General features: G+C 45.9%; 41 protein-coding genes, 1 pseudogene and 1 riboswitch. Of the genes and pseudogenes, 14 read left to right on the top strand and 28 right to left on the bottom strand.

From position 1 onward, the window contains the following. Positions 1–199: 199 nt before the first annotated feature. Both J2736_RS22265 and J2736_RS22260 read right to left on the bottom strand, forming a co-directional pair. Complete coding sequence (locus tag J2736_RS22265; protein ID WP_310500793.1) at positions 200–1,486, bottom strand: MFS transporter; 1,287 nt, start codon at positions 1,484–1,486, stop codon at positions 200–202. A 31-nt stretch (positions 1,487–1,517) separates the two neighbouring features. Then, the gene (locus tag J2736_RS22260; RefSeq protein ID WP_310500792.1) at positions 1,518–2,273 is read right to left on the bottom strand and encodes a PIG-L deacetylase family protein; all 756 of its coding nucleotides are present in this window, start codon (positions 2,271–2,273) and stop codon (positions 1,518–1,520) included. A 176-nt stretch (positions 2,274–2,449) separates the two neighbouring features. On the opposite strand from J2736_RS22260, the gene J2736_RS22255 reads away from it, so the two are divergent. Both J2736_RS22255 and htpG read left to right on the top strand, forming a co-directional pair. Further along, positions 2,450–3,118, top strand: coding sequence for a DUF559 domain-containing protein (locus tag J2736_RS22255; protein ID WP_310500791.1), 669 nt, complete (start codon positions 2,450–2,452; stop codon positions 3,116–3,118). 1,223 nt (positions 3,119–4,341) lie between these two features. Continuing rightward, positions 4,342–6,222: a molecular chaperone HtpG gene (gene htpG, locus J2736_RS22250; RefSeq protein WP_310500790.1), complete on the top strand. Its 1,881-nt coding sequence runs from the start codon at positions 4,342–4,344 to the stop codon at positions 6,220–6,222. A gap of 48 nt (positions 6,223–6,270) precedes the next feature. On the opposite strand, the gene J2736_RS22245 is transcribed toward htpG, so the two are convergent. Then, positions 6,271–6,444, bottom strand: a complete 174-nt coding sequence (locus J2736_RS22245) for a hypothetical protein (protein WP_310500789.1) — start codon at positions 6,442–6,444, stop codon at positions 6,271–6,273. A 91-nt stretch (positions 6,445–6,535) separates the two neighbouring features. Then, a riboswitch (cyclic di-GMP riboswitch) is annotated at positions 6,536–6,631 on the top strand. A gap of 42 nt (positions 6,632–6,673) precedes the next feature. Here J2736_RS22245 and J2736_RS22240 point away from each other — a divergent pair. Beyond that, positions 6,674–6,862 (top strand): hypothetical protein, encoded by a 189-nt coding sequence (locus J2736_RS22240; protein WP_310500788.1) that lies wholly within the window; start codon positions 6,674–6,676, stop codon positions 6,860–6,862. A gap of 281 nt (positions 6,863–7,143) precedes the next feature. Continuing rightward, a complete protein-coding gene (locus tag J2736_RS22235; RefSeq protein WP_310500787.1) occupies positions 7,144–7,614 on the top strand; it encodes a DUF4183 domain-containing protein in 471 nt (156 codons plus the stop codon). Between the two features lie 102 nt (positions 7,615–7,716). Here the strand turns inward: J2736_RS22235 and nrdR are convergent, their stop codons facing one another. Continuing rightward, positions 7,717–8,196: a transcriptional regulator NrdR gene (gene nrdR / locus J2736_RS22230; RefSeq protein WP_056616650.1), complete on the bottom strand. Its 480-nt coding sequence runs from the start codon at positions 8,194–8,196 to the stop codon at positions 7,717–7,719. 111 nt (positions 8,197–8,307) lie between these two features. On the opposite strand from nrdR, the gene J2736_RS22225 reads away from it, so the two are divergent. Further along, positions 8,308–8,526, top strand: coding sequence for an alpha/beta-type small acid-soluble spore protein (locus J2736_RS22225; RefSeq protein ID WP_057310565.1), 219 nt, complete (start codon positions 8,308–8,310; stop codon positions 8,524–8,526). Between the two features lie 100 nt (positions 8,527–8,626). On the opposite strand, the gene J2736_RS22220 is transcribed toward J2736_RS22225, so the two are convergent. The 5 genes from J2736_RS22220 to polA all read right to left on the bottom strand — a co-directional run bounded on the left by J2736_RS22220 (position 8,627) and on the right by polA (position 14,260). Next, complete coding sequence (locus J2736_RS22220) at positions 8,627–9,211, bottom strand: lytic transglycosylase domain-containing protein (protein WP_310500786.1); 585 nt, start codon at positions 9,209–9,211, stop codon at positions 8,627–8,629. Beyond that, a complete protein-coding gene (gene coaE / locus J2736_RS22215) occupies positions 9,208–9,804 on the bottom strand; it encodes a dephospho-CoA kinase (RefSeq protein ID WP_310500785.1) in 597 nt (198 codons plus the stop codon). The genes J2736_RS22220 and coaE overlap by 4 nt, the downstream gene beginning before the upstream one ends. Before the next feature lie 34 nt (positions 9,805–9,838). Continuing rightward, on the bottom strand, positions 9,839–10,579 hold the full coding sequence (locus J2736_RS22210; protein ID WP_310500784.1) for an MntP/YtaF family protein: 741 nt from the start codon (positions 10,577–10,579) through the stop codon (positions 9,839–9,841). A gap of 98 nt (positions 10,580–10,677) precedes the next feature. Then, on the bottom strand, positions 10,678–11,538 hold the full coding sequence (gene mutM / locus J2736_RS22205) for a DNA-formamidopyrimidine glycosylase (RefSeq protein WP_310500783.1): 861 nt from the start codon (positions 11,536–11,538) through the stop codon (positions 10,678–10,680). Between the two features lie 58 nt (positions 11,539–11,596). Further along, complete coding sequence (polA, locus tag J2736_RS22200; protein WP_310500782.1) at positions 11,597–14,260, bottom strand: DNA polymerase I; 2,664 nt, start codon at positions 14,258–14,260, stop codon at positions 11,597–11,599. A 160-nt stretch (positions 14,261–14,420) separates the two neighbouring features. On the opposite strand from polA, the gene J2736_RS22195 reads away from it, so the two are divergent. Next, on the top strand, positions 14,421–15,170 hold the full coding sequence (locus J2736_RS22195) for an HAD family hydrolase (RefSeq protein ID WP_310500781.1): 750 nt from the start codon (positions 14,421–14,423) through the stop codon (positions 15,168–15,170). 25 nt (positions 15,171–15,195) lie between these two features. On the opposite strand, the gene J2736_RS22190 is transcribed toward J2736_RS22195, so the two are convergent. Next, complete coding sequence (locus J2736_RS22190; RefSeq protein WP_310500780.1) at positions 15,196–16,944, bottom strand: GGDEF domain-containing protein; 1,749 nt, start codon at positions 16,942–16,944, stop codon at positions 15,196–15,198. Positions 16,945–17,095: 151 nt separating this feature from the next. Between J2736_RS22190 and J2736_RS22185 the strand changes: the two genes are divergently transcribed. Continuing rightward, a complete protein-coding gene (locus J2736_RS22185; RefSeq protein WP_310500779.1) occupies positions 17,096–18,703 on the top strand; it encodes a response regulator in 1,608 nt (535 codons plus the stop codon). A 62-nt stretch (positions 18,704–18,765) separates the two neighbouring features. On the opposite strand, the gene phoU is transcribed toward J2736_RS22185, so the two are convergent. The 5 genes from phoU to J2736_RS22160 form a co-directional block, all read right to left on the bottom strand. Continuing rightward, complete coding sequence (gene phoU / locus J2736_RS22180) at positions 18,766–19,425, bottom strand: phosphate signaling complex protein PhoU (protein ID WP_310500778.1); 660 nt, start codon at positions 19,423–19,425, stop codon at positions 18,766–18,768. Between the two features lie 23 nt (positions 19,426–19,448). Then, a complete protein-coding gene (gene pstB, locus J2736_RS22175) occupies positions 19,449–20,216 on the bottom strand; it encodes a phosphate ABC transporter ATP-binding protein PstB (protein ID WP_310500777.1) in 768 nt (255 codons plus the stop codon). 3 nt (positions 20,217–20,219) lie between these two features. Beyond that, a complete protein-coding gene (gene pstA / locus J2736_RS22170; RefSeq protein ID WP_310500776.1) occupies positions 20,220–21,077 on the bottom strand; it encodes a phosphate ABC transporter permease PstA in 858 nt (285 codons plus the stop codon). Next, positions 21,074–22,012, bottom strand: a complete 939-nt coding sequence (gene pstC / locus J2736_RS22165; RefSeq protein ID WP_310500775.1) for a phosphate ABC transporter permease subunit PstC — start codon at positions 22,010–22,012, stop codon at positions 21,074–21,076. Before pstC ends, pstA begins: the two co-directional genes overlap by 4 nt. 830 nt (positions 22,013–22,842) lie before the next feature. Next, positions 22,843–23,763, bottom strand: a complete 921-nt coding sequence (locus J2736_RS22160) for a phosphate ABC transporter substrate-binding protein (RefSeq protein WP_310500774.1) — start codon at positions 23,761–23,763, stop codon at positions 22,843–22,845. A 259-nt stretch (positions 23,764–24,022) separates the two neighbouring features. Between J2736_RS22160 and J2736_RS22155 the strand changes: the two genes are divergently transcribed. Beyond that, entirely contained in the window at positions 24,023–25,912 is a 1,890-nt protein-coding gene (locus J2736_RS22155) for a methyl-accepting chemotaxis protein (protein ID WP_310500773.1), read from the top strand. A gap of 72 nt (positions 25,913–25,984) precedes the next feature. On the opposite strand, the gene motB is transcribed toward J2736_RS22155, so the two are convergent. Continuing rightward, positions 25,985–26,791, bottom strand: a complete 807-nt coding sequence (motB, locus tag J2736_RS22150; RefSeq protein ID WP_310500772.1) for a flagellar motor protein MotB — start codon at positions 26,789–26,791, stop codon at positions 25,985–25,987. Further along, positions 26,788–27,585 (bottom strand): flagellar motor stator protein MotA, encoded by a 798-nt coding sequence (gene motA / locus J2736_RS22145; protein WP_310500771.1) that lies wholly within the window; start codon positions 27,583–27,585, stop codon positions 26,788–26,790. Before motA ends, motB begins: the two co-directional genes overlap by 4 nt. 359 nt (positions 27,586–27,944) lie before the next feature. On the opposite strand from motA, the gene J2736_RS22140 reads away from it, so the two are divergent. Then, positions 27,945–28,817 (top strand): aldo/keto reductase, encoded by an 873-nt coding sequence (locus J2736_RS22140; protein WP_397341317.1) that lies wholly within the window; start codon positions 27,945–27,947, stop codon positions 28,815–28,817. Positions 28,818–28,896: 79 nt separating this feature from the next. Here J2736_RS22140 and J2736_RS22135 read toward each other — a convergent pair whose 3' ends face one another. The 10 genes from J2736_RS22135 to J2736_RS22090 form a co-directional block, all read right to left on the bottom strand. Further along, positions 28,897–29,394, bottom strand: a complete 498-nt coding sequence (locus tag J2736_RS22135; RefSeq protein WP_310500769.1) for a metallophosphoesterase family protein — start codon at positions 29,392–29,394, stop codon at positions 28,897–28,899. A gap of 152 nt (positions 29,395–29,546) precedes the next feature. Continuing rightward, entirely contained in the window at positions 29,547–30,308 is a 762-nt protein-coding gene (locus J2736_RS22130) for a DeoR/GlpR family DNA-binding transcription regulator (RefSeq protein WP_310500768.1), read from the bottom strand. A 9-nt stretch (positions 30,309–30,317) separates the two neighbouring features. Continuing rightward, positions 30,318–31,820 carry a rhamnulokinase gene (gene rhaB, locus J2736_RS22125; RefSeq protein ID WP_310500795.1) on the bottom strand — a complete coding sequence of 501 codons (1,503 nt, stop codon included), beginning with the start codon at positions 31,818–31,820 and terminating at the stop codon, positions 30,318–30,320. Further along, positions 31,814–33,034 (bottom strand): L-rhamnose isomerase, encoded by a 1,221-nt coding sequence (rhaI, locus tag J2736_RS22120; protein ID WP_310500767.1) that lies wholly within the window; start codon positions 33,032–33,034, stop codon positions 31,814–31,816. Before rhaI ends, rhaB begins: the two co-directional genes overlap by 7 nt. Before the next feature lie 26 nt (positions 33,035–33,060). After that, positions 33,061–35,130 (bottom strand): bifunctional aldolase/short-chain dehydrogenase, encoded by a 2,070-nt coding sequence (locus tag J2736_RS22115; protein ID WP_310500766.1) that lies wholly within the window; start codon positions 35,128–35,130, stop codon positions 33,061–33,063. A gap of 666 nt (positions 35,131–35,796) precedes the next feature. Then, a complete protein-coding gene (locus J2736_RS22110) occupies positions 35,797–36,093 on the bottom strand; it encodes a spore coat protein (protein ID WP_310500765.1) in 297 nt (98 codons plus the stop codon). Positions 36,094–36,103: 10 nt separating this feature from the next. Continuing rightward, positions 36,104–36,304, bottom strand: a complete 201-nt coding sequence (locus tag J2736_RS22105) for a hypothetical protein (RefSeq protein WP_310500764.1) — start codon at positions 36,302–36,304, stop codon at positions 36,104–36,106. A gap of 31 nt (positions 36,305–36,335) precedes the next feature. Further along, positions 36,336–37,472 carry a zinc-dependent alcohol dehydrogenase gene (locus J2736_RS22100; RefSeq protein WP_310500763.1) on the bottom strand — a complete coding sequence of 379 codons (1,137 nt, stop codon included), beginning with the start codon at positions 37,470–37,472 and terminating at the stop codon, positions 36,336–36,338. Then, a complete protein-coding gene (locus tag J2736_RS22095; protein ID WP_310500762.1) occupies positions 37,469–37,855 on the bottom strand; it encodes a spore coat protein in 387 nt (128 codons plus the stop codon). Before J2736_RS22095 ends, J2736_RS22100 begins: the two co-directional genes overlap by 4 nt. Before the next feature lie 12 nt (positions 37,856–37,867). Then, entirely contained in the window at positions 37,868–38,110 is a 243-nt protein-coding gene (locus J2736_RS22090; RefSeq protein WP_171644152.1) for a spore gernimation protein GerQ, read from the bottom strand. 191 nt (positions 38,111–38,301) lie between these two features. Here J2736_RS22090 and J2736_RS22085 point away from each other — a divergent pair, with 191 nt between their 5' ends. From J2736_RS22085 to J2736_RS22065, 5 genes and pseudogenes are all read left to right on the top strand, one after another. After that, on the top strand, positions 38,302–38,592 hold the full coding sequence (locus tag J2736_RS22085) for a hypothetical protein (protein ID WP_310500761.1): 291 nt from the start codon (positions 38,302–38,304) through the stop codon (positions 38,590–38,592). Between the two features lie 222 nt (positions 38,593–38,814). Further along, a complete protein-coding gene (locus J2736_RS22080) occupies positions 38,815–39,903 on the top strand; it encodes an L-dopachrome tautomerase-related protein (RefSeq protein ID WP_310500760.1) in 1,089 nt (362 codons plus the stop codon). Between the two features lie 379 nt (positions 39,904–40,282). After that, positions 40,283–40,840 carry a class I SAM-dependent methyltransferase gene (locus J2736_RS22075; RefSeq protein WP_310500759.1) on the top strand — a complete coding sequence of 186 codons (558 nt, stop codon included), beginning with the start codon at positions 40,283–40,285 and terminating at the stop codon, positions 40,838–40,840. A gap of 19 nt (positions 40,841–40,859) precedes the next feature. Then, positions 40,860–41,241: pseudogene (locus tag J2736_RS22070) on the top strand (NUDIX hydrolase). Positions 41,242–41,275: 34 nt separating this feature from the next. Next, on the top strand, positions 41,276–41,572 hold the full coding sequence (locus tag J2736_RS22065; protein WP_310500758.1) for a DUF5316 family protein: 297 nt from the start codon (positions 41,276–41,278) through the stop codon (positions 41,570–41,572). Positions 41,573–41,811: 239 nt separating this feature from the next. Here J2736_RS22065 and J2736_RS22060 read toward each other — a convergent pair whose 3' ends face one another. Continuing rightward, positions 41,812–44,631, bottom strand: coding sequence for an S-layer homology domain-containing protein (locus J2736_RS22060; protein WP_310500757.1), 2,820 nt, complete (start codon positions 44,629–44,631; stop codon positions 41,812–41,814). Positions 44,632–46,054 lie beyond the last annotated feature (1,423 nt).

Here is a 46,054-nt window from a genome sequence, read left to right as displayed (position 1 = left end):
TCTCACGATGGACACCCTTGCCTTAAGCTATGGTTACTACTGCCTTCACCATTCGGGACTTGAACCCTAGAGATAGCGCCCATGCTGGGCGCACTAAAAAAGCAGTGACACACAAGGTGTGATCACTGCTTTTTCGTCTTGCTGACGATTCAAACGAAGCAGGGTCCAACTGACGTACCAGGAACTTTCTGGTTCCCTACTAACTGTTCACGCCTCTAAGCTTCCTCTCGGAGGATTGGTATTTTTTTAGACATATGTATGCGATGAGCAAAATCAAGATTGGTAAGCCCCCGATAAGGAAGCGGAATCCATAAATGGCGCTAGTAACCTGGACTTCTTTATCGGCATCATACCCGCTTGTCGCGAAGAAAATCCCCATAATCCCATATTGAATAGACATCCCGATACGAATAATAAAGCCATTCACGCCATAATACATCCCCTCACGACGACGACCCGTTTGCTGAGCATCAAAATCAACAACTTCAGAAAGCAGTACATGCAAGGACAACATAAAGCCAGAAACCGGAATACCTAGTAGGGCTCCTATGATAATAACCATGATCGATGAATCGGCAAAAAGGAAACCAAGTGAAATGATCGCGTACAACACCGACGATATCATAGCGACTCGAACCGTCGATAAGCGCACACCGCTTTTCGCCCAAATGAACGACATCGGAATCGCCACGATAAACACGGCACCAAGGAATAGGGAGTTCTGCGTCCCGTTTAATACCACGACATATTTCGTGTAAAAAGCTGTTAGCGAAACGAACATCGTTGTCGTCAATTGGATCAATAAATTCGCTACGACGTAGGAATTGAACAGCTTATTTTTGAACGTCTGAACGGTTGCTTCCTTGAAATGAAGGGGTTCTGACTTACTTGCTGCTGGATTCTCGAACGAGCCATACAGGGACACATACAAGGAAACGACCGCGATAATTGAAAAAATCCCCGCCATCAGCCCCCAACCTAAGGAGAGCCCTAACGATTTCGCAAGCGCGATACCGATAATCATACCGATGATGCTGAACATTTGTTGGAAAGCCGACACCTGATAGCGGTCCTTCTTCGTCTGATACATTTCCGGAAATAAAGCACCGGTATTAAGCCCAATGAATGAATAGATCAAATCAAAGAAGAACGTTAGTGTGAAAAAATAAATCAACAGCATCGTCGTGCTGCCCGCAGGCGGGTTGAAAAGAAAGAAGAAAAGCACGCCAAACGGCAAACTTCCAAACAAAATGTACGGAATTCGCCTGCCGAAGCGCGTTTTGGTCCGGTCGCTTACATATCCCGCAACCAAGTTAAATAGGGCATTCAGGAAACCGTAGATGATCATCCCGATCGAAATCGATGTACCCGATACATTCAACACCGTAACATAATAGAAAACAGCAATGGCGCTGAACGCTTGCCACAAGACGCTAAGTCCAATTTGATTCGAGCTGTAAGCGAGTTTTTTAGATAGAGATACCATTGGACTTGCCTCCTCCATAATTTGAACCTGCTTAACTATATAGTGCTGATGGGAAGAAATGCAGCTGGTGCGATGTCAGTACTTTAAATGCTTCTGCATAGCCCTTCGCTTCTGGGTTTTGTTTCAACTTTCCAAACAGTTGTAGTCCTTGATAGTCAAAATACCCCTTAACCAAGGGCCAATTAATGTTGTCAAATTGACTCTTATGGGCCAAAATTGAAGCGATCTTCGTTTCCCAATGTGCCGTAACGTCAATAAACGTATTGGGATGCGAGGTCGCATAGAATGCGATTTGCGGCACGTCATGCGGCTTAGATCCAGGGAATAGAATCTCATTGGACGAAAAGAGCATCGCCGATGCAACCGCTTTACCTGTTTTGATATGGTCCGGATGTGCTTCATAGGGCATCCATGGATCTACCGTCATCAATAAGTCCGGCTTTTCTTCGCGGATAATTGGAATGAGCTTTGCCAGCAATTCCTCTTCGGTGTAGTTCCCCATGTCCGGAAATTCAAGCGCAATTTGCTTGGACACGCCTAAAATATCACCGGCAGCCAACCGCTCTGCGCGTCGAACCGCGGCAATCGCTTCAGGCTCCACTTCGCCAGTTGAACCACTCCCTCTACCATCGGTCACAGTAATGTAAACGATTTCACAACCGCGCTGTGCAAGTTCGTATAGCGTTCCTGCTGCCCCAACTTCGTTATCATCAGGGTGAGGTTGGACGCATACGACTTTCTTAACATCCAATACATCAGGAAGACCTAATATTCGTCTAATATCCATGTGAAATCCCTCCAATATGTCACATTCTATCATAAAAGGAAGAGAAATGTCGAAAATGTTCCCTCGTGAAATCGTGGGAATTCCATTATACTTATTGGTAGAAGACGAAGAACGTCCCTGTCCATTTTCTTAATGGCACAGGGGCGTTTTTTCGTTGTAAAGGAGGGAACTTACCTATGAGTTACGAGCATGAGCATGCTAGATGGATTGAAAGCCATCTGGAACAGAGAACCGGAGAACGCAGGGGTCGTTTGGAGCGCGGGCATCAGGAGGCGGAAAGAAGATTCTGTCAGGCGGTCTGGTGGGAGCTCCGCGGCCATTTCGACGAGCTGCACCCCGAATTCGAAGTGTTGGATTGGCGGGGACGCTCGTATTTCTGCGATTTTGCTTGGCTGACGAAATTTGTGAAATTGATCATCGAGATTAAGGGATACGGCCCTCATGTGCGAGATATGGACAGGCAAAAATATTGCAATGAGCTGAACCGGGAAACCTTTCTAGCTGCGATGGGATATCAGGTGATATCATTTTCGTATGATGATGTTGTCTCGCGTCCCGAAGTATGTATCACACTGCTTCGCATGTTCATTAGTCGTTATCAGGCGATCCCCTCACCTGTCAGTCTGGGCACGGTGATGGAGAGGGAAATTGTGAGGCTTGCCTATACACTCGCGCAGCCTCTGCGCCCGAAAGATGTTGAAGCTCATTTAAACATCAACCATCGCACAGCTGTGCAATGCCTGCAGTCGCTCTGCACGCAGGGTTGGCTTACACCGCTCGCTGGTGCTGGAGGCAGACATGTTGTGCGTTACGAGCTAATGCAGGACAATCTGCATCGGCTGTGAGAAATTAGGCATTAGATGAGAGGAGGATTTCAAGCCGCCGCAGGGTAAAATGATGCGAATGTGCAGGCATTTTCTTTACTTTTCCCTCGTAAAGTCAAATTACTGCGAAAATACATCAATTTCTCGTAATATCTCTTAATCTCGATGAATTTGAACCAAAAAAACTGCATATTCGCAGCAATTTCCGCTTTTTCAATCAAAAACCTATTAAAAGATGTATTTTCGCAGGTTTTTCGAAAAAATCTGTGTGCTAGCGGGTGATGTAACGAGTTGGAGATGTTAACGAGACTGAAGCTACTTTAAAGAGTCGGGGTAGCTGCTTGAGTGATGTGTGGAGTTACAGGGGTCGAAGGAGTTGCGCGAGTGTAGCTAGTTAAAAGTGCTGGGGTTGCTGCTTGAGTGATGTGTGGAGTTACAGGGTCGAAGGCGTTGCGCGAGTGTAGCTACTTGAACGTGCCGAGGTAGCTGCTTGAGTGATGTGTGGAGTTACAGGGGTCGAAGGAGTTGGCGCGAGTGTAGCTAGTTGAACGTGCCGAGGTAGCTACTTGAGTGATGTGTGGAGTTACAGGGTCGAAGGCGTTGCAAGAGTGTAGCTAGTTGAACGTGCCGAGGTAGCTGCTTGAGTGATGTATGGGGTTACAGGGGTCGAAGGAGTTGCGTGAGTGTAGCTAGTGAACGTGCCGAGGTGCTGATTTAGTGATGTTTGGAGTTGCGCGAGTTGAAGCTTTGAAAAGTTGTAGGAATTAAAAATAGTCGTCGTCTTCTAACATTGGTGCTCGCGGCGGGATTGTGAAACAACAGTACAAGCTGCAAGGTAAAATGATGCGAATGCTCCTAGGCATTTTCTTTACTTCTCCCTCGTAAAGTCAAATTACTGCGAAAACTCCGCAGCAATTTCCTCTTTTCCACTCAAAACCTATTAAAAGATGTATTTTCGCAGGTTTTTCGAAAAGATCCGTGCGCTAGCGGGTGATGTAACGAGTTGGAGATCTTACCGAGACTGAAGCTACTTTAAAGAGTCGGGGTAGCTGCTGGTGCTCCAGCTGTTGTAGATGTTTCAGAAGCTGCGATAATTTCAGAAGTATCCATGGTCACTAGCACGATTTTCTGGCCTTTCCAATTGACATTAAATTTCAGGGATGTTATAAAGTTAGTGTATAGCACTCACAGCGTGCGAGTGCTAATTTTATAAACCCTGTTACATATCGAAAGGAGATCTATCCGTGGAAAAGAAACAGTTTCAAGCCGAATCCAAGCGTCTATTGGAAATGATGATTAATTCGATTTACACACAACGTGAAATCTTTCTAAGAGAGCTTATCTCCAACTCCAGCGATGCGATTGACAAAATTTACTACAAAGCACTTACAGACGACTCGCTCGTTTTTGACAAAGATAGCTACTTCATCAAAATTACGGCCGATAAAGACAATCGCATCTTAACGATTCGCGATACAGGGATCGGGATGACGAAAGAAGATCTTGAAAACAACTTGGGGATTATCGCGAAAAGTGGATCTCTTGCTTTCAAAAAAGAGAATGAAGCCAAAGATGGCCACAACATCATCGGTCAATTCGGGGTAGGCTTCTACTCCGCATTCATGGTTGCTGACCACATCGCGGTAACAAGTAAAGCCCTTGGCAGCGACACAGCTTACAAATGGGAATCCGACGGTGCAGATGGCTACACGATTGCCCCTGCCAACAAAGATTCCGTTGGGACGGAGATTGTCCTTTCGATTAAAGCAAATACCGAAGATGACAACTACGACGAATACTTGGACGAATATCGCCTGAAAGCGATTATCAAGAAGTACTCCGATTTCATCCGTTACCCGATCAAAATGGACATCACAAGCAGACGTCTCCAAGAAGGCAGCGAGACCGAATACGAAGACTTCCAAGAAGAGCAGCACGTGAACAGCATGGTGCCGATCTGGAGAAAGAACAAAAGCGAGCTTACTCCTGAGGACTACGAGAAGTTCTATCACGAGAAACATTACGGCTTCGACAAACCGCTGAAGCATATTCATGTGAGTGCAGATGGCGCGGTAGTCTACCAAGCCATCCTTTTCATCCCTGAAAACATGCCTTATGACTACTATTCCAAAGAATATGAGAAAGGTTTGGAGCTTTACGCAAACGGTGTTCTCATTATGAATAAATGTGCAGACCTGCTGCCTGACTATTTCTCCTTCGTCAAAGGCATGGTGGATTCCGAGAGCCTATCGCTCAACATCTCCCGCGAGATGCTGCAGCACGATCGACAGCTCAAATTAATTGCGAAAAATATCTCTAGCAAAATCAAAGGGCAGCTGCAAAGCCTTCTAAAGGACGAGAGAGAGAAATACGAGCAATTCTACAAATCTTTCGGCAGACAGCTTAAATTCGGCGTTTACAGCGACTACGGTACGCATAAAGAGCTACTGCAGGATCTATTGATGTTCTCCTCCTCCAAGGAGAAACAACTTGTCACATTGGACGAGTATGTATCCAGAATGCCAGAAGACCAGAAGTACATTTACTATGCTTCGGGTGAATCGATGGAAAGAATTGATAAGCTTCCGCAAACGGAGCTTGTCACTGATAAAGGTTACGAGATTCTATACTTCACTGATGATATTGATGAGTTCGCAATCAAAATGATTATGACTTACAAAGAGAAGGAATTCAGATCGGTTTCAAGCGGGGATCTTGGTATTGATGTAGAGGATAACGCTAACGATTCTGAGTCTGATAAAAAAGAAAATCAAGATCTATTCGACTACATGAATGGCTTATTGGCTGGTAAAGTATCGAGTGTAAAAGCTTCCAAACGTTTGAGAAAGCATCCAGTATGCTTATCCACAGACGGCGATGTTACCATCGAAATGGAAAAGATCTTGAACGCGATGCCGAATAACCCAAATGTTAAGGCAGAGAAAGTATTAGAGATCAACGTCAACCATGACGTGTTCGCTTCCTTGAAGGATGCTTTTGATAAAGATAAAGAGAAACTAAACCTTTACACGGCGCTCTTGTATAATCAAGCCCTTCTTATCGAAGGTTTGCCTTTGCAAGATCCAGTTGAATTTACGAATGATATTTGCAAAATCATGGTGTAAGCATTCATCCAAGCACTGCAACTCTTTTGTTGCGGTGCTTTCTTTTAGCTAAGATGGTTCCGAAGAAGAAACGGGCACGACACGGATATGATCGTGACTAGCTTCTTGTCGATTGTACACATATGCAAGTAAACGAGCTTGATCAATGCCTAGCGCCTTCGCTACCTCAACAATATCCAATTCTTGAATTTTTTTGCTGGATTTTGGGCTATTGACGGACATATGCTTCAACCATCCTTCGAATTAATATTAATGTAATTAATAGCACGATAAACCTAACCTGTGATATAGTTTTGATATAAAGACGTTATCGGTATGATAAAGGCAAAACCACTGAAAAGTGGTGACGCAAAGCTAGAGGGACTAAATTGGCAATTGTGATTGTCCAAAATGTCAGCCAGCTACCGCCTCCATCCGATGATGACAGTACGACAAAGGAGGAATCTGTACCATGAATAAAACGGTGATTGACGGTAATATGAGTCTAGACGTCATGCAATTAATTGACAGCTTGCATCTTCCTGATCATGATATTTTGGACATGTTCTCATTCTCGTTTGGCAGCAATTTATTAACGTCGGATGAAGCTATTCGGTTCATTCACTTTCTTCGAAGTGAACTGGACAAACGCATTCAATAACCGAATTATGCCTTATCGCTAACAAAAATACAGTCGGTTGATGTCAATAGAATTATTTTTTTTCAAAAGCTCATGAGGGTGCATCGTTATTGACTTTCCCCCTATGAAGCAGTCAAAGACAGCGCACCATGCGCTGTCTTTTTTTTATTTTTTGTCACATTTCGAAAAAAAACAAATCAATTCGTGTCACCCTCTGAATTTCCCAATCAAACTAGTATTTTTGAACATATGATATAGCAAGTACTAGAGTTGCATCTACCCATGCTGAAAGGAGGACAACCATGAGCGAACACTTGATTACACTCCACTTAACAGCGACTAGTGTAGTCTCAGGAACAATTACAACATCAACTTCAACATCAACATCAACGACTACAACTACGACGCTTACCCCGCTTGTCAAACGATTTACGGCTAATGTGGTAATAGGAAATATTCTTGGAGGCGTAACTACCATTCCTTCATCTAGCTTCAGGGACGATACAGGAGCTAACTTGCCTAGCAACAGTCTGACGGTTCCTGGAAGTAATGGATATTACAATGTTTTTGTAAATGGTGTTCTTCAGTTAAGCTACTTAACGACTTTAACAACAGCTAGTTTAGTCATTAATACTGGGCTCACCATTGGGGTATCGGTCAATTTAGAAACCTTATCGTTCACTGCCTCCTCCATATCTACCTCCACTTCAACTTCTACCTCCACCTCAACAACGAACAATTTAGTTGTGACTACAACGGTTAATACGCACTAGACAACCCCATCCTTATCAAATGGTGAACATAGAAAAGCCGCACCCCCTCATGACATTTCACGAGGTGATGCGACTTTGTGTAATTTGTGCAGCAGGTGCTACTTATTTGTCCCTAAGTAGACCAACATCATGCTTTCCCAATATTTGCGTTAACTCCTTCAAGAACATATTGATGTCCTTGAATTGCCTATAGACAGAGGCGAAGCGAATGTAGGCCACTTCATCGACGGGGTACAATTGCTCCATCACAATTTCACCAATGCCAAGGCTATCGACTTCAGCATGAGCTGTCGTGCGAAGCTGCATTTCGACTTCAGAGACGAGCATCTCTAGCCGCTCCATGGAAACCGGTCTTTTTTCACAAGCACGAATTAAGCCACGTAAAATTTTCTCACGACTAAATTCTTCCCGACTTCCATCTTTTTTAATCACAATTAAAGGTGTTTCTTCAACCATTTCGAAAGTCGTGAATCTCCTAGCGCATTTCTCGCATTCACGGCGACGACGTATGGATTTGTTCTCATTGGCAGACCTCGAATCAAGCACTTTCGTACCAGAATGGTCACAGAACGGGCATTTCATTCGCTTTCCTCTCCTTTCTCTCTTGGAAATATCTTTACCAGATGTTACATGTCTTGAAGTTTGGAGTTCTGCACACAATAGATTTACCAACCGACAAGGAGGTGAACAGACATGAGTTCAAACAGAAGCAGCAATACTTTAGTCGTTCCACAAGCTAACGCAGCCTTGGATCAGTTGAAGTATGAGGTAGCTCAGGAGCTAGGTATCGCTATCCCACAAGATGGCTACTATGGCAACATGACTTCTCGTGACACTGGCTCTATTGGTGGTAGCATCACTCGTCGCCTGGTACAAATCGCAGAACAATCTCTAGCAGGTCAATTCAAGTAATCTTGAATTGCGCACGCTTTTGACTCTGCCAAACAGGAAGTATTGGACTCTTCGCTCCCCTGGGAGCTAGTCCAATGCTTCTTTGTTTTTGCCAAGTCCGCTATGCAGCTCCGTTGCCGTTCCATTGCTCTGTGTACAGTTTCGTATACTTCTCATAATAATACAGCACACGCTGCACATAATGACGTGTTTCACCAAAAGGAATATCACTGATATTCGACTCGGTTCCGTCCCACACTTGATTATTCTTCCACTTATTCACATTACCTTGTCCTGCATTATACGCCGCGATAGCGTAGATTAAGTTCCCATTATAATGCTTGATCAGCCAATTCAGATACCAAGATCCTAGAAAAATATTCATATCTACACGAAGCAAATCTTCTTGCGTATGAGGCCCTAAATTCGTCGATTCAACAATCCATTCAGCGGTATCAGGCATAAGCTGCATAAGCCCTAATGCCCCTTTACTTGATTCTAAATGATATTTATAATTCGTTTCAACTCGAATAATGGCTGCTATTAGAAAAGGGTCTATATTGTGTTTCGCCGCGCTTTGCTTAATCTCCTGCTCAAAGTAGATGGGGTATAGCTTTCTGCCTATAATTGCGCTATTCATGAAGAGGATCATAACAAAAGCAATTAGCAGAATTGCAAACATTCGCTTTTTTCGAAAGAACGTCATGCTAATCCCTTCCCTGCCCAGAACCGCTCTACCCTCATGTTGGTTTCTTCCCAAGTCCCACTATTATCAATCACAATATCTGCAAGCTTACGCTTCTCTTCAATTGACATCTGTGCATCAAGACGAAGCTGAGCAATCTCTGCTGACAAGCCATCTCGCTGCATCAGTCGTTCCAACTGCAAGTGACGCGGAATATAAACAACCATGATCTCCTCAAACATGGAGACCAAATTCGATTCTATGAGTAAAGGAACATCGACCACAACCAGCTTGGTGGGATAGTCCCGTTCATACGTTGTCATCTGCTCGCGCATCCTTGCACGAATAGGGGGATGAAGCAAGCCCTCAAGCTGTTGCCGAGCTTCAGGGGATCCAAAAATGATTTCACCGAGCATCTTACGCTGCAAGGATCCATCGCGCCCAATCACAGCTTGTCCAAAAGCAGCAGCAACCTGTTCTAGAACAGGACTGCCAGGCTCGACAACATCACGAGCAATCTGATCGGCATCGATTAAAAGGGCACCACGGCTAACGAGCATACGGCTAACCGTGCTTTTTCCACAGGCAATACCTCCTGTTAAGCCGATATTCATATCGCTTCTCTCCTAAAAGTTCATTGATAGTGAACTATAGCATTTTCAAAAGTCCCATGATAATAAGTACACATCCAGGAAGGATCGACAGCTTTTTCATCCAATTCATCTCGGCATATCGGAAACCAATCCGCAAGCCAACTGCAAGCAAGGATCCGCTTGAAATCGAAATAACAGAAGCCGTTAATAACGGCACGAACCCGATTAGAGCAGCACCAATGCCCGCTCCGAAAGCATCCAATGAGAGCGCTAAGCCGAGTAATGTAGCCTCAGAAGCTGAGATATTCCCTGACTTATCAACATCCGCTATGGATGGTGTTCGTAATATTTGAATCACAAGGCCGAAGCGCTTTAGCTCAATACTCAGAATTTCTTTGGTGCGCTGTAACGTATCAAAGGTCACCGGCTCCACATAACCAGAGTTGCGAATATCGCTGTATGGCATGCTGCTGACAACTGCTTGATCAGGCGTAGTAGCGGACTGCTCTTGTTGCGTTTGGTTTTTTTGCCCTTGTCTCATCTGAATAAGAGCCCACACACCAATAACGATAAGGATGAAAGCCCCAATGCGTTTGGCAACCCCTGGGGACATAAAGGACGACATCAAAACGCCGATCTGCATCGATGTAAATATAATAATACCAGACCATAGCGATATAATTCCAATTGAGACCAGCGGTATTCGGATTTTGCGTAACCCATACATGACACCAACGCCGAAACCGTCCAATGAAACTGCAAAAGCCAAAATGAGCAGAGAAATGACAGGGAGCATACAAACCCTCCTAAGTGTTTTACCTAACTAACCGGCCTCATGGGCTATTACCTAGGCTAAGTACTCCATATCATATGGGGAGGGTACGCTTCTCGTTCCTATTTCTCCGACTTCTTTCGGGACCGCTTGGGCTTGAGTGGCTGACACGTGAGACAAATGTGTGTTCCTCTGCCGCCTACTACTGTTTTTACAATTTCATTCCCACACGTTTTGCAGGCTTGTGATTGTCGTCCATAAATGTTCAATTGGTGCTGGAAAAGGCCGATTTCTCCTTGTCCATTCACATAGGATTTAATGGATGATCCTCCGACATCTACCGAATCTTGGAGGGTGCGAATGATCGACGCATGCAACAACACTAGCTCTTTCTTACTCAGCGAGGAAGCTTCCCTCTCGGGATGAATGCCCGCTAAGAAGAGGGACTCGTCTACATAAATATTCCCGATGCCTACAATATATGCTTGATTGAGCAGCAGCGGCTTGATCTTCGTAGCTCGATGGGCGATGGCACCGCGAAACGCTTCGAACGTGAACGCCTCATCGAGCGGCTCAAGACCGAGTTTAACGAGCGGAGGTTGTGCAAGCTCTTCGCCCTTAGGGAACAAATGCATCGTGCCGAATTGGCGCACATCTTTGTACCGCAGCTCACTTTCATCTGTAAAACGAAACAGCACATGCGTATGCAACTCTAGCGGATCATCGCCGGCATACAAACCATAGCGGCCTTCCATGCGCAAATGGGAGACCATCACGTAGTCCGTGAGCACGAAGCGTAGAAACTTTCCTCTTCGCTCAATCGTTTCAACCGTTTGACCTTGCAACAAGGTTTCAAACTGCTGAATATCGTCCGGCTTTTGGATAATACGAGGCAGCCTCACCACAACATTAGCGATCGTTTTGCCTGTGATTAACTCATTTAAAGTTCGTTTGACGGTTTCGACCTCGGGTAGCTCTGGCAAGGTGTTCACCTCCTTCTAGTTGTTAAATCCGTACGCAGCACATCCTGCTTGCTCCGTGTTACTTCGCATCATACCAAGTGAGACCGTAATCAACGTCAGCACGTAAAGGAACGTCCAGTTTCAGTGCTGCTGCCATGACTTCAGGCACCAACGACTTCATCATTTCGAGCTCGTCTGCCGGCACTTCAAAGACAAGCTCATCGTGTACTTGAAGCAGCATACGGCTTTTCAGTCCTTCTTTTACCAATCGATCTGCCATTTGAACCATGGCTAGCTTGATGATATCAGCGGCAGTTCCTTGAATAGGCGTATTCATAGCGGTACGTTCAGCGAAAGAACGGATATTAAAGTTGGAATGCGTAATTTCGGGCAACATTCGGCGGCGCTGCAGCAATGTCGTTACATACCCATCCCTGCGAGCATCCTTGACGATGTCATCCATATATCGGCGAACCCCTTGGAATACGGCGAAATACTGTTCAATGAATTGCGCAGCTTCCCGGCGGGTAATGTCTAAATTCTGAGACAAGCCGTAGTCGCTAATGCCGTAAACGATACCGAAGTTAACGGCTTTCGCTTGTCGACGCATATTGCTGTCGACGGCGCTTTCTTCTACACCGAAGACGTCCATCGCCGTCTTCGTGTGAATGTCCATATTCTGAAGGAACGCTTCCTTCAGCTTCTCATCCTGCGAGATGTGCGCTAGCACGCGCAGCTCGATCTGGGAGTAATCCGCAGCGAGAATGTACCATCCTGGCTCGGATGGAACGAAGACCTTGCGGATCTTCCGGCCCTCCTCCAGACGAATCGGAATGTTCTGGAGGTTCGGGAATTGGCTGCTTAGTCGCCCTGTCGCGGCAATGGTCTGCCGGTAATAGGTATGCACCTTACCGGTCTCTGGCCGCACCTCTTTGAGCAGCCCCTCGACGTACGTCGACTGCAGCTTCGCAAGCGAGCGGTAGTGGAGAATCTGCCCTACGACTTCGTTGTAGGGCGCAAGGCGCTCGAGCACCTCGGCATCCGTCGAGTAGCCGGTCTTGGTCTTCTTCGAAGCTGGCAGACCCAGCTTCTCGAACAGAATCTCACCGAGCTGCTTCGGTGAGTTGATGTTGAACTCAACGCCGGCAAGCTTGTAAATGCTGGACATGATCGTGTCCAGCTGTTTACCAAGCTCCACGCCGAGCGATTTAAGCCCTTCGGCATCCACCGCGATGCCGCGCATCTCCATCTCCGCAAGAACGCCGGAGAGGGGCAGTTCAAGCTCGTAGAAGAGGTGGTGCATACCACTCTTCTCTAATTCATCGCGCAACACGGGTACCATGCGCGCCATCGCCATCGCTTTGCGGCCCAAGTGGTCGCTAAGCGCAGCCATTTCCGGCAAGCGAAACTTCGCGCCTTTGCCGAATACATCTTCGTCTGCCTTCACGTTAGGCAGACCATATTTCACAGACAGGCCGCTCATACTGAGATTCGACTCTGTCGGATCGAGGAGATAGGCGGCCAGCAGCACGTCGAAATCCACCCCTGCAAGGTGGATACCCTGCCAAGCCAGCGCCAGCTGCGCACGGTGCAAGTCGAAGAGTTGCTTCTTCTTCGACGCATCGCTGAGCCAATCGCGCAGCGGCTTGCCCGCGTCACTTTGCAACAGAGCAAACGGTACGAAGTAGGAGGTATTCCCGCTTCCGTCATCCATAAACCACACAACCCCAACCATGACAGCTTGGTGTGGATTCTCCCCCACCGCTTCCACATGGATAGCTGCATGGTCGTCCAACTGAGCAATCAGTGTCTCGATATTGGCTTCCGTTACCGCGACGGCTTCCAGACTCTCGACGACGAGATCCTCGGCTTCTACGCTGGCAGTACCAAAATCCATCTTCTCCAGCAGCGACTTGAACTCTAGTTTGCGGAACATGCTAGATAACGCTTGTCCATCGAAGCCATCATAGCGGAACGAATCCCAAGCGGTTTCCATCGGAACCTCACGATAAATCGTGGCTAATTCCTTACTCATGATGGCACTCTTGGCATGCTCTTCTACTTTCTCTTTCATCTTGCCTTTCAGGCTTGCCGTGTTCGCCAACACTTCTTCGACCGTGCCAAAGTCATGCAGCATTTTGAGCGCCGTCTTCTCACCTACACCGGGAATACCCGGAATATTATCGGACGTATCGCCCATCAGACCCTTCAAATCAATGATTTGGTGGGGCGTAAGCCCGTATTTCTCTTTAATGGCCTCAGGATCGAAGCGATCCATTTCACTAATCCCCTTACGGGTAATTGCAACCGTAACTTGCTCAGAAGCCAGTTGCAGCATATCCTTATCCCCAGATACGAGAAGGACTTTCTCCCCTTTCGCATCCGCGGCCTTCGTCAACGTACCGATAATATCATCCGCTTCATAGCCGGACAGCTCGAATTGCGGAATCTTGAAAGCCTTCAACAATTCTTTAATTAATGGAAATTGTTCCGAGAGCTCTGTCGGTGTTTTGGCCCGCCCGCCTTTATACTCGGTATATTCTTTATGTCGAAACGTAATTTTTCCTGCGTCAAAAGCAACAAGAAAATGGGTTGGCTTTTCCTCTTCAATCAATTTTAGCAGCATGGTCGTGAAGCCATACACCGCATTGGTATGTAAACCACTCGAATTACTGAGCAGCGGCAATGCATAGAAGGCACGAAACGCAATTGAGTTGCCATCAATAATAATTAGCTTATCCATAAGTTCCACCCCAATTTTAGACATACTTCCTTCATCATAGCATACGAAATTAAAATAAAAAAACGGTTCCCTACATAAACATGTAAGGAACCCAAATTAACGATTGCTTGCAACGATTTATACGTTAAGATGGTCCGGTCTTCAGAAGGAGGTTCTCCGTATGAGTCCTTTTTTCTCACCTACACGTAAAAAGGTTATTTTCTTTGATATGAATAATACGATTCTAGATCGCAGGCAATGCTTCGATTCCGCTTTTCTTGAAGTCATGCAGGATTTCACAGCAAGGTGGGACACGGAGGATACGAAACTGACCTCACAAGAGGCTCTGAATAGCTATAAAGCCGAGTGGAGCCGCCATCGCAAATCGCCTATCCGAAGCCCCATCTCGCCCGACGAGCTGCGGCATATTTGTTTAATTAAGGCGCTCCATCCTTTACCAATGCAAGTAAGCACCGCGTTTACACGTACCTTTTTTCATCAAATTGAAGAAAAAGAAGATCATTTCGTCGCGCTATTCCCGGGGGTCGAAGATACACTAGAAGCGCTGTCTCGTAACTATAAGTTGGCTATCATTAGCAACGGCAATAGGAATCGATTGCAACGCAACCTGGAGAAGATGAAGCTAACCTCCTGGTTTGATCAAGATCGTTTATTCACGACCGAGAATGATGGTCCGCGAAAGCCGCATCCCGCGATTTTTGAGGGAGCCCTCAAATCGATGAGCACGGCTGCTGGTCAAAGTGTCATGGTTGGAAATTCATGGCGTAACGATGTGGTCGGCGCGGCTTCAACGGGAATGGACGCGGTGTGGATTCACCCGGCCAATATTAAGAAAATCTCGGAGAGGCGAATCGGGAAACAGAAAGTCATCATCGTTCGTTCATTCAAACAATTGATCTATACCTTCTGATCAACTATGTAATAGCGTTGCTTGCCTATGTACTACCCAAGGCTTGAAAATAATAGATACTGCCTTGATGCGCCTTCGCTTGCTTCTTTAACTGAGCGGCTGTTTGCGAAATGTGCTCAAGCGCAATGGGGGATTCACTATTACACATAACTAAAGACAGCGACAACGTGACCCCCTCGCTCTTCACTTGTACACCACTCCGATCCACCACATGCTCCCATTCTTCTCCCTCGTAAAAATGACTTACACCCGATTCAAAACGATTAATGATTTCCTGACAGAGCAGCTTAGGTGATACGGTCGTAGAGATCGCGATGAAATCATCTCCTCCAACATGCCCCACAAAATCGTACGGTGTTCCATAAAAAGCGACCGATTGCTGCATCACATCCGCTGTGTACTGAATGAGCTGGTCCCCTTTTTGAAAACCAAATCGATCATTGAACCACTTGAAATAATCCAAATCCGCATAGATGACATGGAAAGGCTCTTTCTCATTAATTCGTTTGCTCAATTCCCGATTTATTTGCAAATTCCCCGGAAGACCGGTCAGCGGATTAGCTACACGAGCGGATTCCATCCTGACATTCGTAATACTTTCCAGAATCGTTCGTATCGACGCAGCGCCAGCCATTTTCCCATTACTCGTAATAATGACTAAATCGTATAAATGGTGAATAGCACGGGATGTGGCTAGAAGGGAAACTTGCTCAACAGCCACCTGCTCGTCAACGATCAACGGCGTCGCATCCATCACACTATCAATGGTTCGATTCCAGTACAAGGAGTAGGCATATTGCCCGGCCAAATGCTGAAACAAGCGATCCCTCATCATTAATCCCACTGGTCTTTCGTCATCCACGATGACAACCCCGACGGCTTCTTGACTCTTCTTAAAGTAATCTGCAATCTCGGAAATCATTGTCTGCGTATGGAACACGCCAACAGGCGTTTTCAACCCACCGATATGCCACGTCATATTGCTTCCTTGTACATTGCGATACTGCCATATGATCATTCTATGCGTATCTTGCAGCCGAGCTGGTGAGATGGCTGGTTTGCCGAGCAGGTATCCTTGTGCGTAATGCACACCCATTTGTGTTAACTTCGCCAGTTCCTCTATTTGTTCAATCCCCTCAGCGATCAACGCGATGTTCATTTTCTGGGCAAAAGTAACAAAGGTTTCGAGAATATACGCTTTCACTTTATTCTTATGTATATCTTCAATTAATGAACGATCAATTTTTATAAAATCCGGCTGCAGCTCAGCAATCGCTTGAAGGGAAGAATACCCTGCTCCCGCGTCATCAATCGCGATTCGATAGCCTTGTGTCCGGTAATGAGCAAGAATTTTTTTGGCAAGCGAAAAGTCTTCGATGGAGCTTCTCTCTGTAATTTCAAATACCACATTACTTGGACTAAGACCGTATTTCTCTAAGATATCTAACGTTTTTCCTGGTATGAATCCTGGGTCTTCTAATACATGTGATGAAATATTGATAAATAGCAGCTGCTCTTTATGCTCCAAAATGGAGCCTTGTATAGCCTTCTCGCGTGCCAGCTGTTCCAACCGATACAGTTCGCCTTGTTGTTCCGCATATTGAAACAACCCTAATGGGGAATGGAACGGAGAATCGACGGGGCCACGCGTTAAGGCCTCATATCCCATCACTTGACCATCCCTTAGCGAAACAATCGGCTGATAAACGGAAGATATACGTTGATCATCCATCAGCTTTTGGAACTGTACTGCAACATCTGCCTGAGCATCCATGTCCATCATCCCTCATCTAGTTCATCCTGTATAACCATTCTACCAAACCAAATGATAGGCTTGATTAACCTTATGTAAAATGTATGTAAAGACTTTGTTGAAAAAAGAGGGAATTTCACTTTTTCCTCGAAAAAGTGTGGTATAGATTTAGGTGCGTATCGCAGATCTCGTGCAGAAAGGACAAGCGATGGAACAACAAGTGAAAATCTTGGCGGTAGATGATCGCTATGAAAACCTGCTGGCGTTGAATAGTATTCTAGCCTCTTCTTCCTATGACGTTATATCTTTACAATCAGGGGAGGAAGCACTTCGCTATTTGTTGAAAGAACCTGCCGATCATATTGCGGTTATTTTGATGGATGTGCAGATGCCAGGTCTTAGCGGCTTTGAAACGGTAGAATTAATTAAGCAACGGAAAGCTTGTCAAGATATCCCGATCATATTCTTAACTGCCCTGAGTACCTCGATTGAGCATGTCTTGAGAGGCTACCATGTGGGATCGATAGATTATTTATTTAAACCTGTTCATCCCAAAATGCTGCGCATGAAGGTAGATGGCTTCGTCAATATGCATCTGAACCATCAAAAGCTAAAAGCTCAGAGCGAACTTTTACATAAACGCACGTTGGATTTAGAAGAAACGAATCGCAAGCTGGCGGAAGCCGAAGAGAAATTAATCGAACAAAACTTACTGCTCGAGAATTGGGTTGAAGAACGTACCTCCGAACTGGTGGATGCCCATGAAAAGCTTATGAACTCCCAAGAACATTTCAAAAAAATGTTCATCCTCTCCCCTTCTTTAATGGCCATCCGACGCCTGCCTGATCTTACCTATCTGGAAGTAAATGAGAGCTGGAAGCAGCACACAGGCTACGGCGACGAGGTTATTGGCACCTCCTTGAATCTCATGCGTGATGAGCTCGACAATGCAGCGAACTATGGCGACATCGTCCGAAATGAGAAAGTCCGTTATGTCACAAAGTCGGGTGATACTCGTACAGCCTTGTTATCCACAGAGATTATCGATATCGAAGACGAAAATTGTTTGCTCCATGTTGCCGTTGATATTACCGAAAGTCTCCGTTTTGAAACTGAAATGGCACGCTTAGCTCAGTTAAATCTCGTCGGGGAAATGGCCGCTGGTATCGCTCATGAGATACGGAATCCGATGACGACTATCCGAGGCTTCCTTCAACTCTTTCAAGAGAACGATCGGCATATGCAAAAAGAATACATTCCCATCATGTTAGAAGAATTAGATCGCGCCAATGAAATCATCACAGAATACCTTTCCCTTGCTAAAAATAAGCAATCCTATCAGCGTCCTGAGAATATCAATCGGATCATTGAAAGTTTGCTGCCTCTGATTCAGGCAGAAGCGGTTATGTCTGGTAAACATGTGAATGGGCTATTCGGTTATTGTCCGGAGATACAACTTGACGACAAAGAGATGCGACAGCTTATTTTGAACATGTGTATGAATGGGCTCGAAGCTATGACGATCGGCGGAACATTAAATATCGAAACGTATCAGGAGACTGAACATGTCGTTCTCTTAATTGCTGATCAGGGCAGTGGAATCAAAACCGAACATTTAGAGAAGCTAGGTCGCCCCTTCTTCACCACCAAAGATGAAGGAACCGGTCTTGGCTTAGCCATATGCTACAGCATTGCAGCAAGACATCGTGCAACGATTGAAGTGAGCTCCAGCGTGAAAGGCACAACCTTCTTAATTCGCTTCCCGCTTCAATCCAAATAACAAAAGGACCGCCTCCCAGTAGATGAAACTACTTAGTGGGGACGGTCCTTTTGTTTGCTTGCTTATACGTTCAGATCCTTACGTTTTCCAGTAACCATATATATGACGCCTTCGCCGATATTCGTCGTGTGGTCTGCCACACGCTCTAAAAAGTGGGCAACAAATAACAGATGGGTTAATTGACGATTCCGATGATAATCCGTTCCCATCATGCCCATTAGCTCCTGCATGACCGTGCTGTATAGCTTATCAACACGATCATCCTTCTCAGCCAGCGATGCCGCTCTATGTACATCGCGTTCCGTATAGGAGAGAAGGCTCTCATGCAACATTTCGATGGCAATTTCGGCCATTTGCGGAATGACTTCAAGCGGCTTCACTAGCTCTTCGCCCGCAAACCGAATCGTAATCTTGGCAATATCAACAGCGTGGTCCGCAATTCGTTCCAAATCCGTTGCAATTTTCAGGGCCGTCCCAATGATGCGAAGATCACTCGCCATGGGTTGCTGTAAAGCTATTAATCGCAAACACAGCTCATCGATGGTTGTTAAATAATCATCGATGAGATCATCCTTCTGAATGACTTGTGTAGCAGCTTTCTCATCTAGGTTGGCCAGGGATTCCACTGATTTAAAGATTAATTCCTCTACACTTTCTCCCATTTGCTGAAGTTCTTTTTGCAGTAGTGCTAATGATTGATGAAATCCCGGTCTTGCATCCATGTCTATCGCTCCCTCTATGTGATTTATCCGAATCGCCCTGTAATGTAATCTTCAGTACGTTGGTCATTCGGATTCGTGAAGATCTTATCGGTTTGGTCTGTCTCAACTAAATAACCGTTAAGGAAGAAGGAGGTCATATCAGAGATTCTCGCTGCTTGCTGCATGTTGTGTGTCACGATGATGATCGTATACTTCTCTTTTAAGGTTTGTGTAAGCTCTTCTACCTTCAATGTTGAAATTGGATCCAAGGCTGACGTCGGCTCATCCATGAGCAGCACATCAGGTTCTACCGCCAGTAGACGTGCAATACATAGACGCTGCTGTTGTCCACCGGATAATCCCATCGCGGATTTGTTCAATCGATCCTTAACTTCGTCCCAAAGTGCGGCTTGTACGAGGCTGCGTTCTACAATTTCATCCAGAACTGCTTTTTTCTTCGTGCCATGAATCCGCGGACCATACGCGATGTTATCGTAAATGCTCATTGGGAACGGGTTGGGACGTTGAAATACCATGCCTACACGCTTGCGCAGTGAAACGACATCGGATTCGGCGCCATAAATATTATGGCCGTCCACAGCTACGTTGCCTGTGATTCGCACGCTATCAATAAGGTCATTCATTCGGTTCAAGGTGCGCAGGAACGTTGATTTCCCACAGCCCGAAGGGCCGATCAGTGCGGAAATAGATCCCGTTTCGATATTCAGATCGATATTATGAAGAGCTTGATTTTCACCATAAAATAAATTTAGTTTCTCTGCTCTAATCTTATACTTCGTCGCGATAGCCATGTGTTATTTCCCCCCGGAAAGTCTTTTTTGTAAGATTCGACTTGGTATTGAAACCAGCAGATTGAAGATGAGCACAACGATTAGTAGGAGTGCCGCACTGCCACTAGCGATTTGCTTGGCATCAGGAACGAGTGATTCCGCACCAATGTACCAAAGATGAACGGAGAGCGTTTCTCCCATTTTGAGAGGATTGAAATCTGGAAAGAATCTAGAAACGGATAAACCTGCTGTATAGATTAGGATTGCTGACTCACCAAGTGCACGCCCTGCGATAAGTGTAATACCCGTTATCAAGCTAGGTAGAGCGGCTGGGATGAGCACCTTGCGTATCGCCTGCCATTTGGTTGAGCCGAGGGCCAAGCTTGCTTCCCAGTAGGAATCCGGCACTGTTCGAATCGCTTCCTCCGTAACCCGTACCATAACGGGTAAATTCAGAAGTGCGACCGTGGCCGCGCCGCCCAATATTGAAAATTTAAGCCCTAGTAAATTTGCGAATAACAGAAAACCGAAAAGTCCAAACACGATAGAAGGAACAGAAGAAAGGGCCTCAACAGAGATTCGGACAAGGTCCGTGAACCAATTCTTTTGTGCGTAGATGGCTAGATATATGCCTGAAAATAAACCGATCGGAATCGAGATTACGAGTGAAAGGAACAACACATAAAACGAGTTGAACAACTGTGGTCCTACTCCCCCGCCCGCTTTAATTTCTTCTGGCTTTCCGAAGATAAAATGCCAGGATAAGTGCGGGATGCCATCGCCTAATATGCGAATCAGGAACCATGCCAGAATACCGATAATGACGATGCCTGATGTCCAGAAATAGACGGTTGCGATGCGGTCTGTTGTTTTACTTGTCATTTGAGTTCACTCCTCTTAGCTACAATTCGAATGATGAGAATGAGGGATAAGGAGATGACAAGGAGCAGCAGAGCCATCAGATAAAGCGCATTGTTCCATGTTGAACCGTAATTGGTATTCCCCATATCTTTGACGATTGCTGTTGTTAACACGGTTGTTGAGTCGAGAAGCGATTTGGGCATCTGAGGAGAGTTACCGATGACCATGAATACCGCCATGGTTTCACCAATCGCGCGTCCCATCCCTAGGATGATTGCGGTAAGAATACCAGGTCTCGCAGCTGGCAAGAGTACACGCCACATCGTTTGCCACCGCGTTGCTCCTAATGCTAGGGAAGCTTCTTCCAAACGACCGGGAAGTGCTCGAATGGCATCTTCCGAAATGGACAGAATAGTAGGCAGGATCATAATTGCTAGGATGATTGCCGCGGGTAAAATACCGTAGCCGATGCCTCCTGTTATTTTACCTAAGGCAGGTACAATGACCGTCATCCCGATCAAACCGTAAACAACTGACGGAATGCCCACGAACAAATCGGTTGCTGGTCGCATGATCTCACGCATCCATTTCGGAGCGATTTTGGCCATGAACAAAGCGCCAGATAAGGCCAGAGGAACGGATATGACCACCGCTACTAATGTCATTAACAATGTGCTGTACAGGAATGGAAATGCTCCAAATTTATTTGAGCCAGGTGTCCAATCTGTTGAGAAGAAAAATTCTATCGGACTTACACCTTGGAAGGTCTTGATGCCTTGCATCCCTACGAAAATAATAATAGAGAAAATGATGGCAGACACTAAAGCAGCACTACCTACAAACAACCATCTCATTATCTTATCTTGTCTATGCTGTCTTTGGGTCCATTTGGTGATGACTGGACGATTCTTTCCATCCGCTTTGGCGCTGGTTAGTTGATCTACTATGGAATTCACTTCGTGATTCCCCTTTCTCTACAATACACAGGACTTACTATTATCATAGAATATGAATGTCATTGGATCGTAAATGAATTGTTAAGGGAATGTAAAAGTTTTGAGTTTGCTTTAGTCCGATTTAGCCTAATTAAACCGAGGATTCCCGCTAAAATAGGACCATTAGTCAGGTTCCGCCGAACTATTTAGCCATTTTCTGATGATGGAGGATGTTTCGGGCGATTTAGTTGGGCAGAGTATGACTAAACAGGGATTGATGATGCGTACGGTGCGATTAATTCGGTAATTTCGGACTATTGGGTGCTGGAGGGGATCTAGCAGGCTTGGGTGAGCTGTTAATCGAATTTTTCGTGTATTCCGGGGCTCTAGCAGCACTTGGCGTGCTGTTACTCGAATTTTTCGTGTATCTCGGGGCTCTAGCAGCTCTTGGGTGAGCTGTTACTCGAATTTTTCGTGTATCTCGGGGTTCTAGCAGCGCTTAGGTGAGCTGTTACTCGAATTTTTCGTGTATCTCAGTGCTCTAGCAGCTCTTGGGAGAGCTGTTACTCGAATTTTTCGTGTATCTCGGTGCTCTTGCAGCGCTTGGGTGAGCTGTTACTCGAATTTTTCGTGTATCTCGGTGCTCAAGCAGCTCTTCTGCGAGCTGTCACTCGAATTTTTCGTGTATCTCGGGGCTCTAGCAGCTCTTCTGCGTGCTGTTACTCGATAAATTCGAGTATCTCCCGTCCCCACCACATCTTGCCGAACTAACAACGCCTACAGCGCAGAGCCCAACTCCCCGAACAAAAAAAGAGCGCTGCATCATTATGCAGTCGCTCTTCGTCTAATCCTTATTTTTTCAACAAATCAGCTGGTAAGAACTTTAACTCACGAACTTGTTTAGCTTGGAACTCTTTGCTGGAGATGTAGTCGATAAATGCTTTAGCAGCACCTTTTGCTTCACCTTTTGTGTACATGTGCTCAACACCGAACAATTTGTAAGTGCCGTTTTTGATGTTATCTTCTGTGAAAGCTACGCCATCAAGTTTCAACGCTTTTACAGTGTCATCGATGTAAGGTGTATCCACGTAACCAATGGAACCGGATTGACCAACAACCGCTGTTTTCATAGCTCCACTGTTCTCTTGTGTAATACCGTCTTTTGTGAAATCTTTGTTATCCAAAATAATTTGTTTAACTAGTGTACGGGAACCTGAGCTATCTGGACGGTGAACAAGAACGATTTTCGCGTCATTGCCGCCAACTTCTTTCCAGTTCGTAATTTTACCCATGTAAATATCAGCAGCTTGTGCTTTAGTTAGGCTATCTACTTTAACGTCTTTGTTAACGATTAGTGCGAAAGGCGCGATTGCTACTTGGTGATCAACAAGACCTTTATCTTTATATTCTGCAGCAGGCTCAACGTCGGAGTTACCGATGTCGGAAGTTCCGTCAGCTACGTTTTTAATTCCTGTACCTGAACCACCAGCCGTAACGTTAATAGTTACTTTAGGATTCTTTTCCATGAACTCTGTTGCTGCTTGTTTAACCAATGGAAGAAGTGCGCTGGAACCAGAAGCTGTTACTGTACCGCTCAAATCTGTTTTTGGTGTTTCGCTCGGTTTTGCTGAAGCAGTTGCTGCTGTTGTTGGTGCTGTTGTTGCCGCTGCATTGTTTGTCTCTGTTTTTGCGCCGCAACCAACCAAAGTCCCCATCATTAATACCGCGGATAGTGTAAATGTAATTCCTTTTTTCGACATGAAGTTAAACATAGTTAACATGTCCTCCTTTGAATGTATGTGCTGGATTTGGTTAAGCTCGATCCCCATCTTCCTGTGTGTTGAACGACCTTACTTCCATATGGTAACAAGCGAATGTAAATTACAAACCCGTGAAACGTAAACGTAATGTAAAACTTTTAATTTACAAATGGTTTACATATTTCGACGCTTTAGTTAATAGAAGCCCCCTATATTAATAAGTAATTAGACGTATATTGTCTAAGCTTGTCTATTTATAGGAGGTATACATATGGTTCGATTGATGTTAGCCAACTTCTCCATGCGGGCAAAATTGATCACAAGCTTCAGCGGCGTATTACTCATTTTCTTAGCTATTGCCCTATTCAATCTTCATCAGGTGACGCAAATTAAGCAGCATATGATCGAGCAGAATGATAAAGTTGATCTTAAAGTCATGGCATTGGAGCTTAAGAATTTGGTTCAAGAGATGAACATCATTGCTTCTGGACTTGAAATATCGAAGAAACCGGAATTTATTGAGAAGTACAATAGTAAACGCAAGCCTTACAATGATGCTATTCAAAAAATTGGCGACACCGCCAGCACCGCTGATCAGCAGAAGTGGCGAAGTCAGTTAATTCAAGCCTCCGTAGATTACATAAACAATTTTGATACTGCAGCCAAAATGGTTCAGGATACCACTATGAAACCAACTGATCTCGATATTAACCTGTTGTATCTATACAATGAATCGCAAGAGCTGAAAGATAATATCTTCGGGTTAGTCGATAAGTTTTATATCACTTATGCGGACGGCGCAGCGCAAGCAATTGCCAGCTCGTCCAAGGCACTTAATGATAGCCGCACGATTATGTTAGCAGCTTCGGGCGTTGTCTTTTTCCTGACTATGCTGATTGCATTTCTCATTATCACGTCGTTCACACGTCCGATCTCGGCTTTGCAAAAAGCAGTCGCTCGCATTGCATCCGGTGATTTAACTCACACCATTAATTCCTCAGCTAAAGATGAGTTAGGACAATTAAGTAATAGCTTTGATCAGATGATTAAACAGGTTAGGCTCATGTTAGGAGCAACAAAAGGCATCGCTTCTTCGTTATCTGCCCATTCGCATGAATTTCATCGCTTCTCCCAGATGACAGCTTCCGCAAATACGGATATTCTCAAAGCGATTCATGAGATTTCTACTGGCGCGGATGAACAAGCCATGAAAACCGAGAGAAGCTCGCTGCTTATTGCCGAGCTGGAAGATGAGATACGCGATATCAGCGCGTATACGCATGAAATGAAACGCAGCAGCGACGAAGCTGCGGTAGATGCGCAGCAGGGCACCGCATCCGTGCAGGCGCTGAAAGCATCGACTGCACAGTCGCAGCTCCTGCTGCAGAAGGTGGATGCGGCGATGCAGACGCTAAGCGCCAGCTCGAAACAGATCGGCGCCATCGTGCGCTCGATTATGGATATTTCAACGCAGACGAATGTCCTAGCGTTGAATGCCGCGATCGAAGCGGCTAGGGCCGGCGCGCATGGCCGCGGCTTCTCCGTGATCGCGGACGAAGTGCGCGAGCTGTCCCTGCAAACGAACGGATCGTCGAAGACGATCAGTGGCATCATTGGGACGCTGCAGGGGCAGATCCAAGAGCTGCAGCTTTCGCTTGTCGATGCGCGGGAATCTGCGTTAACGCAAAGCAGCCATGTGGAGGAAACCTTCGGCTCCTTCAGCAGAATTGAGCAATCGACGCTAGTCATCCGTGAGCAGATCGTGCAGATCCATCAGAAAATCGAACAAGCCCAATCCAAAAACGATCACCTGGTCGATTCCGTCCAGTTCGTTGCCGCTATTGCGCAGGAGACAGCAGCAGGCGTAGAAGAAGTAAACTCTACCAGCATTCAACAGGACGCTTCGATTCGTCGTATCGCCGAAGAATCGGATGATATACTGGAGTTGGCTCAGCAGCTTTTTGCAGAAATTAGTAAATTTCAAATTGTGGAAGTCACTGCTATGGATGAGTCCATTGTTATCCCTAGCGATGACGGACGTATCGTGGAACAAATCGTGGAACAAATTGTTGCGATCGAAGAAGAACTACATAGAGAGCCTGTATTTGAACAGCTTACTGATTCGCTACAAACCAAGAAAGAACTGAGCGGCATCAAATAACTTGATACCAAAAAGCCGAAGTCCCTATGGGATTTCGGCTTTTTGTTTACTCAATATGTACGCAGGATCGCTTTATTTCGCTATCTCATCGGTTGCTTTGATGTTACGCAGAATGCTTACTTCCACTCGACGGTTCTTAGCCCGGCCATCGGTTGTCGCGTTGTCAGCAATCGGACGGTACTCGCCATAACCTACTGAGGAATAAGACGCAGGCTGAATCTTCGTGTTAACGAGTAATATTTTCATAAAGTTCACAGCACGCTTGGCACTTAAATCCCAATTCGTTTCAAAATCTGCCCGGTGAATAGGAATATTATCCGTGTGTCCAGCCACCTCTACCTGATAGCCAGGGTATTCTCCCAACAGATTCGACATGGACGTCGCCAGCTTTTGAGACTCTTGCTTAATCGTCGCAGAACCGGAATCGAACAAAGCCTTATCACTAATCGTAATCGTGAGCTTCTCATTATCCAGCTTCGTCGTTAGCTGCTCACTCATCTTGTTTTCTTTAATGAAAGCATCCATACTTTCTTTTAATTCTTTGAGATCCTTCTCTTCTTTCTGGAGTTTAGCAGCTAGTTGACTTTCGGTTTTACTCTCTTCATTTGCAGGTGGATTCTGGCTCTTATTATCATTTTTCGGAGAATTTGCAGGATTATCAATAGGAATTAAGTTTGACATCGCGAAGGGCGCTTCCCCCCCGTTAAAGGCACTGTTTAATGAACGCATGATCGCGTCATATTTCTTCTGATCCACTTGTGTTGAAGCAAATAGGATAATAAAAAGGGCAAGTAATAAAGTTAATAAGTCCGCATAGGGAATGAGCCAGGTTTCATCGATATGTTCCTCATGATCATCGTGCTTCTTTTTTTTACTCACTGTCCAGATGACCCCTCCTTCGTGCCTTCTTCATAGTCCTCGCGGTCTTTATTCGGAACGAAAATCATCATTTTTTGCTTCACTGAATTCGCGGAAACGCCAGATTGAATAGAAAGCAAGCCCTCAACCACCATAAGTTTGATTTCCACCTCTTTCTTGGACTTCTGCTTCAGTTTGTTTGCAAAGGGGTGGAACACAACATAACCTAAGAAAATACCAAACATGGTAGCAACGAACGCCGCCGAGATCAAGTGTCCTAATTTCTCAATTTCACTTAAGTTACCAAGAGCAGCAATAAGTCCAACAACGGCACCAAGTACCCCTAATGTAGGCGCATAAGTACCTGCTTGTGTAAAAATGCTCGCAAATTTTTTATGTCTCACTTCCATCTCAGCAATATCTTCTAGAAGTACATCACGCACAAAGTCAGGGTCATTCCCATCGATAATCAGTCGCATACCACTTTTCATAAAAGGATCAGAGAGCTCCTCGGCCTGTTTCTCCAGAGAAAGTAATCCCTCCCGACGCGTAATGCTCACCCAGTTAATGAACGTCTCGATCAGTTCCTTTTTTGGCATTAACTTCTGTTCTGTAAAAATGATCTTTAATAATGCCGGGATTTTCTTGATCTCATCCAGTGAGAAGGCTATGAACAGCGCAGAAGCTGTTCCTCCGAAAATGATTAAAGCAGCCGCAGGATTCAATAAAGCAGCAAGACTTGCACCTTTTAATACCATACCCAAGCCAATAGATATTGCAGCCAACACAATACCAATAATTGATGATTTCTCCATCTTCATGCACCTCTTTAAGTATTTGATTTTATGTCATTCCATCTATGTATTTCAACCTGAATTACCAAAATTTCGACAAAAAATGACGGTATACCTTCATAATAAGTTTTATTGCGAATTACCACAATCCTTTTTCGTAAAATGATAGGTCTAAAGACCCACTCGTTCATAAATTCGATCTATTTGGGTCGAATCTTGACGAACATTCTGTCTTATTTAAGTTAGATGAGGATCCCTTGGATTCCTGCTTGTTTCGCTCTCTTATGTAAATCTACACAAGTGTAGTAAAATTGGTATGTCTTGGTATTCATTTTGGGAACGATAGATTCGTACAACTTCAGCATCCCAGTGTAGGAGGAATGATTGGATTGGAGAAAAGACCTTTTGGTTCGACGGGAGCCCATGTCCCCTTATTAAGCTTTGGCGCCCAACGCATTGTAGATGAACATAACTGTACAGAGGAACAAGCGATTCAAATCGTGAATCGTGCAATCGATGAAGGAATTACTTACTACGACACAGCACCTAGCTATTCGAAAGGGCAATCCGAAGAACGGTTAGGTAAAGCACTAGCCCTGCATAAGCGCAGGGACGAGGTATGGATTGCAACCAAGACCAATGACCGAACACGGGACGGTTCTTTGCGACTTCTTGAAGACAGCTTGAAACGTCTGCAGACGGATCACGTCGAGGAGTGGCGTCTACATAACATTATGAAAATGGAAGAGCTGGAGCAATGCTTTGCCAAGGGAGGCGCACTTGAAGCCTTGATCCAAGCGAAGGAACAAGGCATGATCAAGCATATCTCGATCAGTGGTCATACGAATCCACAAGTTCAGTTGGAAGCGATTGACCGCTATCCGTTCGATAGCGCACTTGTCGCGCTCTCAGCCGCTGATCACCTTGTCTATAGCTTCGCTCATGAGTTTCTTCCAAAAGCCAATGAGAAGGGAATTGCGGTCATCGGCATGAAAGTCATGGCGCTGGGAAGACTGGCACCTTGGTATGAGAAAGCTTTACGCTACACATTGTCATTGCCGATTTCTACAGCCATCGTAGGTATGGAGTCTATGGAACAACTCGAGCAGAACCTAGCGATAGCGAAAAACTTCGAGCCGATGAGTGATCTGGAGCAACTCGATTTCCTGAAGGAAATTATGCACCTGGCTAATCCTGATGTGCTGAAGTGGAAATCGACGGATTGGGTGTCTGGTGAGTGGTACGTCCGTTAGAAACAGTGAAAGCCCGATAAGCTCATATGAGCCTCTCGGGCTTTTGTTTATTGCTGGGAAACGCTAGTGTCACCGTCGACTACTCTTTGGAATCAAAGAAGAAATGCTCCGCCTTCCACTGCTCACCTAATTGAAGAATGCCATACGAATAGCGGGGCTGCCTTCTTTTATCGGTAGGCGAACCTGGGTTGAACATGATTGTCCCTTGCACATTTTGTAGAAATGGGATGTGCGAGTGTCCGAAAATAATCATCTCCGGCCGATCAGCCTCGAACGCCTCACGCGCTCTTTCTTCTGTCGTTTTCCGGAAACCGTCTCCATGAATAAGTCCAATGCGGAAATTACCGAAGGTTAGTAGTTTCTTCTTCCCGAACCTCTCCACAATATCATCACCATCATTGTTACCAGCTACCGATTCACAAGGTGCAATCTGCTCGACAAGATCGATGACATGCTCACTGACCCAATCACCTGCATGAATGATGAGATCTACTCCCTCTAAGCCTGCAATCAGAGCATTGGGCAGCTTCGTGGCACGGTAAGATAAATGTGTATCTGCTATTACGCCTATTCGCATCCCCTTTTCCCCCTCTTCCACTATTTACTAGTCATTAAAGATATACTAGTCAGGAAGGAGAAGAAATGCAACTAAGTGCATGACAGTTTCATGTGTCAGACATACCAACAGCCGCCCCACGATACATGGGTCGGCTGCTCGCGCATACGTTGCTAATCCAATTGGCGGACTTGCACGCCTTTGTCTCGAATCCGATCTAGCGCTTCCTTGCTCGTGAGTCGATCTGTAAGGACATGCTGAATCTCTGACCAACCCGCCACTTGTGTTAAAGCTTGCGTACCGAATTTACTATGGTCAGCTAGCAGATAGGTTTCATCTGCGATGCTAATCATTTTGCGCTTAATCAACGCTTGGAGCTCATTCGATTCGCTAATACCGCGCTGCACATGGACCCCTTTGCAGGAAAGGAACAGCTTGTGCGCATGGTACATATCCAAGGATCGCTCCGATAATGGTCCTACGTAGGATAATGACTTTGGAGAAAGCAAGCCGCCGGTGGAGATGACTTGAATTTTCTCTTTGCCGCTTACTTCAAGTGCAACCTTCATCGAATTGGTGATGATGGTAATCGCCATGTCCGGAATCATTTTCGCCATATACCAAGCCGTCGTACTCGCATCCAGAATGATGCGGTCTCCTTCTTGAATATGTGAGATAGCTTCCTTTGCAATGCTATTCTTAAAATCCGCGTGAGCCGTCTCCCGCTCCATGAAAGGAACTTCGGTCTGCGCCTCCTTCACACTCACCGCACCGCCATGGCTGCGCATGAGCTTGCCTTCGGCTTCTAAGCGATCCAAGTCACGTCGAATGGTTTCTTCCGTTACTTGGCACAGTTCACTCAGCTCAGTTACACGAATGCTTCCTCTTTCATTAACCAATTGAACGATTCTCTGCCATCTTTCTGCTACCAGCATCGTTACCCCTCATTTCACCGTCGATCGGGAGGCCACATCACAAAACGCTGTATACGCCGCCTGCCAACTCGCGCCATCCTCTGGATGATACGTCTTGACTGGGAACGAATTTCGAATCAGCTTCCTGGCTTCGCGTAAATTCGCGATATACCCTAGTGCTATCCATTGTACTACAAGGTTTCCTAAGGCACTACCCTCTACCGGCCCCGCCCACACTTCACGCTGTATCGCACTCGCCGTGAACTGACAAAGCAGCTCATTCTGAATGCCGCCGCCAACGATATGAAGGCCGCGATATGTCTTGCCTGAAAGCTGCTCTGTTCGCTCTAAGATAAAGCGATACTTCAGCGCTAAGCTTTCCAGGATGCAGCGCACGATTTCACCATCGGTCTGTGGCACAGTCTGCCCGGTGTCACGACAATACTGCTGAATTTGCTTGGGCATATGAGCAGGGTTAAGGAACATATCATCATCCGGATCGATGAAGAATTGGAAAGGTTGTACGGCCTCCGCTTGCTTCACAAGCTCTGCGAAGCTGGCTGTTTTGCCTTCTTTTTCCCACGTCCGCTTACATTCTTGAATGAGCCATAGCCCCATGATGTTCTTCAATAAGCGATTTGTTCCGTACACGCCGCCTTCATTCGTGAAGTTCCACGCTAAAGCTTGTTCCGTGAGTACAGGCTTCGCCGTTTCAGTCCCCAGCAATGACCACGTCCCGCAGCTTAAGAAAGCGAAGTCCTCATCAAGCGCTGGAACGGCAACAACGGCTGACGCTGTATCATGCTCGCCAACGGCGATGACAGGAATGGAAGGAACATCCAGTTCCTCACAAACCGCTGTGCTCAGTGATCCAACTCGTGTCCCTGAAGCGACTGGAGGCAAGAAAATCTGTTCTGGAAGGCCAAACTGACTAAGGAGGGATGTTTCCCACGTCAAGCTGGTCGCATTCAAGAGCTGAGTCGTCGTTGCATTGGTGAATTCACTATGTTTCTCACCTGTCAGGAAGTAACGCAACAGGTCTGGAATCATCAGGAAAGTATCCGCTCGGCTTAACAAATCCGGATTGTTTTTTTGGAGTGCATACAGCTGGAATATCGAGTTGAATTGCAAAAACTGCAGCCCTGTTAGCGCATACAGTTTTTCGCGACCAACTTCGCTTATCACCTTTTCCATGATGCCATCCGTTTGGTGATCCCGATAGTGGTAAGGATTCCCCAATAGCTCGCCGTTAGCAGCAAGCAGTCCAAAATCAACCGCCCACGAATCAATCGCTAAGCTTTCGATCTGAGAGTAGCCTAAATGCTTCGTTTGTAAAATGCCCTGCTTCAGCTCATGAAGCAACCGCAAAATGTCCCAATGCAGATGGTTGCCCACCTGCACTGGATCATTGGAGAAGCGGTGAATTTCCTCGATCGTGATCCGGCCCGTTTCAGAATCAAGGCGTCCGACGATCGCTCTGCCGCTGCTTGCTCCCAAATCAAAGGCTAGAACTGTCGATGGTGTACTCACCAGCTTGCACCGCCTTTGCCACGCGCATTGATTTTTTCGTCATAGCCGCTTGCTAAGTAAGCTTTCATTGGGTCAACCGGCACGCCGATTTCTTCACGAACAGCTTGAAGTAAAGGCGTTACATCGAATTCGAATGCTTTACGAACCGCATCCTCAGCTCCAAGAACATCTTGGTTCTCCTGTGCAGCACGAACTTCTTCAAGGTTGATCAGAAGCGCTTTCGCATATTGCGTTTGTACGTTAAGTACGGAACGCAGCATCGCAGGGATTTTACGCTCAATGTTATGACTTTGGTCGATCATGTACGCAATATTATCAGCAGCTTGACGAATTTGCGGGTTCTTGTCGTTAGCAGCATCAATGATTTGGTAGAAAATCAAGAATAATTCATACGGATTTACAGATCCCACGATAAGATCGTCATCCCCATATTTACGGGAGTTGAAGTGGAAACCGCCTAATTTATTTTCATCCAACAAATAAGTTACAATGTGCTCGATATTCGTCCCTTGCGGGTGATGTCCTGTATCTACAAGTACTTCAGCTTGTGGACCCAATTTGTTCGCTAGGTTGAACGCCATACCCCAGTCAGCAAGATCCGTGTGATAAAACGCAGGCTCATAGAACTTGTATTCAATTAACATACGCATGCTAGGTGACATCGCGTTGTACATTTCTTTCAGTGACTCATACATCCAGGTTTTACGAGCGCGAATGTCCACTTGTCCTGGGTAGTTGGAACCGTCAGCAAACCACAAGCTCAACACGTCGGAACCTACTGTTTTGGCGATATCAACGCATTCTAGCAAGTGGTCCGTCGCTTTGCGGCGAATTGCTGCATTCGAGTTCGTCACACTTCCGAAGATGTAATCATCTTCTTGGAAAAGGTTCGGGTTCACCGCACCAATGGAAACGCCTAGATCAGATGCATGCTGCTTCAGCTTCGCGTAGTCGTCCACTTTATCCCATGGGATGTGGATCGCAACCGACGGGCAAATACCCGTCAGTTTGTGCACTTGCGCAGCATCTTCGAATTTCTCAAAGGGATTACGCGGTACGCCTGTTTGTTGATAAACTTTGAAGCGTGTTCCTGAATCCCCGTAGCCCCATGATGGCGTCTCAACTTTTATCGCTTTCAGCTTCGCTTTGACTGCTGCTATATCAATGCCTCTCAGGGCTTGTTGCTCTTCGAATAATGCGTAGGCTTTGTCGCTCATCGGTTTGTTGCCTCCTATTAGTTGAATTAGCGTGTGAAGGCAGCAGGTACGCCACCATCAACAGTAATCATGCAACCTGTTGTTTTAGCTGCTTTGGATGATGCGAAGTACACGATAGCTTCTGCCACATCTTTTGGGAAAATGTTTACAAGCAGCGTCGTTCTTTTGCGGTAGTGCTCTTCTAGTTGATCCGGTTCGATTCCGTAAGCAGCTGCACGCTCATTGCGCCAGTTGGAGTTCCAAATCGCTGATCCTTGAAGGATCGCATCTGGCAATACCGAGTTCACGCGAATTCCGAATTCGCCGCCTTCTGCCGCGATACAACGAGCCAAGTGAATCTCAGCTGCTTTAGCTGTTGAATATGCGGAAGCATTTTTACCAGCAAATACGGAGTTTTTGGAGCCAACGAATACCATGCTGCCGCCGACTTTTTGTGTTTTCATAATTTTAAATGCTTCTCTAGCAACTAGGAAATACCCCGTGCTAAGCACGTTCATGTTCAAGTTCCACTCTTTAAGCGATGTTTCGTCAAAAGGACTGGAAGTCGCAAGACCCGCATTGTTCACGATGATATCAATACCGCCATAGCTAAGGATCGATTCGCGGAACGCTGCTTCTACTTCTTCTTCTTTTGTAACGTCCATGCGAACAGCAATCGCTCTGTTTTCGCCATATTGTTCGTTCAGTTCTGCTGCAAGTTTCTGAGCGCCTTCAAGGTTTAAGTCAGCAAGCACTACGTGTGCGCCATCTTTCAGGAATTGACGAGCCGTTACGCTTCCGATTCCGCCTGCACCACCTGTGATGAAAGCCACTTGACGAGAGAATTCAGCTTCTGCTGGAGCGAGTGTTAATTTATAAAGTTCAAGAGGCCAGTACTCGACATTGAATGACTCATTTTCACTTAGGGATACGAACGTTCCAAGTGCCGTAGCGCCTCTCATAACGGAAATTGCACGGTGGTAAAGCGCGCCGCTGATTTGTGCCATTGCCCAGCTTTTGCCTGTGTTAATCATCCCGATTCCTGGAATAAGAATAACACGCGGAGCTGCTTCATTGATAACGTCACCTTCATTTTTGTTACGGTCAAAATAGGCTTTGTACTCTTCTTTGTAAGCTTCAATTCCGGCTTTCAAAGCTTCTGTCAAGCTTTCTGCGTCGCCATTTGTCGGATTCCAATCGATATAGAGTGGCTTCATTTTCGTATGAACCAGATGATCCGGGCAAGCTGCACCTACTTGGGATAGCGTCGCTGCATCACGGCTATTTACGAATTGAAGTACATCGTCTGCACTATCAATGGTGAGGATCATTCGCTTCTCGTTGCTTACCGCACCGCGAACGACTGGAAGAACTTGAGCCAGTAATTCGTTGCGAGCTTCCACGCTAAGGGATTCGTATTTGGAACCGCCATATAGGTTCGCTTCATTCACGCGAGCTTCGATGAAGCTAGCTGCTTCATTAATAACGTCAATTGTTTTCGCGTAGCTTTCTTCGGACGTTTCGCCCCAAGTAACTAGACCATGTTTCTCCATAAGGACAAGCTCTGCCTTTGGATTGTTGCGAACGCCGTCTGCGATCATTTTGGAAAGTGTAAACCCAGGACGTACATAAGGTACCCACACGAAACGGTCGCCGTAAATCTCTTTCGCTAGCTCACGTCCATTGTGTGCGCAGCAGAGCGAGATAATCGCATCTGGATGCGTGTGGTCAACGTTTTTGAATGGTAAGAAAGCATGCAAAAGCGTCTCAATGGACGCACGCGGGTGCTTGCTATCGATCATACAATTCGCAAGGTAAGCAACCATTTCTTCGTCCGACATTTCGTCACGCTCGATCAATGGACGAATATCTTCCATACGAAGACCTGTGAAATTCTTTGCTTTCATTGTTCCAAGGTCCGAACCGGAACCTTTTACCCACATGACTTCAACATCGCGACCACGGAAATCTTTCTCGATTGTTTTGTAAGAAGTATTGCCGCCGCCCCAGTTACAAACAGCACGATCTGTACCTAATAGATTAGAACGATAGACAATTTCCTCTACGCCTTTCGATACTGCATTCGCCTTTGAAGCTTCCCATAAATTCGCAACCATTTAAGTACCCTCCTAAGTTTTACATCCCATGTGTATGTGTTTGTTTTTGATGGTTTCATCGTAACACATCTTTGTTTATTTTTGAATAATTATTTTTACGTTTGTTTTTGAAAGATAAAAACACAGATATTTCTGTTGATGTGTTATGAAAATGAAGGAATCAACTTGATTAGGAGGAGAAAATTTCAATGAAATAGAGCGAAAATGATAATCTTTGCTGTGCTAATCTGTGAATGTGTGGGTTTTCTTTACACTAGAATGCTCTAGTTGAACATCAGAACCAAGTTCGCGCTGAGACGTTGATAATTACAGGCTCAGCTGTCTGGAGAAAATAGAGTTTTAGACTGAAAAAAAAGTATTAGACTGCGGACGGGCAGGATAGTTCAATTAATTCTACAGAATGCCGCGGGGCTTGAGTAATTTTAAAAATCACAGATCAGACGTCGATATCTGCAAAGATTGGCAACATAAGAATGCCTATAGAGAAGGGTAGACGTTAGAGCAAAGATCCTCAGAGTGCGTGGCGATGACAATCGAAGCAAAACAAATGAAGGAACGCTTGTTATGACACGGTTAACATTTGATTCTCTAAAGTCTTCGGCTAAAATCAAAAAACGCGCCTGAACCATGGTGGTTTTGCGCGTTTAGTCGGAGCGATATACGTTGTCAGGACGGGATGTTCATAGCGGTCTGAATATTTTTCAGATCGAGCTGAGTTTGCTCAGGAATATGGTAAGGATGGTATAGGCCCCGTTGAATCATGTAGTTTGTTATCTTTTCATGGGAGTCTATAGCTTCGTCGAGCTGTTTCATCATAATTTGCTTGATTTCGGGGGTGGCACATTCGGTTACGGCCATGGCGTAGTTTCTGACTCCGCTCTTGGCGTTTATCAGAAAATCCATTGCGATAACTTCATCGGTTAGCGTATGAAGCCCTGTCATGTGTTCTATTATATTGTTCATGTTTTATCTCCTATAGGGTCACTTTAGACAGCACTCCACCGAGCTCCTGAAGCTGCTGCTGTGATAATTGCACGTCTTGCTGCAAAATTTGTATGAGCTGCGGGTCGGTTACCAGAGCTTGCATGGTTTTGGATTTGGTCATGCAAACGGTCTTGAACGCTGCCATTTCATGAACCTCCAGCATCTCATGCAAGGCGTAATTGGAATTCATTTGGATTGTCCTCCCATTTAATCAACCATATTCAAGGTTTTAAGACGACTTTGATGCAATCGTCCGTCTTCGTATCGAACACTTCATAGCCCCGCTTAGCCTCGCTGAGCGGAATGACGTGCGTAACAATGTCTCCAGGGTCCACTTTACCCGACGCAACCAACTCGTACATATACGGCATATAATGAATGACCGGAGCTTGTCCGGAACGGATATTCACGTTACGCTGCATGATGTCGCCGAACGGGAATCCGTTATAGCGTCCGCCGTATACCCCAGTGACTTGGATGGTCCCGCCTTTGCGAACAGCCTGAGAGGCAATGACAAATGCGCTCATGGTGCCGCCTTGCAGTTTCAAACCGCTGGCTAGAAATTCGAGATCGCTCATCTTGCCGTCCATTCCTACTGCATCAATCACGACATCGGCGCCGCCTTTGGTCATTTCCTTGAGATTGTTGCCGATATTCTTATCTTGTTCAAAGTTTACAATTTCAACATTGTTTGTTCGCTTCGCATGCTGTAAGCGGTAATCGACATAGTCAACGGCGATGACCCGCTTTGCTCCCTTCAGCCAGCAGAACTTCTGGGCCAGAAGTCCGATCGGACCGCAGCCGAGCACGATGACCGTATCTCCATTCTTGACGCCGGCATTATCTACGCTCCAGAACGCCGTCGTCATGGTATCGGCGATTAAGCTTAGCTTTTCATCTGGTTGCTCGCAGTTTTCAGGAATCTTGAAGTGGGTGAAATTAGCAAACGGAACTCGTAAGTACTCGGCTTGCCCCCCAGGATAACCACCGGTCGTTCCGGAGTAGCCGAAATATGCGCCCATATCCCCATGTTCGTTTGAGTTGTCGCATTGGCTTTCCAACTGATTCTTACAATAAAAGCATTCTCCGCATGCGATGTTGAAAGGGATGATCACACGGTCGCCTTTCTTTACCTTGGTCACTCCAGGGCCTACTTCTTCTACGATCCCCATCGGTTCATGTCCAATGACATAGTTCTCTTGAAGGTTAGGGATCATCCCGTGAATCAGGTGAAGGTCCGAGCCGCAAATGGCGGAACTGGTAACCCTTACGATCATATCGTCCGGTTTCTCGATCTTCGGATCCGGCACCTCTTTGACCACGACATTTTTAATCCCTTGATAAGTTACCGCCTTCATGCTTTATTTCCTCCAATATGTTCATCTGGGGTCCGATCAAACATCCCTTTACGCGACGTATCACCCGGGAACAAATTCATCTGCCCGATCATCACCGTATTTTTCGCCGAAAGCTGGTCGAGTTGGTACTGTTCGTTCAGCTCGTAAGGATGAAACCATTTTTTGCGAATCATGAGCTCCGTGATTTCTTGGTGCATTGCAATCCCTTGCTTAAGATGATTGCGTAGCAGCGCTCTTACGTCCGGAGAAGCTGTTTCCGTCAGGGCGATGGACAAATTTCGCACACCCTCTTTGGCACGAAGAAGGAAGTCCATTGCAAAAGTCATATCTGCCATTTCCGGCATATTTAATGAATTGATCGGGTCTTGATAATCGGTATTCATTTTTGTTCCCCTTTAATGTGTAATAGGTGTAGGGCTGTTCGGAACAGGCGCTTGGAAAGGAGCTCTTGCGTAGATTGCTTGCAGCTCGGCGATCTGTTGTGTGGATTGAATTACGTCTTTCTGCATTAACGCTTTTAGCTCTTGGTCAAAGACCAAGCCTTGCATTAGTTTTGACTTAGCGAGGCAGAGCGTTTTAAAGTTTAAAGCTTCATGCAGTTCCATCGATTCGTGCGGCGCTAGCGTTGGTGTATTCATTGAGAAATTATCCCCTCCTTTTTTCATCAAAGTTAGATTTACCTACGCATCGGATCTTATTCTAAAATTAATTGCCGGAAATGTGGGGTCCGAATATTCCCATGCAGTCGTAAGAATATAAACAACATCTCAACCACATACTTATTTCTGTTTAAGTTAATATGATTTTGCTCTAGGAAGGAGGACTTACCTTGCCCAATGAAAACAAAATTGATCTAGCAACCGAAAATGCAAGAAAACCGGCAGAAGGTGCACTTCACTCGAGCGGCAATACGCTTGAGCAGCATGCATCTAACGCGGTTTCTGAGGCGAAAATGGCTTTAAATCAGGCGATAAGTTCGATAAGTGAATCTAATGCGGCAACAAATTCACAAGCTTTGGAGACGGCCCGCCAGAAATTGACCCAAGCAGAGGAATTTTTAGATCAAGCGCAAACTTCGGCAAATGCATTAAGTCTGCCGGATCAGCACAGCGAATCATGATAAGCGAAGGGGCTGTCCCAAAAGTCATTTTTGTTTTTTTGCCCTCACACTTAAAAAGCTCAACAAAATGGAGCCTTCAAAACCATTATTTAAGTGGAATTGAAGGCTTCTTCTATTTCTGGCCGTTACAACACCGTAAACTCGTTATCGTTATAGACACTCACATTCAGTCATATAAATAGGTTATAGCAATTTGAACCTGTTGAGGAGGATTTTTTACATATGATGTTACCGAGTGAAACGTATTTTGGTAAGTTTGAGGCAGTTTTTTTATTTTACGGAGCCATGCCTACTGGCGTAACTGTTTCTGAAACCGGGCGAATTTTCATTTGCTTTCCGAAATGGGGAGACGACGTTGAATTTACGGTGGCTGAAATCGTTCACAATACATTACAGCCATATCCTAGTTTAGAAGCTAATGTGGTAAGCCCATCGAATATCACAACGTCCTTCATTAGTGTCCAAAGTGTCGTTGCTGATGGAAAGGGGACGCTTTGGGTACTGGATACGGGGGCTCCTAATTTCTCTGAACCCATCAAAGGGGGGGCGAAGTTAGTCGCTGTAGATTTAAATTTAAATGCCATAAGAAGTGTGTATACATTTACGGATGATGTTGTCCTGCCAACCACTTATCTGAATGATGTCCGATTTGATTTTCGTGTTGGTAAAGCTGGTTATGCTTATATAACGGATTCGTCTTCCCGAGGACCAGGAGCCATTATTGTCGTTGATTTAGAAACGGGCTATGCCTGGAGACGGTTAAACGGAGCAAATTCAACTTCGCCCGATCTCTTTTTCTTACCGAAAGTTGAAGGGAGAATCCTGATGAATCGAAACAAAGACGGATTTACTTCACCCTTTAGATTGGCATCCGATGGTATATCGATTTCCCCGGACGGCAAGATGTTGTATTTTTGTCCTCTCTCCAGCCGTCATCTATACTCGATTTCAACGGAAATCCTAAGAAATCGTACGATACCGGATATGAATTTACAATATCACGTGAAGTATTGGGGAGAAAAAGGTGCATCAGATGGAATGATCACCGATGCAAAAGGAAACGTTTACGCTGGAGACTATGAAAATAATAGTATTCGAAAGATATTGCCGAATGGAATAATGGAAACAGTCGCACATGATCCGAGAATTTTATGGCCGGATACTTTTTCTATTGGTCCAGATCAATACCTATACTTCATCGTGAACCAATTACATCGACAGTCAAGGTTTCATTATGGTAATGACCTGCGGGAGAAGCCTTATAGTTTAATCCGTATGAAAATAGACGAACCACCTGCTCCTACCTTTTGATAAATATTTCACTTTCAAAGTTGACTCTATTTGAATTGAAAATGTATGTAATGACCAGCTTCTGTAAGTCCTCGCCAAATACTAAAATGATAGCCGTTACAGGCACGGAAACACCAACCGAAAGAATGAAGTACGAACAGGGGTCTCCGAACAATTAACTCGTCAACTCCATCAATGAAATGGACTAACCTTTCATATTTCTTCGATCAGGACACCTTAGTTAAAATACAGGAGCAGTTTGCCTCGGCCGGCAGCTGTTCCTTTTTTATTGAAATAGCTTGCGGAATATGGTTATAAAACTCCATCTAAAAATAACAAAATTCCATTTGATGGTAGCTCCATTCCACTTATAATTTAGAAAAAAAAGGAAGTGAATGAAATGCTTCAAGAAATAAGAGTAGTTGTAGGATCAGGAGGAACCAACAATAATCCGGGATGGATGCACACGCAAGAAAATGAACTAAATTTATTAATAAAGGATACTTGGGATCGAAAATTCTCACCTAACTCCATTGAAGCAATTCTAGCTGAACATGTGTGGGAGCACCTTACATTTGATGAAGGAATTCAAGCAGCGAAAATTTGTAATGAATATTTAAAACCAGGAGGGTATATTCGTTGTGCTGTTCCTGATGCTTTCTTTCCTAATGAGGATTATCAAAATATAGTTCAAATAGGAGGCCCGGGACCAAAAGATCATCCTGCAGTTTCTCACAAAATTGTTCATACTTATAAAACACTTAAGTATATGTTTGAATCCGCTGGTTTTCAGGTTCAGTTGCTCGAATATTGTGATGAGAATGGGGAGTTTTATTATAAGTACTGGAATGAATCAAAGGGCTTTATTTATCGATCTAAGAGATTCGATCATCGGAATCGAAATGGACATTTGGGTTTTGTTTCATTAATTGTAGATGCATTTAAACCCGTACTCTGAAATTAAATGGAGGGTAATAATGGATTACATTAAACATGTGAGATCTATGGTTGGACATGAGAAAGTTATTATGGTGGTTTCTGGGTTCGGATAACGAGAACTGGGGACTCCCAGGAGGGTTTATGGAGCTAGGAGAAACAGTTCAAGATACTGCTAGGAGAGAGGTCTTTGAGGAAACCGGTTTGATTTTAGGGAAACTTGAGTTATTTGGAGTCTATTCGGGTTCAAAGTATGATAAAACCTTTTCTAATGGAGACCAAGTTTCAATGGTACAATTCCTTTTCACATGTAATGAATTCGAAGGCGAATTCATTAAACAAAACGCAGAATCTCAGCAAAATTCGTTTTTTGCACTTGATGAGTTACCTGACAATGGGCAGAATAGTTCCAATATGTGGTAAAATAAAAATAAAGGCTTACAGGAGGCGTTTAAACTTGAGATTAGCTAAACTATCTCTTATAAGTGGACTCATTATTGCCTTAATCATTTTTATTTTGTCATTATTTCTAAACAATGGTATTAGTCAACGAATATCGGGCGGCATTGGTTTAATCCTAATTATCACTACAATTCTTACAAGTGGCTCACTGATATCAGGTGACCGCCAACGAGCTAATGATAGTACTGAATCCAACAATGATAAAAAGCAACGGGACAGTATCTCTATAGCATGTTTTCTTGCAGCTATCCCGATTTTAATTCTTTGGGGATATCTTAAGTACTTTATTTGAAAATCGACTAAGGTAACGGTGAACTATAGCTCAATACACCTTCTAGATGATCAGAATGGAAATTTCTAGCTTATCAATAAGCTGTGATGTTTCGAAAATAAACATCTCCGTCAATGCTTCATACTTCGATATATATCAACAAATTTCAAGTTAAGTGACATTTATTGTATGTTATTTTCATTGAAACGGAAAAAAAAGAACAGGGGAAGCCCACCCCTGTTCTCGAAGGTATACATCGATTAATTTATAAATCCTGTGTATTGCAGCAAACGCTTCAACATGACCGCCGCTTGCGCACGGCTTGAATTTTCGTTTGGCGCAAAGGTCTGGTCTGTCATCCCATTGATGATTTTGGCGTTAACGGATTGTGATACAGCATCTTTAGCCCATGTTCCGATCATTTGGCTATCCGCAAAGGTAAGAAGTCCTTTGACATCCCCTTCAGGATGTTTGCCTGCGAGGCTCAGTGACCGGGAAATCATCACAGCCATTTGCTCGCGGGTGATGTAGGAAGCCGGTTTAAAGACGCCTCCTTCAAAACCGTTGATCAATCCGGCTTTGGCTGCCGCATTTACTGAGCCGGCGAACCAGTCGGTCGATTTGACATCCGAGAATTTGGATTCGCTATCCTCAGATAGCCCCATTGCGCGGACCAATAATGCGGCAAATTCGGCACGGGTAATCTGATTGTTCGGTGCGAAGTCGGTATCCGTGATGCCTTGAATCAACAATTTCGAGGCTAGCAGTTCCACATCAACTTTTGCCCAGTGTCCGTCAAGGTCGGTGAATGTTTTATTGGAATCCACCACCATGTAGATACTATTGCCAGGACGTTGAATCGTAACCTGCGTATTCGTTCCGCTTCCGGAGAAGACGGCCGGTACGAAGCCCATTTCTCCGGTTACCGGATTATACATGACAGCAGTTGCTTTGCTGTCATCGACGGACTTACCGATGACGATGCTTCTTGACACATAGATCGTCCCGAACTCATTGACACTTATCGTCTTATTGCCCGCTTCCGCAGTAATGTTAAATGCCAGGGCTCCGGTAAGCGGGGTCAAGCCCGCTTGCTTTACTTTATTCTCAATGGCCGTTGCGGTCGTACCAGTAACTTTCTCAATCTGCACATTGATCTTAATGTCTTTAACCGCAGCTCCGAGCGAGTTAGCGATTGCGTCCAAGTTCAGCGCTTTGATCGGCAAGTCGTAAGTGACAGTATCAAAATGCACCGAGAGAATCGCTGTCGGCAATTTAGACTGCGCGTCGGCAAGTAAAGAGGCGGTCAACTGAACTTGCGCAGAGTTTTCCGTGCCCGAAGCTTCTACTTTGATCTTCGGAGTATTGGTATCCGATTTCGACGCATCCATCGCTTTTTGCCATTCTGCCGGACTGATAGTTGTTACCTTCTGTTCGTTTTTGCCCGAGTCGTTCGGCGTGCCTCCCGAAGAGCCCGTGCTGCTTGTGTAAGAAGGAATCACTGCGACAACTACAGAAGAATTCGCGCTTTCAACGCCTGCGTTTACCGCAGATACAACATAATAGTAAGTAGTGCCATTCGCCACACTATTATCCGTGAAGCTGGAACCGGTCACGTTCGTTGCTACAATCGTGAACGGACCGCTTTCTGTCAAGCTGCGCTTCACGTTGTACGTGTAGGTCGCTCCGGTCACCGTGTTCCACGACAAGCCGACCTGCGCGTTACCCGCTTGCGCGGTTAAGCCCACCGGGGCCGGCGGTACGACGATCGGAGCTTCCGGTTTCGCACTCTCTATGGCCGAGTTCGCGCTCTCCTGTCCTTGGTTCAGAGCGGTAACTACATAGTAGTAGGTTGTTCCGTTCGCAACTGACTTATCGGTGTAGGTCGCCTGTGTCACGCTGGACGCGATGGTGCTGAATGGCCCGGTTGGCAACAAGCTGCGCTTCACGTTGTATGTGTAGGTTGCTCCGGTCACCGTATCCCACGACAAGCTGACCTGCGCATCGCCCGCTTGTGCGGATAAGCCCGTCGGAGCCGGTGTCGCATCAGGCTGTGTCGTTTTATTAAGCTTAACAAGATAAAACACGTCTTTCCCGCCTGTGCGACTTATCCGCACGACTGCGGTATCTTCGACGTCGGTAGCTTGAATAATGTCGATCACTGCGCCAGCAGCTATCGAAGCCGGGCTGAGCGTCGCCGCTACTGGCGGGATTGGATAATTCGCCGCCACATCCACCGTGTAGTTCTTGGTGCCGGGATTGAACCCTGTAACCGGCGCGCCACCGACCGTCAGCGTCTCCAGCCCCATCAAATCTGTGAGATCGTCATGCAGCTCGCCAATGACGGCGAAGTCCACAAACTGCATCGGGCCCGGTGAAGAACCGGCTATTGACCCAGGCGCCCCGGTGACCGGCGAGAAGAAGTTAAGCTCGTTTACGACCATCACATACCGCGCGGTAATCGGCTGCCCGCTGTTGTTGGCGAGGACGTCGGTTGCCCTGCGCCCAAGCGTGTAGTTGGTTCCGAGAGTCCCGCCTTTTAACGCCGCTTGGGTTAATGGATTCCAGTTTGATGTGGCGGATGTACCTTGGCTATTGACGCTAGAAGGCTGGCGCCCGCTGCCTTTAAAGTAATTCCATGGACCGCTGTACCCCATCAAATTCTCCACGCCTAAAGGATTCTTCGTTGGCCAGTTGTTAGCCTGATAATACTGGCGATCCGGCTCCGGTTGCCCGGCCGCGAGCACCGGGTCTAGCGGGTTATAGAAATTGTTGTAGGATTCTATAAGCGACTCATAGGCCGCCGTGTCGTTCGTCCACCAGGCGGAGCTGTTCCTTGAGCGCCCAGGAGAGCCCATCGTTCCAAATTCTATTTCTATGCGTGAAATATCAATCTGCCGGCCCAAATCCAAGGCAACCCAATAGCGCCAAGGGGTCCTGCCTGCGTTCAATTCAAACGACGAGCCGCTTTGGAAGAACGCGTACCCTTCCGAAGTGGTCATGGCGGTGCGGTCTTCCTCAAGGACGTTCTCCTTCCGGGACTCATCGTTATGAGAAACAATTTTGATATCCGCACCCATAACAGATTTGCCCCAGTCATGCACCGTGGAGTTGTTGATTTCAAAGTACGGCTTGTAATAATTGGGGTAATAATTGTCAGGGGCGGCGGGTATTGTGATACCGTCCGGGGGCTGCAACTCGCCTAAAATCTTGTAGGTGCCCGGGACGGTCGGTCTGTAGCCGGATGTATCCCACTTGACAGGTACTTTAACTGTAAAGCCGTTGGATAAGGTGACGTCCAGTTTGGCTTTCAGCGTCAGGTCTGTAAGCTTGGTGCCCAAAGGCACTTTCATCTGGTTTTGATGCTCCCAGCCCATGATGCGCAGGTTGCTGTCCCTGTCGGTCGGCTTATAACCGTTCGGGAACACATATGTATCACGGTCTCGCTTGATGATTGTCATGTCCGCCATATAAATCGTCGATGGCTGCCACTCTTCGCGGCCAACGCCAGTGGCAGGGAATGCGCCGTAAATGCCCCACTTGGAACGCCCGAAATTGACGTTGCGACCCTGATCATCCTTCAGGGTATTGTAGTTCCCTTCCCTGTATATAGGCCCGGGGGCAGGGGCTGGTAGGGGTGTAGGTAGCTGTAGCTCTATGTTGCGCCTTAACAGATCGGCTTCATTAAGCGTTCCCTCCCCGAGCAGCGCGCCTGTATCCGTATCTGTTACCCTTACGTAGAGATGCCCGAAATCCGCCGTTTCGGTTGTCAACTCGATATCGATCCAGCGGTCAACGAATTTGTCACTGGCAAGAGTAAGGAGTGTGCCAGTGTCTCCCCCCCCAGCGGATTGCATGCCGCTCGGCGTCGAATTGTTGCGAGTATGTCCAAATGTCAAGGTGCCGTTTGCTCTAAGCCCAATATCTACAGTCGGGGATCCGTTCGCGTTGCCCTTGGCCTCCTTAATCTGATAGATAAAACCATAGTTGTTGGGAGACCAGGTTCCTATGCTGTTGCTACCGACCGATTTCTGCCGCTTTACGGTTTCCGAGGGAACCAGCAACCGCCAGAAATGGGTTGATAACGTTCCTGGACCGTCGTTAGCGACGACGTTTTCCGGTTTGTAGTTGGTTTTCATCTCCAGCCGCTGGGTCGTGCTGCTGGCTGCGCCGCGGTCGCCGTCCTCACGCCCGGGCGCGTTGACGGGCGCGTCAAACTTGTGGATACGGATGATATCCGACTGGAGTTTGTCAAACCCAGAGATTTTGCCGTTCGCGGTCATCGTGCCGTCGTATTTTACGTCCACCCCATAGGCGTCAATCCTGCCGTCGGAATTGTCCTTGGCAATCGTCTGCACGTACATGTTATCGCCGTACCACTGGAGCGGAATCTCTCTGCCATCCTTGGGCAGACCGTTCGAAATGCCGGCGGGCTTGAATTTATTGATGTCGTTCGCCGTATGTACGTAGATATCCGGCCCCCAGAACGATTCGTACCAGTTC

This window comes from Paenibacillus qinlingensis, from assembly GCF_031455095.1.
In the GTDB taxonomy this organism is placed as follows: Bacteria; Bacillota; Bacilli; order Paenibacillales; family NBRC-103111; genus Paenibacillus_E; species Paenibacillus_E qinlingensis_A.
The sequence above is the reverse complement of the archived record's forward strand: the minus strand, read 5'-3'. Positions and strand labels throughout refer to the sequence as shown.

Coding starts and splice junctions, on each gene's coding strand:
- J2736_RS22095 (WP_310500762.1), bottom strand. CDS start 37,855: ATGAATACCGATTATCAAGACCCGATCAATTCATTAAATATGCCGGAA.
- phoU (WP_310500778.1), bottom strand. CDS start 19,425: ATGGATGCAAGACCGGGATTTCATCAATCATTAGCACTACTGCAAAAA.
- J2736_RS22220 (WP_310500786.1), bottom strand. CDS start 9,211: ATGACGTTCTTTCGAAAAAAGCGAATGTTTGCAATTCTGCTAATTGCT.
- nrdR (WP_056616650.1), bottom strand. CDS start 8,196: ATGAAATGCCCGTTCTGTGACCATTCTGGTACGAAAGTGCTTGATTCG.
- J2736_RS22115 (WP_310500766.1), bottom strand. CDS start 35,130: ATGGTTGCGAATTTATGGGAAGCTTCAAAGGCGAATGCAGTATCGAAA.
- J2736_RS22075 (WP_310500759.1), top strand. CDS start 40,283: ATGCTTCAAGAAATAAGAGTAGTTGTAGGATCAGGAGGAACCAACAAT.
- J2736_RS22100 (WP_310500763.1), bottom strand. CDS start 37,472: ATGAAGGCGGTAACTTATCAAGGGATTAAAAATGTCGTGGTCAAAGAG.
- J2736_RS22105 (WP_310500764.1), bottom strand. CDS start 36,304: ATGAATTCCAATTACGCCTTGCATGAGATGCTGGAGGTTCATGAAATG.
- J2736_RS22155 (WP_310500773.1), top strand. CDS start 24,023: ATGGTTCGATTGATGTTAGCCAACTTCTCCATGCGGGCAAAATTGATC.
- pstB (WP_310500777.1), bottom strand. CDS start 20,216: ATGGCTATCGCGACGAAGTATAAGATTAGAGCAGAGAAACTAAATTTA.
- coaE (WP_310500785.1), bottom strand. CDS start 9,804: ATGAATATCGGCTTAACAGGAGGTATTGCCTGTGGAAAAAGCACGGTT.
- J2736_RS22235 (WP_310500787.1), top strand. CDS start 7,144: ATGAGCGAACACTTGATTACACTCCACTTAACAGCGACTAGTGTAGTC.
- J2736_RS22195 (WP_310500781.1), top strand. CDS start 14,421: ATGAGTCCTTTTTTCTCACCTACACGTAAAAAGGTTATTTTCTTTGAT.
- J2736_RS22080 (WP_310500760.1), top strand. CDS start 38,815: ATGATGTTACCGAGTGAAACGTATTTTGGTAAGTTTGAGGCAGTTTTT.
- pstA (WP_310500776.1), bottom strand. CDS start 21,077: ATGACAAGTAAAACAACAGACCGCATCGCAACCGTCTATTTCTGGACA.
- J2736_RS22060 (WP_310500757.1), bottom strand. CDS start 44,631: ATGGGTGCGGATATCAAAATTGTTTCTCATAACGATGAGTCCCGGAAG.
- J2736_RS22135 (WP_310500769.1), bottom strand. CDS start 29,394: ATGCGAATAGGCGTAATAGCAGATACACATTTATCTTACCGTGCCACG.
- J2736_RS22130 (WP_310500768.1), bottom strand. CDS start 30,308: ATGCTGGTAGCAGAAAGATGGCAGAGAATCGTTCAATTGGTTAATGAA.
- J2736_RS22090 (WP_171644152.1), bottom strand. CDS start 38,110: ATGAATACACCAACGCTAGCGCCGCACGAATCGATGGAACTGCATGAA.
- J2736_RS22140 (WP_397341317.1), top strand. CDS start 27,945: ATGATTGGATTGGAGAAAAGACCTTTTGGTTCGACGGGAGCCCATGTC.
- J2736_RS22245 (WP_310500789.1), bottom strand. CDS start 6,444: ATGTCCGTCAATAGCCCAAAATCCAGCAAAAAAATTCAAGAATTGGAT.
- J2736_RS22210 (WP_310500784.1), bottom strand. CDS start 10,579: ATGCTCCCTGTCATTTCTCTGCTCATTTTGGCTTTTGCAGTTTCATTG.
- polA (WP_310500782.1), bottom strand. CDS start 14,260: ATGGATAAGCTAATTATTATTGATGGCAACTCAATTGCGTTTCGTGCC.
- J2736_RS22225 (WP_057310565.1), top strand. CDS start 8,308: ATGAGTTCAAACAGAAGCAGCAATACTTTAGTCGTTCCACAAGCTAAC.
- motA (WP_310500771.1), bottom strand. CDS start 27,585: ATGGAGAAATCATCAATTATTGGTATTGTGTTGGCTGCAATATCTATT.
- J2736_RS22265 (WP_310500793.1), bottom strand. CDS start 1,486: ATGGTATCTCTATCTAAAAAACTCGCTTACAGCTCGAATCAAATTGGA.
- J2736_RS22255 (WP_310500791.1), top strand. CDS start 2,450: ATGAGTTACGAGCATGAGCATGCTAGATGGATTGAAAGCCATCTGGAA.
- J2736_RS22110 (WP_310500765.1), bottom strand. CDS start 36,093: ATGAACAATATAATAGAACACATGACAGGGCTTCATACGCTAACCGAT.
- J2736_RS22190 (WP_310500780.1), bottom strand. CDS start 16,944: ATGGATGCTCAGGCAGATGTTGCAGTACAGTTCCAAAAGCTGATGGAT.
- J2736_RS22240 (WP_310500788.1), top strand. CDS start 6,674: ATGAATAAAACGGTGATTGACGGTAATATGAGTCTAGACGTCATGCAA.
- J2736_RS22260 (WP_310500792.1), bottom strand. CDS start 2,273: ATGGATATTAGACGAATATTAGGTCTTCCTGATGTATTGGATGTTAAG.
- J2736_RS22160 (WP_310500774.1), bottom strand. CDS start 23,763: ATGTTTAACTTCATGTCGAAAAAAGGAATTACATTTACACTATCCGCG.
- rhaI (WP_310500767.1), bottom strand. CDS start 33,034: ATGAGCGACAAAGCCTACGCATTATTCGAAGAGCAACAAGCCCTGAGA.